54 protein-coding genes (2 of these 54 cut by a window edge) are annotated in these 55,349 nt (G+C 64.7%); 24 read left to right on the forward strand and 30 right to left on the reverse strand.

All coding sequences use genetic code 11. From position 1 onward, the window contains the following. Nucleotides 1-223, reverse strand: partial view of a FadR/GntR family transcriptional regulator gene (locus ACYG9Z_RS08950; RefSeq protein ID WP_023714083.1) — the beginning only. Its footprint begins 572 nt before the window's first position; only the first 223 of its 795 coding nucleotides appear in the window; its start codon is at nt 221-223; the stop codon falls past the left edge of the window. A gap of 3 nt (nt 224-226) precedes the next feature. Beyond that, a complete protein-coding gene (locus tag ACYG9Z_RS08955; RefSeq protein ID WP_023714084.1) occupies nt 227-1,669 on the reverse strand; it encodes an FAD-binding oxidoreductase in 1,443 nt (480 codons plus the stop codon). 157 nt (nt 1,670-1,826) lie between these two features. Between ACYG9Z_RS08955 and gloA the strand changes: the two genes are divergently transcribed. Further along, a complete protein-coding gene (gene gloA, locus ACYG9Z_RS08960; RefSeq protein WP_019856614.1) occupies nt 1,827-2,237 on the forward strand; it encodes a lactoylglutathione lyase in 411 nt (136 codons plus the stop codon). A gap of 74 nt (nt 2,238-2,311) precedes the next feature. Here gloA and ACYG9Z_RS08965 read toward each other — a convergent pair whose 3' ends face one another. The 4 genes from ACYG9Z_RS08965 to ACYG9Z_RS08980 form a co-directional block, all read right to left on the reverse strand. Further along, on the reverse strand, nt 2,312-3,280 hold the full coding sequence (locus ACYG9Z_RS08965; protein WP_023751370.1) for an ABC transporter permease: 969 nt from the start codon (nt 3,278-3,280) through the stop codon (nt 2,312-2,314). Nucleotides 3,281-3,284: 4 nt separating this feature from the next. Then, entirely contained in the window at nt 3,285-4,787 is a 1,503-nt protein-coding gene (locus tag ACYG9Z_RS08970; protein ID WP_023751371.1) for a sugar ABC transporter ATP-binding protein, read from the reverse strand. Nucleotides 4,788-4,792: 5 nt separating this feature from the next. Beyond that, nucleotides 4,793-5,833: an ABC transporter permease gene (locus ACYG9Z_RS08975; RefSeq protein ID WP_245274364.1), complete on the reverse strand. Its 1,041-nt coding sequence runs from the start codon at nt 5,831-5,833 to the stop codon at nt 4,793-4,795. A gap of 102 nt (nt 5,834-5,935) precedes the next feature. Next, a complete protein-coding gene (locus ACYG9Z_RS08980; RefSeq protein ID WP_023683136.1) occupies nt 5,936-7,006 on the reverse strand; it encodes a sugar ABC transporter substrate-binding protein in 1,071 nt (356 codons plus the stop codon). Between the two features lie 304 nt (nt 7,007-7,310). Between ACYG9Z_RS08980 and ACYG9Z_RS08985 the strand changes: the two genes are divergently transcribed. Further along, nucleotides 7,311-8,906 carry a GMC family oxidoreductase gene (locus ACYG9Z_RS08985; protein ID WP_023751373.1) on the forward strand — a complete coding sequence of 532 codons (1,596 nt, stop codon included), beginning with the start codon at nt 7,311-7,313 and terminating at the stop codon, nt 8,904-8,906. Between the two features lie 216 nt (nt 8,907-9,122). Here ACYG9Z_RS08985 and ACYG9Z_RS08990 read toward each other — a convergent pair whose 3' ends face one another. Beyond that, on the reverse strand, nt 9,123-9,503 hold the full coding sequence (locus tag ACYG9Z_RS08990; RefSeq protein WP_023751374.1) for an endonuclease/exonuclease/phosphatase family protein: 381 nt from the start codon (nt 9,501-9,503) through the stop codon (nt 9,123-9,125). A gap of 268 nt (nt 9,504-9,771) precedes the next feature. On the opposite strand from ACYG9Z_RS08990, the gene rsgA reads away from it, so the two are divergent. After that, the gene (rsgA, locus tag ACYG9Z_RS08995) at nt 9,772-10,785 is read left to right on the forward strand and encodes a ribosome small subunit-dependent GTPase A (protein WP_245259850.1); all 1,014 of its coding nucleotides are present in this window, start codon (nt 9,772-9,774) and stop codon (nt 10,783-10,785) included. Between the two features lie 60 nt (nt 10,786-10,845). Here rsgA and ACYG9Z_RS09000 read toward each other — a convergent pair whose 3' ends face one another. The 7 genes from ACYG9Z_RS09000 to ACYG9Z_RS09030 are packed head-to-tail and all read right to left on the reverse strand — an operon-like array spanning nt 10,846 to nt 17,161. Further along, the gene (locus ACYG9Z_RS09000) at nt 10,846-11,637 is read right to left on the reverse strand and encodes a sugar isomerase domain-containing protein (RefSeq protein ID WP_023700933.1); all 792 of its coding nucleotides are present in this window, start codon (nt 11,635-11,637) and stop codon (nt 10,846-10,848) included. Between the two features lie 37 nt (nt 11,638-11,674). Next, nucleotides 11,675-12,445, reverse strand: a complete 771-nt coding sequence (locus ACYG9Z_RS09005) for a GntR family transcriptional regulator (RefSeq protein ID WP_023683130.1) — start codon at nt 12,443-12,445, stop codon at nt 11,675-11,677. Then, nucleotides 12,442-13,317 (reverse strand): ROK family protein, encoded by an 876-nt coding sequence (locus tag ACYG9Z_RS09010; protein WP_023751376.1) that lies wholly within the window; start codon nt 13,315-13,317, stop codon nt 12,442-12,444. The genes ACYG9Z_RS09005 and ACYG9Z_RS09010 overlap by 4 nt, the downstream gene beginning before the upstream one ends. Next, complete coding sequence (locus tag ACYG9Z_RS09015; RefSeq protein WP_031243991.1) at nt 13,314-14,054, reverse strand: PIG-L deacetylase family protein; 741 nt, start codon at nt 14,052-14,054, stop codon at nt 13,314-13,316. The genes ACYG9Z_RS09010 and ACYG9Z_RS09015 overlap by 4 nt, the downstream gene beginning before the upstream one ends. Next, nucleotides 14,051-14,908: a carbohydrate ABC transporter permease gene (locus tag ACYG9Z_RS09020; RefSeq protein ID WP_023751378.1), complete on the reverse strand. Its 858-nt coding sequence runs from the start codon at nt 14,906-14,908 to the stop codon at nt 14,051-14,053. Before ACYG9Z_RS09020 ends, ACYG9Z_RS09015 begins: the two co-directional genes overlap by 4 nt. Then, on the reverse strand, nt 14,905-15,837 hold the full coding sequence (locus ACYG9Z_RS09025; protein ID WP_027049764.1) for a carbohydrate ABC transporter permease: 933 nt from the start codon (nt 15,835-15,837) through the stop codon (nt 14,905-14,907). Before ACYG9Z_RS09025 ends, ACYG9Z_RS09020 begins: the two co-directional genes overlap by 4 nt. 49 nt (nt 15,838-15,886) lie before the next feature. Continuing rightward, on the reverse strand, nt 15,887-17,161 hold the full coding sequence (locus ACYG9Z_RS09030) for an extracellular solute-binding protein (RefSeq protein WP_023751379.1): 1,275 nt from the start codon (nt 17,159-17,161) through the stop codon (nt 15,887-15,889). Between the two features lie 315 nt (nt 17,162-17,476). Here ACYG9Z_RS09030 and ACYG9Z_RS09035 point away from each other — a divergent pair, with 315 nt between their 5' ends. Genes ACYG9Z_RS09035 through ACYG9Z_RS09045 form a run of 3 tightly spaced genes read left to right on the forward strand, consistent with a single transcriptional unit; the run spans nt 17,477 to nt 20,519 of the window. Then, nucleotides 17,477-18,769: an ABC transporter substrate-binding protein gene (locus ACYG9Z_RS09035; protein WP_023751380.1), complete on the forward strand. Its 1,293-nt coding sequence runs from the start codon at nt 17,477-17,479 to the stop codon at nt 18,767-18,769. After that, nucleotides 18,769-19,659 carry a carbohydrate ABC transporter permease gene (locus tag ACYG9Z_RS09040; RefSeq protein WP_023726491.1) on the forward strand — a complete coding sequence of 297 codons (891 nt, stop codon included), beginning with the start codon at nt 18,769-18,771 and terminating at the stop codon, nt 19,657-19,659. The genes ACYG9Z_RS09035 and ACYG9Z_RS09040 overlap by 1 nt, the downstream gene beginning before the upstream one ends. Continuing rightward, entirely contained in the window at nt 19,656-20,519 is an 864-nt protein-coding gene (locus tag ACYG9Z_RS09045; RefSeq protein ID WP_023751381.1) for a carbohydrate ABC transporter permease, read from the forward strand. Before ACYG9Z_RS09040 ends, ACYG9Z_RS09045 begins: the two co-directional genes overlap by 4 nt. Before the next feature lie 6 nt (nt 20,520-20,525). Here ACYG9Z_RS09045 and ACYG9Z_RS09050 read toward each other — a convergent pair whose 3' ends face one another. Further along, nucleotides 20,526-21,710: a Gfo/Idh/MocA family protein gene (locus ACYG9Z_RS09050; protein ID WP_023737575.1), complete on the reverse strand. Its 1,185-nt coding sequence runs from the start codon at nt 21,708-21,710 to the stop codon at nt 20,526-20,528. Nucleotides 21,711-22,011: 301 nt separating this feature from the next. Here ACYG9Z_RS09050 and ACYG9Z_RS09055 point away from each other — a divergent pair, with 301 nt between their 5' ends. From ACYG9Z_RS09055 to ACYG9Z_RS09090, 8 genes are all read left to right on the forward strand, one after another. Beyond that, the gene (locus ACYG9Z_RS09055) at nt 22,012-22,899 is read left to right on the forward strand and encodes a MurR/RpiR family transcriptional regulator (RefSeq protein WP_023744115.1); all 888 of its coding nucleotides are present in this window, start codon (nt 22,012-22,014) and stop codon (nt 22,897-22,899) included. Between the two features lie 79 nt (nt 22,900-22,978). Further along, complete coding sequence (locus tag ACYG9Z_RS09060; protein ID WP_023744114.1) at nt 22,979-23,761, forward strand: SDR family oxidoreductase; 783 nt, start codon at nt 22,979-22,981, stop codon at nt 23,759-23,761. After that, complete coding sequence (locus tag ACYG9Z_RS09065) at nt 23,758-25,293, forward strand: mannitol dehydrogenase family protein (protein WP_023751382.1); 1,536 nt, start codon at nt 23,758-23,760, stop codon at nt 25,291-25,293. Before ACYG9Z_RS09060 ends, ACYG9Z_RS09065 begins: the two co-directional genes overlap by 4 nt. A gap of 22 nt (nt 25,294-25,315) precedes the next feature. Then, nucleotides 25,316-26,230: a sugar phosphate isomerase/epimerase family protein gene (locus ACYG9Z_RS09070; protein WP_023751383.1), complete on the forward strand. Its 915-nt coding sequence runs from the start codon at nt 25,316-25,318 to the stop codon at nt 26,228-26,230. A 78-nt stretch (nt 26,231-26,308) separates the two neighbouring features. After that, the gene (locus ACYG9Z_RS09075; RefSeq protein WP_023704174.1) at nt 26,309-27,343 is read left to right on the forward strand and encodes an ABC transporter substrate-binding protein; all 1,035 of its coding nucleotides are present in this window, start codon (nt 26,309-26,311) and stop codon (nt 27,341-27,343) included. Between the two features lie 277 nt (nt 27,344-27,620). Beyond that, complete coding sequence (locus ACYG9Z_RS09080) at nt 27,621-29,171, forward strand: sugar ABC transporter ATP-binding protein (RefSeq protein ID WP_023714099.1); 1,551 nt, start codon at nt 27,621-27,623, stop codon at nt 29,169-29,171. Beyond that, complete coding sequence (locus tag ACYG9Z_RS09085) at nt 29,168-30,139, forward strand: ABC transporter permease (protein ID WP_023669686.1); 972 nt, start codon at nt 29,168-29,170, stop codon at nt 30,137-30,139. The genes ACYG9Z_RS09080 and ACYG9Z_RS09085 overlap by 4 nt, the downstream gene beginning before the upstream one ends. 241 nt (nt 30,140-30,380) lie before the next feature. After that, complete coding sequence (locus tag ACYG9Z_RS09090) at nt 30,381-31,361, forward strand: ABC transporter permease (RefSeq protein ID WP_023669687.1); 981 nt, start codon at nt 30,381-30,383, stop codon at nt 31,359-31,361. 287 nt (nt 31,362-31,648) lie between these two features. Here the strand turns inward: ACYG9Z_RS09090 and ACYG9Z_RS09095 are convergent, their stop codons facing one another. Further along, the gene (locus ACYG9Z_RS09095; RefSeq protein ID WP_023751385.1) at nt 31,649-32,089 is read right to left on the reverse strand and encodes a lipid-binding SYLF domain-containing protein; all 441 of its coding nucleotides are present in this window, start codon (nt 32,087-32,089) and stop codon (nt 31,649-31,651) included. Between the two features lie 160 nt (nt 32,090-32,249). Further along, nucleotides 32,250-33,242 (reverse strand): hypothetical protein, encoded by a 993-nt coding sequence (locus tag ACYG9Z_RS09100; RefSeq protein ID WP_023751386.1) that lies wholly within the window; start codon nt 33,240-33,242, stop codon nt 32,250-32,252. 198 nt (nt 33,243-33,440) lie between these two features. Between ACYG9Z_RS09100 and ACYG9Z_RS09105 the strand changes: the two genes are divergently transcribed. After that, nucleotides 33,441-34,109: a hypothetical protein gene (locus ACYG9Z_RS09105; protein ID WP_031199642.1), complete on the forward strand. Its 669-nt coding sequence runs from the start codon at nt 33,441-33,443 to the stop codon at nt 34,107-34,109. 13 nt (nt 34,110-34,122) lie between these two features. Continuing rightward, nucleotides 34,123-35,334, forward strand: coding sequence for a cytochrome P450 (locus tag ACYG9Z_RS09110; protein ID WP_023751387.1), 1,212 nt, complete (start codon nt 34,123-34,125; stop codon nt 35,332-35,334). On the opposite strand, the gene ACYG9Z_RS09115 is transcribed toward ACYG9Z_RS09110, so the two are convergent. From ACYG9Z_RS09115 to ACYG9Z_RS09135, 5 genes are all read right to left on the reverse strand, one after another. Further along, entirely contained in the window at nt 35,300-36,232 is a 933-nt protein-coding gene (locus tag ACYG9Z_RS09115) for a glycosyltransferase family protein (protein ID WP_023751388.1), read from the reverse strand. The two genes, ACYG9Z_RS09110 and ACYG9Z_RS09115, sit on opposite strands and share 35 nt — an antisense overlap. Continuing rightward, nucleotides 36,229-37,104 (reverse strand): alpha-1,2-fucosyltransferase, encoded by an 876-nt coding sequence (locus ACYG9Z_RS09120; protein ID WP_023698639.1) that lies wholly within the window; start codon nt 37,102-37,104, stop codon nt 36,229-36,231. Before ACYG9Z_RS09120 ends, ACYG9Z_RS09115 begins: the two co-directional genes overlap by 4 nt. A 103-nt stretch (nt 37,105-37,207) precedes the next feature. Continuing rightward, on the reverse strand, nt 37,208-37,567 hold the full coding sequence (locus ACYG9Z_RS09125; protein WP_023751389.1) for a hypothetical protein: 360 nt from the start codon (nt 37,565-37,567) through the stop codon (nt 37,208-37,210). Nucleotides 37,568-37,656: 89 nt separating this feature from the next. Beyond that, nucleotides 37,657-38,805 (reverse strand): amidohydrolase, encoded by a 1,149-nt coding sequence (locus ACYG9Z_RS09130; RefSeq protein ID WP_023751390.1) that lies wholly within the window; start codon nt 38,803-38,805, stop codon nt 37,657-37,659. Between the two features lie 356 nt (nt 38,806-39,161). Then, nucleotides 39,162-39,368, reverse strand: a complete 207-nt coding sequence (locus ACYG9Z_RS09135; RefSeq protein WP_023751391.1) for a hypothetical protein — start codon at nt 39,366-39,368, stop codon at nt 39,162-39,164. Nucleotides 39,369-39,574: 206 nt separating this feature from the next. Here ACYG9Z_RS09135 and ACYG9Z_RS09140 point away from each other — a divergent pair, with 206 nt between their 5' ends. The 3 genes from ACYG9Z_RS09140 (at nt 39,575) to ACYG9Z_RS09150 (ending at nt 41,231) form a co-directional block, all read left to right on the forward strand. Continuing rightward, the gene (locus ACYG9Z_RS09140) at nt 39,575-40,570 is read left to right on the forward strand and encodes a GlxA family transcriptional regulator (RefSeq protein ID WP_023714104.1); all 996 of its coding nucleotides are present in this window, start codon (nt 39,575-39,577) and stop codon (nt 40,568-40,570) included. A gap of 68 nt (nt 40,571-40,638) precedes the next feature. Further along, on the forward strand, nt 40,639-40,920 hold the full coding sequence (locus ACYG9Z_RS09145) for a type II toxin-antitoxin system ParD family antitoxin (protein ID WP_023751392.1): 282 nt from the start codon (nt 40,639-40,641) through the stop codon (nt 40,918-40,920). Continuing rightward, a complete protein-coding gene (locus ACYG9Z_RS09150; RefSeq protein ID WP_023751393.1) occupies nt 40,917-41,231 on the forward strand; it encodes a type II toxin-antitoxin system RelE/ParE family toxin in 315 nt (104 codons plus the stop codon). Before ACYG9Z_RS09145 ends, ACYG9Z_RS09150 begins: the two co-directional genes overlap by 4 nt. Here ACYG9Z_RS09150 and ACYG9Z_RS09155 read toward each other — a convergent pair. The 3 genes from ACYG9Z_RS09155 to eglC are packed head-to-tail and all read right to left on the reverse strand — an operon-like array spanning nt 41,218 to nt 45,726. Beyond that, the gene (locus ACYG9Z_RS09155) at nt 41,218-42,537 is read right to left on the reverse strand and encodes an HlyD family type I secretion periplasmic adaptor subunit (RefSeq protein WP_023747056.1); all 1,320 of its coding nucleotides are present in this window, start codon (nt 42,535-42,537) and stop codon (nt 41,218-41,220) included. The two genes, ACYG9Z_RS09150 and ACYG9Z_RS09155, sit on opposite strands and share 14 nt — an antisense overlap. Nucleotides 42,538-42,540: 3 nt before the next feature. After that, nucleotides 42,541-44,301 (reverse strand): type I secretion system permease/ATPase, encoded by a 1,761-nt coding sequence (locus tag ACYG9Z_RS09160; protein ID WP_023751394.1) that lies wholly within the window; start codon nt 44,299-44,301, stop codon nt 42,541-42,543. Beyond that, entirely contained in the window at nt 44,302-45,726 is a 1,425-nt protein-coding gene (eglC, locus tag ACYG9Z_RS09165; protein ID WP_023669698.1) for an endo-1,3-1,4-beta-glycanase EglC, read from the reverse strand. It abuts the gene before it with no gap. A gap of 393 nt (nt 45,727-46,119) precedes the next feature. On the opposite strand from eglC, the gene ACYG9Z_RS09170 reads away from it, so the two are divergent. Continuing rightward, nucleotides 46,120-46,563, forward strand: coding sequence for an SRPBCC family protein (locus ACYG9Z_RS09170; protein WP_023683102.1), 444 nt, complete (start codon nt 46,120-46,122; stop codon nt 46,561-46,563). A 70-nt stretch (nt 46,564-46,633) separates the two neighbouring features. Here the strand turns inward: ACYG9Z_RS09170 and ACYG9Z_RS09175 are convergent, their stop codons facing one another. The 3 genes from ACYG9Z_RS09175 to ACYG9Z_RS09185 form a co-directional block, all read right to left on the reverse strand. Beyond that, complete coding sequence (locus tag ACYG9Z_RS09175) at nt 46,634-47,599, reverse strand: hypothetical protein (RefSeq protein ID WP_023683101.1); 966 nt, start codon at nt 47,597-47,599, stop codon at nt 46,634-46,636. 128 nt (nt 47,600-47,727) lie between these two features. Then, on the reverse strand, nt 47,728-49,230 hold the full coding sequence (locus tag ACYG9Z_RS09180; RefSeq protein ID WP_023737555.1) for a helicase HerA domain-containing protein: 1,503 nt from the start codon (nt 49,228-49,230) through the stop codon (nt 47,728-47,730). A gap of 137 nt (nt 49,231-49,367) precedes the next feature. Further along, nucleotides 49,368-50,009, reverse strand: coding sequence for a glutathione S-transferase family protein (locus ACYG9Z_RS09185; RefSeq protein ID WP_023714111.1), 642 nt, complete (start codon nt 50,007-50,009; stop codon nt 49,368-49,370). A 146-nt stretch (nt 50,010-50,155) separates the two neighbouring features. Here ACYG9Z_RS09185 and ACYG9Z_RS09190 point away from each other — a divergent pair, with 146 nt between their 5' ends. Next, on the forward strand, nt 50,156-50,386 hold the full coding sequence (locus ACYG9Z_RS09190) for a hypothetical protein (RefSeq protein ID WP_023669703.1): 231 nt from the start codon (nt 50,156-50,158) through the stop codon (nt 50,384-50,386). Nucleotides 50,387-50,517: 131 nt separating this feature from the next. On the opposite strand, the gene ACYG9Z_RS09195 is transcribed toward ACYG9Z_RS09190, so the two are convergent. Continuing rightward, the gene (locus tag ACYG9Z_RS09195; RefSeq protein ID WP_023710833.1) at nt 50,518-51,003 is read right to left on the reverse strand and encodes a hypothetical protein; all 486 of its coding nucleotides are present in this window, start codon (nt 51,001-51,003) and stop codon (nt 50,518-50,520) included. Between the two features lie 175 nt (nt 51,004-51,178). Here ACYG9Z_RS09195 and ACYG9Z_RS09200 point away from each other — a divergent pair, with 175 nt between their 5' ends. Further along, nucleotides 51,179-51,544: a RidA family protein gene (locus ACYG9Z_RS09200; protein ID WP_023683098.1), complete on the forward strand. Its 366-nt coding sequence runs from the start codon at nt 51,179-51,181 to the stop codon at nt 51,542-51,544. A 103-nt stretch (nt 51,545-51,647) separates the two neighbouring features. Next, entirely contained in the window at nt 51,648-52,880 is a 1,233-nt protein-coding gene (locus tag ACYG9Z_RS09205) for an amidohydrolase/deacetylase family metallohydrolase (protein ID WP_023751395.1), read from the forward strand. A gap of 208 nt (nt 52,881-53,088) precedes the next feature. On the opposite strand, the gene ACYG9Z_RS09210 is transcribed toward ACYG9Z_RS09205, so the two are convergent. After that, nucleotides 53,089-54,876, reverse strand: coding sequence for a flavin-containing monooxygenase (locus ACYG9Z_RS09210; protein WP_023751396.1), 1,788 nt, complete (start codon nt 54,874-54,876; stop codon nt 53,089-53,091). Nucleotides 54,877-55,279: 403 nt separating this feature from the next. Between ACYG9Z_RS09210 and ACYG9Z_RS09215 the strand changes: the two genes are divergently transcribed. Then, on the forward strand, nt 55,280-55,349 hold the 5' portion of the coding sequence (locus tag ACYG9Z_RS09215) for a K(+)-transporting ATPase subunit F (RefSeq protein WP_023669708.1). The gene runs 20 nt beyond the window's last position; only the first 70 of its 90 coding nucleotides appear in the window; it begins with the start codon at nt 55,280-55,282; its stop codon lies off the right edge, out of view.

Consider the following 55,349-nt stretch of genomic DNA (forward strand, 5'->3'; position numbering starts at 1 on the left):
CGCCGCGCCCCTGCTGCGACCAGATTCGGCCTTCCGAGCGCAGCCGCGCGATCGCCTCGCGCACCACGTTGCGGCTGACCCCGAAAGTGGTTGCCAGCGCCGCCTCGGTCGGCAGCTGGTCACCCGGCTTCAGCCGGCCTTGCGCGATCTCGCGCGAGATGGAACTGGCCACCAGAGTGGAGAGGTGTGGGCCGCGATTGACCTTGTCGAGTTTCAGCGTCATCGCTCACCTATAGTCGACGGCGGGTGCGGACGCCAGAATGCGGCCGTTGCTGAGAATGTGGCGCGGGTCGAATGCGTCCTTGATGCCGGCGGCGAGGTTGAGCGTCACCGGATCGATGCGTTCGAGGAACGCCTTCTGCTTGACCCGGCCGATGCCGTGCTCGGCGCTGATAGAGCCGCCATAGCGATCGACGACGGTGAAGATCTCGGCTTCCGCCTGCTCGAACAGATGTTCCATCGCCTCGGTGCCCATGCCTTCCGGCGGCACGACGTTGAGGTGGATGTTGCCGTCGCCGACATGGCCGTAGGTGACGGCCAGCGCGTCGGGCCGGGCTTTCTCCAAGGCGGCCAGCGCATCGGTGACGAAATCGGCAAGCCTGGAGATCGGCACCGACACATCGGTGCGCAGGTAGCGGCCTCCCCTGCCCTGCCGCTCGACCATGATCTCGCGATAAAGCCACAGCCGCTCGGCTTGCGCCCGCGTCGAAGCGATGACGCCGTCCTCGACGATGTCCTCGACGCTGCCGAGAAACCCCAGCAGCATGTTGGAGAGGTCGATCAGCCCGCCGGAGGACACCTCGATCAGCACATAGACGGGATAGGGCTGGCTGAGCGGATCGGGAAAATCCTGGCCTTCGCGCATGGTGATCTCGATGCCGCCGCGCAGGATCAGTTCGAAGGCGGTGAGCAAATCGCTGCAATCGCGCCGCGCCCTTGCATAGAGTGCCATCGCGTCCTCGACGGAGCGCAGGCCAAGCAGCGCGGTTTCGATCTGCGTCGGCTTGGGGAATAGTTTCAGCGCCGCCGCGGTGACGATGCCCAGCGTGCCCTCCGAGCCGATGAAGATCTGCTTCAGATCATAGCCGCGATTGTCCTTGCGCAGCACTTTCAGCCCGTTCCAGATGCGGCCGTCGGCCAGCACCACTTCGAGGCCAAGCACCAGATCCCGCGTCATCCCGTAGCGCAGGACGTTGAAGCCGCCGGCATTGGTGGCGACATTGCCGCCGATGCGGCAGCTGCCCTGCGCGCCGAAGGTGATCGGCAGCAGGCAGTCGCTCGCTTCAGCCTCGCGCTTGGCATCCTCGAGGATGCAGCCAGCCTCGACCACCATGGCAAAGTCGATCGGGCTGATCGAACGGATACGGTTCATGCGCTCCAGCGAGATGACGATCTCGCCGCCATCCGCCGCCACTGCGGCGCCCACGAGCCCGGTCAGGCCGCCTTGCGGCACCACCGGAATGCGCTCGGCATGGCAGAACCGCATCAGCGCCGACATCTCCTCCACCGAAGAGGGCCGCGCCACGGCCAGCGGCCGGCCGAAATGATCGCCCGACCAATCGCGGCTGTAGCGCGCCAGATCCACTTCCTCGGTCAGCAGCCCGCCATTCGGCAGCAGGCCGGCCAGGGCTGCGATCTGCGATGCGGAGGTTGGCAGGACGGCATTCATGGATTGGCTCTAGGCCCCTCGGCAAAACGACTGGACAAATACCGACGTTGTCGTGTTATCATACAACCCTGATTGAGAACATCAAGCGAGGCTTGCCGCCAAGCGTGCGATGTGGATGATCAGACCCGCAAATCACAGAATTCGGAGGACTTCCCCAATGAGCGACGCCCCGGGCTTTCGCTATATGCACACCATGATCAGGGTGCTCGACCTTGACAAGTCGATCGCCTTCTACACCGAGGTGCTCGGCATGACCCTGCTGCGCCGCGACGACTACCCCGGCGGCAAGTTCACCAACGCCTTTGTCGGCTACGGCCCCGAGGACAAGGAAGCCGTCGTCGAGCTGACGCTGAACTGGGGCCGCGAGGAGCCCTACGAGATCGGCACCGGCTTCGGCCATCTGGCGCTCGGCGTCAACGACATCTACGCCGTCTGCGCCGAACTGGAAAAGCGCGGCGCCAAGATCCCGCGCAAGCCCGGCCCGATGCAGCACGGCACCACCCACATCGCTTTCGTCGAAGACCCCGACGGCTACAAGATCGAGCTGATCGGCCTCGACACAATGTGATCCGATCGGGCCGGACCGCATCGGCCTCGCGCCGATGCGGTCCCGTCCTGTCCGCGCTTGCCTGGGAGGCGGGATCACTTGATGACCGCGATCTTGCTGCGGTCGATGGTAATGGCGACGGCAGCGATCAGCACCGCGCCGAACACCATATTTTCCAGGAAAATGTTGACGCCGACAAAGGTCATGCCGATGCGCACGATCGAGATGATCAGCGCGCCGACCGCCGTGCGGGCAACGCCGCCGAGCCCGCCGGTGATCGCCGTGCCGCCGACTATGACGGCGGCGATGGCCGGCAGCAGCAGCTGGTTGGCCAGCACCGGCGAACCGCTCGACAGCCTGGCTGCCAGCACGATGCCGGCGATGGCCGCGAGCATACCCGACGCGGCAAAGGCGATGATCTTGGTGCGGTCGACATTGATGCCCGCGGCCCACGCCGCCGGCTCGCCGGCGCCGACCGCGATCGCCTGGCGGCCGAAGCGCGTGTAGCGCAGCGCCAGAAAGGCGGCGATGCCGATCACCGCCGAAATCAGCACCACCACGGGAATGCCAGCGACAGTGGCGTTGATCCAGGCGGTGTTTTCGCGACCAGCCTCCTCGATGGTGATGGCGCGGCCATTGGAGACCCAGAGCGCCAAGCCGGTGACGACGCCGCCGGTGGCGAGCGTCGCGACGAAGGACGGCACGCGCAGCTTGACGTGGACGACGCCGCTCAACACGCCGAAGGCGAGCCCCGACAGGATCGCCACCGGGAAGGCGGCAAGGCCGAGCGAAGGCAGCAATTGCGCCAGGATGACGCTGGCCAGCGATGCCACCGCCTGGATCGACAAATCAATGCCGCCAAGCAGGATGGCGAAGGTGACGCCGGTCGCCAGGATGAACAGCACGGCGGTGTTGGCAAACAAAAGCGCCACGGTTTCGCCGGTGAGGAAGCCGGGCGCGGCGATCTCGATGATCAGCAGCAGGCCGACCAGCAGGATCAGCGGAATGGCGCCTTGCGTCCACTTGCCTTCGAAAACCTGCCTGATGGAGAACGCCTCATTCATCGGTTCACACCATTGCCCTGAGAAGATCGACCTGGTTCGGCTTGTTGCCCGGACTGGCATCGAAGCGCGCGGTGATTGCACCGTCGCGCATCACCAGCACCTGGTGCGACAGGCCGATCGTTTCCTCCAGCGTGTCGGAAATCAAAAGAATCGCCACGCCTTGCGCGGAGAGGTCGCGCACCAGCTCGTAGACCTCTTCCTTGGCGCCGACATCAAGCCCGCGCGTCGGATGGTCGAGCACCAGGATGCGCGAGCCCGCCGTCATCCAGCGCGCCAGCACCACCTTCTGCTGGTTGCCGCCGCTGAGTTTGCGGCAGGCGGCATCGGGACCGGGCGCCTTGATGCGCAGCCGCTTGATCCAGTCGGCGGCAAGCCGGCGCTCCTTGCCATAATCGATGGCGCCATGGCGCATGACGCTGGAGAGATCGGCCAGCGAAATGTTCTCCGCGATCGACAGGAACATCACCAGCCCTTCGAGCCGGCGCTCGCGCGGGACATAGCCGATGCCCTTGCGCACAGCCGGCTCCGGCGAGGAGAAGCGCACGGCATCGCCGGCGATTTTCATCTCGCCGGCATCATGCTGGACGAAGCCGCCAACGGTGCGCGTCACCTCCTCGCGGCCGGAGCCGACGACGCCGGCAATGCCGACAATCTCGCCGGCCCGGATCGAGAGATCGACGCCGTGATAGTAACCGTTGGCGCCAAGCCCCTTGGCCTCGACCATCACGATATCGCGCGGCGCGAGCTGGCGGGCCTCGCGGTAATATTCGGCCTGCAAGCCGCGCCCGACCATGATCTCGTGCAGCTCCGGCGCGGTGACTTCAGCTGCGCGGTGCTCGGCGACGACCGCGCCGTCCTTCATCGTGTAGACACGGTCGGAGATGTTGAGCACCTCGTCGAGGCGGTGCGAGACGAACACAAAACTGGCGCGGGATTTAAGCGAGCGCACCCGCGCGAACAGCACCTCGATATCAGCGGCGTTGAGCACCGAGGTCGGCTCGTCGAGCAGGATGAGCAACTGCCGCTCGACCACTTCCTCCAAGGTCAGCGCCTTGGCGAGCTCGACCATCTGGCGTGCGGCGAAGGTGAGTTCGGAGGTGCGCGCGGTGACGTCGATGTCGATGCCGATCTTGGCCAGTTGCCGCCGCGCCGCCGCGTTCATGGCGCGCCAATTGACGAGGCCGAAGCGGGTGAAGCGGTCCTCTTCGCCGAGATAGATGTTTTCGGCAACCGTCAGGTTCAGCACCAGCGACTGCTCCTGGAACACCATGCCGATGCCATGCCTGGCCGCATCACGGGCGTTGCGCATGCGCAGCTGTTCGCCATCCAGCGTGAGCGAGCCGCCATCCGGCCGGTAGCCGCCGGCCAGCACCCGCATCAGCGTCGACTTGCCGGCGCCGTTCTCGCCGATCAGCCCGACCACCTCGTTGGGCTGCACTTCGATGGAGACGTCGCGCAGCGCCTGGACGCCGGGGAAATTCTTGATGATGTTGGACGCCTGCAGCATGGCGCTCACTTGACGATTTTCAGGCGGACGCGGTCGAGCGACAGCGCCACCGCGGCGATGATCATCAGCCCCTGCACCGTCTGCTGGATGTAGGGCGAGATGCCGAGCAGGATCATGCCATTGGCAAGCACGGTGACGATCAGCACACCGATCAGCGTGTTGACGACGCCGCCCTCGCCGCCGGTCAAAGCGGTGCCGCCGACGACCACTGCGGTGACCGCTGCAAACAGCCTGCCGTCACCGATCACGGCGTGCGACTGGCCGAGCTGTGCTGCGGCCAGCACACCGGAAATGCCGAAGAAGAAACCGGCCAGCGCAAAAGCGGTGATGCGCACGCGCACGACATTCACGCCCGAGAGCTTGGCGACATCCTCGTCGCCGCCGATCGCCAATATGTGGCGGCCGAGCTTGGTGTGATACTGGATGACGGTGGCGAGCAGGAAGGCGCCGAACGCGACCCAGACCGCCACCGGCAGGCCGAGGAAACGGTGCAAGGCCAGGTCGCGGATCGAGGCGTCGTTCAGCTTGATGGCCGTGCCGCCCAGCATATAGACCGACAGGCCGAGGCCGATGAACCACATGCCGAGCGTGCCCATGAAGGACGGGATGCGCAGCATGGTCTGGACGAGACCGCTGACGAAGCCCATGGCGGTGCCGGCGGCGATGGCAGCGAGCACCGCCCACCAGCCATAGTCGTTGCCGTTGCCGTCATTGGCGGCGAGCAGCACAAGCACCATTGCCGCCACCGAAAGCGTGCCTTCGACTGCGAGGTCGATGCTGCCCATCAGGATGATGAAGGTCAGCCCCATCGCCAGCGTCAGCGGCACGGCGGCGGAATTCGCAAGCCGCACCAGATTGCGCAGCTCGATGAAATTGGGATTGGCAATGGCGATGAGTACGCAGAGTACAATCAGCACCGCCAGCGGCGCCAGGCTGCGCCAGCGCCTGCCGCCCAGGAATGTCGCGATGCGGCCGGGGAACGGTGTCATGGGCGTCGTCCGCTCGATGTCCGAAACGGACTTCAGGGGTTCTGTATGGATTGTCAAGAAACCGCTTCCCGTCTGCGGGTGACAGCCGTCGCGACAAGGGGATCGCGACGGCTGCGGGAGGAAGCGGGCCGCCAGGGAGTTGCAGCCCACTCCGATGGATCAGGTGCGGATTGCTCCGGTGACCCGGCCCCACAGATCGTTCCAGTCGATCTCGGGCTTCGCATCGACATTGGTCTTGTAATATTCCTCGACATTGTCGTGCGAGATCAGCACCGCCTTGCCGTAGAACTCGCGGTGCTCCGGGGGCTCCTTGGTCGGGTCGAACTTGCCGATCTTGGCGTTGTAGCCGATGGCTAGACCCATGCCGCCCTGCCAGAACGGATCCGAAGTGACCGTGCAGGCGAACTCGCCGGTGCGCACCGCATCGACCGCCGTCTTGATGCCGTCGACGCCGACGATCGGCACCTTGCCGGCGAGATTTTCGGCACGCAGCGCTTCCAGTGCGCCGGAGCCCATATCGTCATTGGCCGCCCAGATGCCCTTGATGTCGTCGCCGAAGCGGGTGAGCAGATTGCCCATCAGGTCGAAGGCTTCGGTCGACTTCCAGTTGGCGACCTGGAAATCGAGCAGCTTGATGTCTGGGTTGGCGGCAAGCGCCGCATCGAGGCCCTTCTTGCGTTCGATCGCCGCCGTGGTCGAGATCAGGCCGCCGAGTGCGACGATGCCGCCCTTGCCGCCAATGGTCTTGAACAGGATCTCGGCGATGGTCTTGCCGCTGTCGATGCCGTCGAACTCGATATGCGAGACATAGTTCGGGTTGAAATCCTTCGGGTGCAGATCCCCCGGCTTGTTCCACTGCGTCACCACATAGGCGCCGGCCTTGGCGCAGGCCTCGACGATCGGGCGCGCATCGGGCGTGTCGTTGGGATCGGAATTCAGCACCATGTTGCCGCCGGTCTTGGCCAGCATCGCCTTGATGTCGGCAATGCCCTTCTCGCTGTTGCCTTCCGAAACCAGCGTGACGTGTTCCAGCCCGGCCCATTTGGCATACGCTTCCGCGCCGGTCTTCCACACCGCGTGATAGGGGTTGGACAGCGAGCGGATCGACGTCACCAGCGTCGGCTTGTCCTGCGCGCGCAGCACGCTCGGCATGGCGAGTGCCGCCACGCCGGCGGTGGCGCCCATCATCAGCGTGCGCCGGTTGACCGCAAAATTCTTCGTGTCGTTCATACCTCGAAACCTCCCGATTGAATTCTGTTCCGCCCGGCATCTTGCGCAGGGAGCGCGGCCGGGACCTCCTGGTGAGGATCGTCAAGCTCCTCCACTTGTACGACAACCCTTCAACACGATAACCATACCCTTTCTCTTGACGTGGCACAAGCGACTTGAGATCGTCGCGCGCAAGAGGAAGGGGCGGTGATTTCATCGCCCGCCGGAGCATGATCCCTAGAAGTGGGAACCGGTTTTCTCGGACAAATCGAGAAACCGTTTTGTCCGGAGATCATGCTCCAACAAAGAGAACCCGGGAGTGGAAATGACGGATTACATCATTGTCGGCGGCGGTTCGGCTGGCTGCATTCTGGCCGCCCGGCTGAGCGAGGACCCGGACGTGTCCGTCGTGCTGCTCGAGGCCGGTCCGCCCGACACCGACCGCTACATCCATTTGCCGGTCGGCTTCTTCAAGATGACGTCGGGGCCTCTGATCTGGGGCTATGACACCGCGCCCGGCAAGGAGATCGACGGCCGCACCATGGTCTATCCGCAGGCGCGTGTGCTCGGCGGCGGCTCCTCGATCAACGCCCAGGTGTTCACCCGTGGTTGCCCGCAGGACTACGATGGCTGGGCGACCGACGATGGCTGTGCCGGCTGGAGCTATGCCGACGTGCTGCCCTACTTCGTCCGCTCCGAGGGCAACGACACTTTTGCCGATGCGCAGCACGGCACTGACGGCCCGCTCGGCGTCTCCAGCGGCGCGCCGCATCCGCTGACCCGCATCTTCGTCAAGGCGGCGCAGCAGGCGGGCCTTCCTTTCCGCGCCGACTTCAACGCCGGTGAGCAGGCGGGCGCCGGCTTCTACCAGACGACGACGCGTCAGGGGAAACGCTCGAGCACGGCGGTCGCCTATCTGAAGCCGGCGCTCGGCCGCAAGAATCTGACGCTACGCACCGACGCCTCGGTCAGCCGCATCGTGGTCGAGAACGGCCGCGCCATCGGTGTAGAGATCATCGTCAATGGCCGCACCGAACTGCTCCGCGCCGAGCGCGAAGTCATCGTCGCCGCCGGCGCCATCGGCTCGCCGAAATTGCTGATGCTGTCCGGCATCGGCCCGGCCGTGCATCTCGGCCAGCACGGCATCAAGGTGGTCCACGATTCCAAAAACGTCGGCCAGAATCTGCACGATCACATGGACGTCGATGTCGTCGCCGAGCTCAACGGACCGCACGGCATCGACCGTTACAAGAAGAAGCGTTGGCAAGCGGTCGCCGGTCTTGAATATGCGCTGTTCGGCAAGGGGCCGGTGGCCTCCAACATTGTAGAGGCCGGCGGCTTCTGGTGGGGCGACCGCGCGGAGAAGACGCCGGACATCCAGTTCCATTTCCTGCCCGGCGCCGGCGTTGAGGAAGGCATCGGCTCGGTTCCCGGCGGCAATGGCTGCACGCTGAACTCCTACCATGTGCGCCCGCGTTCGCGCGGCAGCGTCACGCTCAAGTCCGCGGACCTGCGCGATGCGCCCATCATCGACCCCAACCCGTTCGCCGAGCGCTATGATCTCGAACGCGCCATCGACGGCATCGAGATCAGCCGCGAAATCCTGTCGCAGCCAGCCTTCGCCAGATACATCAGCCGCGAGCATCTGCCCGGCAAGGCGATGCAGGGGCGCTCAGCACTCGAAGCCTTCGCCCGAGAACATGGCCGCAGCGCCTATCACCCAGTCGGCACCTGCCGGATGGGCGGCGATGCCGACAGCGTCGTCGATCCCGAGTTGCGCGTGCGCGGTCTGCAAGGCCTGCGTGTCTGCGACAGCTCGGTCATGCCGAGCATCGTGTCGTCCAACACCAACGCGGCCGTGGTCATGATTGCGGAGAAGGCTGCGGATCTGATTGCGGGGCGAACGCTGCCGGTGGCGTAAGCAGGACAATCGCATGTGGTGGCGCCACGCGATTGCCCTGCCTTGAGCACCTGTCGCTGAGCGCATAGCACTCGAACCGCACTAAAAACGACAGCCTCCCGCAGCGCCTTCAACCGACGCTTGCGCAACCCACCAACCGACCGGAAACCCCCGGTTGCGGGCTCGTTGCCGACGCCTGCGCGGGGATGTGAAAGCGCTTTTGCGCCAGTTCCGCGATCACACCATATGAACCGATCCAAGCTCTGCTAGCTTGTGGGCGTGGGACTTGTCCCGCTTTGGCCGGTGCTTCAGGCAACCCCATCCCAACCCCCCGCCCCCTGTGGCGCCGGCCATCCCCCTCCCTTCTGCCAGGCTTCCCGACCTGCCATCCTCAGCCGTCCTTGCCAACTTCGAGGTCGACGACGAGGCTTGATGCGTTGCATGCAAATCCAAACCATCGGGCAGCGTATCGAGGAATTTCACATCGGCTGTCTGGATGACCTCCTGAAAGGCGACCAGATCCGGGTCGAGCCGCCCCAGCTCCCGGTTGATGGCCGCCAGGCGCTCCGGTTCGCCTTCCGTGTTGCAGACATTGAGAGTAACGAGGCGTAAGCGCATAGGATTTTTCCTCAATGTTGAACGACCCTCGACGCACGCGACGCGGATAGGTGCCACGATAGGGTTCCGTGTCTGGTGACGTTCAGCGAACCACCGCCTCGATGCGTTCCACGCGGTGCGCGAAACGGCTTGGCCATCGGCGCGGTTCGGCTTGCCAAATGCCGCCATGCCGCCCATACACGGCTTGAACAACCGCCCCGAGGGTCCGCGCCCATTTTGCCAAAGGATACTCTCCGATGTCTGTGACGCCGTCCCCGTGGTCAAAACCGTGACGGCTTCCCTCGCAAGCCTGGGCTGGACGGATTTCTTCGGCGACCAGCTTGAAGCCGATGAGGCAGACCTAGTGCCGACGCGCATCGCCTCGGTGCACCGCGACCGCCTCGCCGGCCTGTCTCTGTCAGGGCCAGTGGATCTGACGCTGCCGGCCAATGCCAACACCGGCGACTATGCCGTCGGCGACTGGGTGCTGGTCGAGCCGCATACACATCTGCTGCGCCGCCGCCTGACCCGCAAGACGGTGCTGGAGCGCCGCACACAGGGCGGCAGGGTGCCGCAGCTGGCCGCGGCCAATGTCGACACGCTGTTCATCGTGACGTCCTGCAATGCCGATTTCAACATCGCCCGGCTCGAGCGCTATCTGGCGCTGGCCAACCAGGCCGGAACGACGCCGGTGATCCTGCTGACCAAGGCCGACACCGCTGACGATGCCGAGAGATACCAAAGCCAGGCTGCCGCCCTTCAGCGTGGTTTGCCCGTAGTGACGCTGAACCCGCGCGTCGCCGATGCCGCAGCGGCGCTTGCTCCCTGGTGTGGCGCAGGGCAGACGGTGGCGCTGGTCGGCTCCTCCGGGGTCGGCAAATCGACGCTGGTCAACACGCTGGCCGGATCGGCGCAGCAATCGCCGCAACAGACCGCGGGCATCCGGGAACACGATGCCAAGGGTCGCCACACCACCACAGCCAGATCGCTGCACGCCATTGCCGGCGGCGGCTGGGTAATCGACACGCCGGGCATGCGCACGCTGCATGTCAGCGACGTCGCCTCCGGCATCGACACGCTGTTTGCCGAAATCACCGAGCTCGCACCGCTGTGCAAGTTCCGCGACTGCACCCATGTCCACGAACCGGGCTGCGCGGTGCAGGCTGCGTTGAAGGCGGGTACGCTCGACCCCGAGCGCCTTGCCCGCTGGCGCAAGCTGTCGGAGGAAAACCAAGGCAACACGCCGGTTCAGAGCGGGCCGCGCGGCAACAAATCGCCCGCGGGCCGCCCGAAGCGGCGTTGAGCGGATAGGAATTGAGGAACGAGACTTCGGAGGCCCGGCATGTGCCGGGCCTCCCTTTTTTCACTCTCCGCGCATCGTTGCCTGGAAGGTCGGCAGGTGCTTCTGCTGCGCCTCCAGCATGCGCTCGCGGTAGACGCCGTAGATGACGTCGGTGTCGTGCAGCGTCACGCCGGCAATGGTCGGCGAGGCGAAGACCGGCAGTTCGATGCCGCGCTTGGCGAGCTGCTCGGCCGTGCGCGCGATCAGCTCATGCGCCAGGATCATGGCAAGCACCGTCGACGAGCCCGACACCGGCCGGCTCCAGCCCTCGACCGGCACGATGGCGTCCTCGATCGGCGAGCAGGTGTCGATGACGAGGTCGGCGGCATCGGCCAGCCGCTTGCCGGACGAATGCGTCGCCGGTTTGTCCAGATTGTTCTTGCTGGTGACCGCGACGACGAAGATGCCGCGCTTCCTGGCGTATAGCGCGGTGTCGATGCCCGACGAGTTGCGGCCGCTATGGCCGAAGATGATGATCGAATCGCCCTTGTTGAGCGGCTGGTGGTCGAGGAATTTTTCGGCGTATTTTTCCGTACGCTCCAGCCACAAAAGCTCGCGCACGCCGCCGGCGCCGAGCACATTGTGCCACATCACGCGCGGGTCGGTCAGGGGGTTAAAGCCGACATAGCTGCCATAGCGCGGAAACACTTCCTGCACCGGCAGCACCGAATGGCCGGAGCCATAGAGATGCACCAGCCCGCCGCCCTCGAGGGAGTCGGCAAAGCGGCTGGCGGCCTGGCCAAAGGCCTCTTCATTGGCTTTCGCAGCCTGGTCGATGAGGGCGGCGAGACGGTGGATGTAGAGATCGGACACGTGGGTACTCCTGTTTGCTGTGTCGGTCTGGAATGGATCAGCTTCTCGGGTTCAGTGGCACGCGTCCGGCGCGCAGCGTCGAGCGGATTTCGTAGCGGTCGCCGCGCATGATCGAGACGGTGAATTCGAACGGGCCGCGCTCGTCGGTGGTGATGCGTTCGACGACGAAGGCCGGGCTGCCGACGGCGAGGTCGAGCAGTTCGGCGTCCGCCGCGCCGACCGCGCCGACCCGGTAGTTCTCCCGCGCGGCCACCGGCACGATCCCGTAATGGCGCTCCAGCGCCTCGTAGAGCGAGCCCTGCAGCAGGCCGGCATCGAGGAAGCCCGGCACGCGCACCGCCGACAGCTGCGCCGTCTGGATGCCGATCGGCTCGTTGTTGCCGAGCCGCAGCCTGCGAATGCGCACCACCGGATCGCCCTCTTCGATCTCCAGCGCGCCGGCAGCCGCCGCGTTGGCGGTGGTCAGGCTGCAGTCGAGCAGGCGCGAGCCCGCGACCACGCCCATATTGCCCATCTCCTGGGTAAAGCTGGTCAGCTCACGCGTGCCGGCGACCAGCGTGGTCGAGCGCACGAACGTGCCGCGGCCATGTTCGCGCCTGAGCAGCCCGGCCTCCTCGAGATTGCGCAGCGCGTGGCGCAGCGTGATACGGCTGACGCCGAACAGGGCGCACAGCCTGTCCTCCGCCGGGATCTGGTCGCCCGTTGCCCATTCGCCGCTCTTGACGATGGCGCGGATCGCCTCTTCGACCTGATACCAGAGCGGCTCCGGCCGTCTGCGGTCCGGCTGCTGAAAGCTTGCTTCGCTCATCGCACCTGCCTCCACCCTTGCCCAACGGCGCCGGCCAGCGCCGCGCCGACGAGGCCGGCGCGGGGACCGAATTTTCCGGGCTTGACGTCGATGCCGCGCAGATGCGGCGGCAGTTGGCGTCGCAGCGCTGCAAGCAGCGGCGGCCGGATCACATCCAGCGCCTCCGCCAAACCACCCGAAATCAGAACCGCTTGCGGATCGAGCAGCGCGACAGCGCCTGCAAGCGCGGTGCCGAGCTGTCGCGCCGGCAGTTCAAGCAAGGTGAGTGCGGCCAGTTCGCCGGCCTGGGCAGCGGCGATCAGCTGGCGGCCGTCGGCAAGGCCGATCTGTCCGGCAAGGGCATCAAGCGCCCGGCCCGACGCGACGCGCTCCAGCCAGCCGCTGCGCTCCTCGCCATGATCTTTGACGTCGGCGCAGGCCCAGCCGAACGAGCAGGCGCCGCCATGCGCGCCGGCAACGATGCGGCCATTGGCCAGCACCGCCGAACCGATGCCGGTGCCGATGGCGAGCAGGATCGCATCCGACATGTTTTTCGCACTGCCTTCGACAGCCTCCGCCAGCAGCGCAATCTGCGCGTCATTGCCGAGCGCTACGCGCAGTTTGGGAAACAGCGGCTGGATATCGACGCCGTCGAGGAACGGCAAGTTGGGGATCCAGCGGCAGATTGAGCCCTCGACCAGACCCGGCACCGCGATACCAAGCGCTGAGACCGACCCGGCCTCAGCGCACAGCGCGTCGATTCGCGCAATGAAGGCACCAAGGGTTGCCGGCGCCGGCTCGCTGCCCAGCGCCTCCAACGCACCGACATCGCCCGTAGATACGGCGGCGCGCAGATTGGTGCCGCCGAGATCGATGGCGAGTACCCGCCTCATCGACCGGACCCTTTGCCGAAGGGGAGCGAGAACAGGCCGCTGCCGGCATTCCACGAATGCGACGCCGCCGCGAAGGCCTGTGCATGGCGCGTGCCACGCAGGCAGCCGCGCAGCCGGTACAGCGAACTGTAGTAGTCGACATAGGGGAAGCTGCTCAGGCCGCGCGCCAGCTCATACTCCATGACCGCGTCGCGCCAGGCCTCGAACCCGTCGCTGACATCGACGAGATGCTCGGGCCGGAAGCCGTCATCGTCCTCCCAGTTCTCGCCGAACAGCAGCAGTTGCGGCGTGTGCGCCGGATGGTCGCTGGCAACGGTCGGCAGTCCGGCGAAGAAGATACCGGTCTTCGTCAAATGCGCGGCGGCGCGATGGTCCTTGTGCCAACTGCCGTGCCAATGGGTGATGACGATCTCGGGTTTCAGCTCGCGAATGATGTCGCCCACTTCGAGCGCCGTCTGATCGTCTGTGGGCAGGAAGCCGTCGCGCAGGCCAAAGCCACGCATGGCGACGCCGAGCCGCTCCGCCGCGCTGCGCGCTTCCTCTTCCTTCTGCACGCAATAATGCGCGGGAACCAGGTACGGATGGCCCTGCTCACCCATGGTCAGATGCAGGAAGGTCACCGTGGCGCCGCGCTTGACGGCAGCGGCCGCCAGCGGCCCGGCCATCACCTCTGCATCGAAGGCGTGCGCGCCGACCACCAGGATCGATTTCGCCGCATAAATCCTGTCTTCGATCATTTCATGCCCCCTCCGGTACCGACGCCTTCGCGAATCTGGCGCGCCAGCAGACAATACATGATCAGGATGGGCGCCATGGAGATCGCCAGCGAGGCGAACACCAGGCCCCAGTCGGTGCGGAACTGGCCGACGAAGACGCTGATCGCCAGCGGCACCGTCTTGTAGCGGTCGTCGAAGATGAAGATCAGCGGGAAGAAGAAATCGTTCCACACCGCGATCGCGGTGAAGATGGCCACGATCGACACCGCCGGCTTGACCATCGGCAGGATGATCTGGAACAGGATGCGCACCTCGCCGGCGCCGTCCATGCGCGCCGCCTCGTCCAACTCGGAGGGCAAGACGCGCATGAAATTGGCGAAGATGAACACGGCGAAGGGAATGCGGATCGCCGAATAGACCAGGATCAGCCCGGTCAGCGAATCCAGCAGGCCAAGATTGCGCATCAGCGTGAACAGTTCGACCGAGGCGAGCCGGATCGGCAGCATGATGCCGGACAGGAACAGGCCGAGCATGATGGCATTCCAGCCAAGCTTGTAGCGGCTGAGCGGATAGGCGGCCATCGCCGAGACGACGATGGTGAGGATGACCGCGCCGCCCGTGACGATCAGGCTGTTGATGAAATTCTGGCCGAGATCGGCGCGCGTCCAGGCGTTGATGAAATTGTCGAAGGCAAAGCTTTGCGGCAGGCCGAGCCTGTTGTCGTAGATCTCGGCCGTGGTCTTGAAACAGGAGACGACAAGGATGTAGAGCGGCAACAGCACAGCCGCCGTCCATGCGATCAGCACCGTCCAGCCGGGCAGCCGCGCCAGCTGCCGTGAGATGTCTGGCCTCTGCGCAATCGCCAGCGCGCTCATAGCTGCACCGTGCGGCGGTCGAAGAAGCGCAGCATCATGAGCGTGCCGATGCTGAGGATCAAAAACAGCACGGTGCCGAGCGCCAGCGCCAGACCGATATCGGTGATGCCGACAGCGCCTTCCGCGCCGAAGGCCAGCCGGTAGAAGTAGGTCACCAGCGTGTCGGTCGAATAGCTCGGATTGCCCTGCACGCCCTGCATGACATAGACGATGTCGAACTGGTTGAAGGTGTTGATGAACGACAGCGTCGTCAGCGTGCCCAGCGCCGGCATCAGCAGCGGCAGCGCGATCGAGAACAGCATGCGCGCATTGCCGGCGCCGTCAAGTTTTGCCGCCTCGAAAATCTGGCCGGAAATCTGCCGCAGACCTGCCGTGTAGATCAGCACCGGCAGGCCCATCCAGTTCCAGGCATCGACGGCGATCAGCATGGCGAGCGCGGTGTGGCTGTTGCCGAGCACGGTCAGGCTGCCTTGGTGCAGGCCAAGCCCGTTCAGCGCCCATTCGACGACGCCGCCCGGTGCCAAAAGCAACCGCCACAGCGCGCCGACGATGACCGGGCTCAGCACCGCCGGAAAGAAGAACACCGACTGGAAGAACGCAGCACCCCTGTCGCGCAGGAACAGCAGCCAGGCGAACAAAAGCCCGATTCCGTTCTGGAACAGCATGATGCCGAAGAACCAGGCGGTGTTGTGCCACAGCGCGCCGTAGAGCCGCGCGCCGCTGGGGAAAACGAACAGCCTTGAGAAATTCGACAGGCCGGCGAACTCGACCATGCGCAGCCCCTTCCAGACGAAGAAGCTGCCCCAGAGCGACATCCCCAGGGGATAGAGGACGAACAGCGCATAGACCGCCAGCGCCGGCAGGGTGAACAGCACGGCCATGCGCTGCTGCGTGCGGCGAAGGCTGCTGGTGCGGCGAAGGGTGCTCATGCGCTTTTCTGGTCCGTGAGAGGCCGGCCGCTTTTGCGACTGGCCGCGCCTACTGCTTCGGCTTGAACCAGGTGGCGACCGCGGCCTGCATGTCGGCCGCCAGCTTCTCCGGCGCGATGTTGCCTTCGACCATGTCGATGATCTCCGACTGCAGCACCGAAGACGCCGTCGGCGACTGCCAGCGGAAGCCGACCAGCGTCAGATACGGCGTCGAATTCTTCGCCATCTCCATCATCGCGGCCAGCACTGGATCCTTCACCGTCACATCCGTGCGGGCCGGCGGCCAGCCGAGCTCGTCGGCGAACATCTGCGCGAACTCTGCCGAAGCCATGAAGCCCAGCACCTTGGTCGCGGCTTCCTTGTTCTGGCTCTCGGAGACCAGGCCATAGGAGCCGTCGGAGAAGGCCGAGGTGTAGAGTTTTGCCCCGGCATCGTCGGCGGGGAACGGGAAGATCGAGAATTTCAGCTTCGGGTTCTGCGCCTTGAAGCTGCCGTTCTCGAACGAACCGCCGAGGAACATCGCCGCCTTGCCGCCGATGAACTGCTGCGTGGCGGTGGTGTAGTCGATGCCGGCGAAGCCGTCGGGGAAATACGGCTTCAGCTCGGCGAAGCGCTTCAGCGCCGCGACATAGCGCGGATCCTCGAAGGTCGCCTTGCCGCTCATCATCTCGTCGTAGAATTCAGGACCATAGACGGTCGGGCCGACGACGCCGACGGCGATCTCCAGTTCCCAGGCCGAGCCGTTGGCGCCGCCGGTGGCGATCGGCGTGATGCCGGCCGCCTTCAGCTTCTCACAGGCGGCGGTGAAATCCTTGTAGGTCTTCGGTATCTCGATGCCCTGGGCGGCGAAGATATCCTGGTTGTAGAAGACGCCCATCATCGGCACCGAATAGGGCACGCCATAGAGCTTGCCGTCGCTGCGGCCGCGCGCGCCGCCAAGCGCCGCGTCCTCCATGTTCTTCAGCTCCGGCACGCTGTCGTCCAGCGCGTCGAGATAGCCGGCCTCGACGAAGGGCTGCAATTCGCCATAGGCCTTGAGCTGGGCGATGTCGGGCCCGCGCCCGCCGCGCAGCGCCGTGCTCAGCCGGTTCTGGTAGTCGGCATCGGGCGTGAACTGGATGGCGACCTTGATGCCGGGGTTCTTCGCCTCGAAGGCATCGAAGATGCGGCGCATCGCTGCCTCGTCCTCGGTGCGCCAGCTCCACAGCGTCACCGTGCTGTCGGCGGCTCGCGCCGGCAATGAGGCGAAGACGCCGGCGCAGGCGGCGGCAAGGCCGCCGATCAGGCCAAGTGCTGCGCGCCGGTCAAGTGAAAGCATGCTCATTGCCAGTCTCCCATTGTTCTCTGTCCTTGGCGTCCCGCGGCATTTCCTGCCGTGAGAGAGTCATTGGCTCGGGAAAAGTCATTATAATGACATAGCGGCATTCGCAAGAGGTCTGCTGCGCCTCAGGAATGGCGGCGTTGGCCCCTCACGACATTGCAGTACCCGCATCCGTTTGTTACCTAACGATAAATATCCACATTCCAGCGCTGCAAAGAAATCTGTGACCGTTCCATGTGAGACTTTTTCGCCAGCAAGCCCTTGCGTCGCCGCGCTGACTTGTCATAACGTCATTGTGAACCGATAGGAGGATGAGGAATGTCGTTTGCCTGGACGTCGAAACTGGCACTGGCCGCAGGCCTCGCCATCCTGCCCACCACCGGCTGGGCGCAATCGGTCAACATCTCCTATCTCACCCACTGGTCGCCGGAGACGGCCGCGCTGCTGGAAGCGGCGGCCAAGGATTACGCCAAGACCAATCCGGATGTCAGCGTCACCGTGCGCGCCGTCCCCTTCGGCGACCTCCTGACCACGCTGCGCTCGCAAGGCGGCGGCGCGGACGGCCCGACGATCGGCGGCATCTACGATCTCTGGTTGCCGGAACTGGCGCGCGACAAGCTGGTCGCGCCCGCCCCCGATGCGGTGGCCAGCGAGGTCAAGGCCGCATGGCCGGCGGGCATCACCAGCGCCGCCTCGGTCGGCGGCACGCTCTACGGCATCCCCAACGAAATCGACGTCTATGCGCTGAACTACAACAAGGCGCTGTTCAAGCAGGCCGGCATCGCGGCGCCACCCAAGACCTGGGACGAGTTCAAGGATGCGGCCAAGAAGCTGACCAACCAGGATGCGGGACAGCAAGGCTTCGGCATGATCAACTCCTGGGCGGCCGGCGTCGTCCACCCCTTCGCCTCGCTGCTGGTCTCCAATGGCGGCGACCTGGTCAAGGACGGCAAGCCGGTGCTCGACAGCCCGCAGGCCGCGGAGACTTTCCAGCTCTATGAAGACCTGATCAAGTCGGGCGCCAGCGTGCCGTCGATGGCGACAGCCGACGCCAACACCACCGGCCCCTTCCTCGACAATTTCGTCTCCGGCAAGACCGGCATGATCATCATGGCCAATTGGTGGGAGAGCGCGCTGAAGGCCGGCATGGGCGACAGATTCGCCGACATTGCAACGGCGCCGATTCCCGTCGGCCCGAGCGGCGACAAGCCGCATTCGATCTCCTACTCCTGGATGACCGTGGTCAACGCCAATGCAGGTGCCGCCGAGCAGAAGGCGGCGTGGGACTTCCTCGCCTGGCTGAACAATCCAAAGTCCGGAAAGAACGGCGCTTCCGCGATGTCGGATATCCTCATGTCGATGGGCATCCTGCCCTCACGCCTCTCCGACATCGAGGCGCACAAGGACAAGCTCGGCTCGGAATTCCTCTCCGGCTATGTCAGCGTGCTCACCGACGCCAAGCCGTTCCCGGTGGTGCCGGGCGGCCAGGAATTCTCGGAATCGCTGCAGCAGACGCTCGAGGCGTTGCAGTATGGCCAGGTCTCGGCCAAGGATGCGCAGGCGACGGCGCAGGCCGACGCCATTTCGATCCTGGAGCGCGCCGCCAAATAATGATTCAGAGGTACCGTGCCTCGGCGGGCATCATGCTGGCGCCCGCCGTGACGCTGATCGGCATCTTCGTCCTGTTGCCGATGCTGCTCACCGTCTGGCTGTCGTTCCAGGACTGGTCGACGCAGACGCCGTTTTCCAGCGCCAGCTTCATCGGCCTCGACAATTTCCACGAGATTTTCGGGGCCACCTCGATCGGCCGCGACTTCAAGGCCGCGCTCACGAACACAGCCGTCTACACCGCGCTCTCCGTCGTCCTCATCCTGCCTCTGTCGGTGGCCTTCGGCCTGATGGTCTACCAGCGCGATGTCGCCGGCGGCACGGCGCTGCGCACGGTGCTGTTTGCCACCTACATGGTGCCGATGATCGCGGTGGCGCTGGTCTGGTCGAAGCTTTATTCGCCGAGCGAAGGGCCGCTCAACCAGATGCTCGGCCTGATCGGCATGGGACCACAGCCCTTCCTGTCGTCGCCGCGCTCGGCGCTGATCTCGATCATCTTCCTCAATGTCTGGCAACAGGTCGGTTACTTCACCGTTTTGGCGATCGCCGGGCTGACGCAGATCCAAGGCAGCCTCTACGAGGCGGCGAAGCTCGATGGCGCCAGCCGCTTCGAGCAGTTCCGCTTCATCACGCTGCCGCTGATGCGGCGCACGCTGTTGTTCAGCGCCGTCATCGCCATCATTAACGCCGTGCAGGTGTTCGAGCCGGTTGCCCTGATCACGCAGGGCGGGCCGGTCGGCTCGACCAATGTGCTGACCTACCACATCCGCCGCGTCGGCATCGAGCGTGCGCAGGGTGGACTGGGTTCGGCCATGGCGGTGATGCTGATGCTTTCGCTGATCGTCGTCGTCTGCGCGCTGTTTGCCTTCGCCAACCGGAAGAACGACGAATGAGTGCGGAATCGTCGAGCCGGCTGTCGCGCAGGCGCCTGTCCGGCCGCAAGGCGCTGCTGGCGACGCTGATGCTGCTGGTCGCCGTCGCCTCGGCCTTCCCGCTGGTATGGATGGTGCTGTCGAGCCTCAAGACGCCGGCCGAGAGCATGCAGGTGCCGCCGGTGTGGATCCCCCTTACGCCGAGCTTCGACGCCTATGAGAAGGTGTCGGGCGTGGTCAATGTCGGCCGCTCGATGTGGAATTCTCTGGTCATCGCCTCGATCACCACCGCCGGCATTCTGCTGACCAGCATGATGGCCGGCTACGCCTTCGCCAAATACCACTTCCCCGCCAAGTCGCTGCTGTTTTCTGTGCTGATCGCCACCATGTTCCTGCCGCCGATCGTGACGCTGATCCCGCTCTATCGCCTGGTCGGCTCGATCGGCCTCAACGCCAGCCTCGCCGGCATCATCGTGCCCAATCTCGCCAATGCTTTCGGCATCTTCCTGATGCGCCAGTTCATCTCCGGCGTGCCCGACGAGCTCATCGACGCCGCGCGCATGGACGGCGCCTCGGAGTTCTTGATCCTCTACAAGATCGTCGCGCCGAGCGTCGCCCCCGCAATCGCGGCTCTGGCCCTCTTCGCCTTCGTCTATCACTGGAACAGCTATCTGTGGCCGCTGACCGTGCTGCAGGGCAATGCCGACGCCTATCCGATCGTCATCAGCCTGAGCCGGTTGCTGAGCTACAACAGGGGCGCGGTCAACACCGGCCTGGTGATGGCCGGCGCGACGCTGGCCGTGCTGCCGCCGCTCATCCTGTTCGCCTTCCTGCAGCGCTTCTTCGTCGATTCCATCGTCGGCTCGGCGATCAAGGGATAGCTCGCCTCACCCGAACCGTGCCGCCGTCCAAGCCCCACCCGCAGCATTCGACTCCACCGCCGCCGCCACAAACTTCACCCCGCGCGCGCCATCGACGACATCGGGCACCTGTGCCGCGCGCGCCGGATCAACCGACCCGCCCGAACGGTGCGCGCGAATGATGTCGGCGGCGTCGCGGTAGAAATTGGCGAAGGCCTCGATATATCCCTCCGGATGCGCCGCCGGCATGCGCGACACGCGCTGGCTCTCAGTGGTCGAGCCATGGCCGCCGCGCACCAGCGTGCGGGTCTCCTCGCCGTAGATGGAGAAGCGCAGTTCTTCCGGCCGGCCGCCCGACCATTCGAGCCCGGCTTTGTCGCCATAGATGCGCACCGAGAGATCATTGTAGTGGCCGGGCGAGGTCTGGCTGGCGAGGATCGTGCCGCGCGCCCCGCCCGTCCAGTGCACCAGCACATGCGCATTGTCGTCGAGCCGGCGTCTGGGGACGGCGGTGAACAGATCGGCCGACACCGCCTCGGCCTCACAGCCGGAGATATAGCTTGCCAGGTTGAAGGCATGCACGCCGATATCGGCCAGCACCGCCGACTGCCCGGCGCGCGCCGGATCGGTGCGCCACTCCGCCTGCTTCTGGCCCTCGGCGTCGATCGGCTTGGTCAGCCAGTCCTGGATGTAGGCGCCATGCACGGACACGATGCGGCCAAGCGCGCCCGCCGCCACCATCTCGCGCGCCTGGCGGACCATGGCGTAGCCGGTGTTGTTGAGCGTGACGACGAAGCGTCGCTTTTTCTCCCGCGCCAGCGCCACCAATGCTTCTGCGTCGGCCAGCGTCGTCGACAGCGGCTTGTCGCAGATCACGTCGATGCCGGCCTCGAGAAAGGCCGTGGCGATCGGCGCGTGCAGATGGTTGGGCGTGACGATGACCACCGCCTCGATGCCGTCCGGCCGCGCCGCTTCGGCTCGTGCCATGGCGCGATAATCGGCATAGCTGCGCTCGGGCGCGATGCCGATCACGGCGGCCGATGCGGCGGCGTTTTCCGGGTCCGACGACAGCGCGCCGGCGACCAGCACGATCTGGTCGTCGAGGCGCATGGCGAGCCGATGCACCGCGCCGATGAAAGCGTTGCGGCCGCCGCCGACCATGCCGACCCGCAGCCGCTTGCCCGCCGATCCGTCCGATGTTGCGTAGACCATGTTTCCTCCTGGGAAGACAGTTTTGCCGTCGTCGAGTTCTGTCCCGCCCCCCTCTGTCCTACCGGACATCTCCCCCACGAGGGGGGAGATCAGGCACCACAGCGGCCTTCGCCAATCTCAGACGTCGCAAGAGGGCGCCGAAGGCGAAACTGCCAATCTCCCCACCCGTGGGGGAGATGTCCGGCAGGACAGAGGGGGGCGCCGTAGAGCGCTGCTTTTGACCGCTCGCATCAGTCACACTTTCGAACATGATTTCCAATTTTCATATTGTAAAACGATCGTATCGCGCTAGCCTGAAATCATGACTGGGGCAAGCAAGGCATCCGGACGGTCCAGCACCGACGAGGCGGCGACGCGCAAGCGCGGGCGCTCCCTGGCAGCACTCGGCTATATCCAGCCGCAGACCTACGAGGAGCTGCGCGCCGTGCTGTCGTCGGGCACGGTGCATTTCCCCAAGCGGCTGCGCCAGGTGGCAATCTTCCTGTGGCAGCATCCGAGCGACGTCGCGCTCGGCACCATCGCGCAGGTTGCGGCACAGGCCGGCGTGCAGCCCTCGACTCTGGTGCGCTTTGCCCAGATCTTCGGTTATTCCGGCTTTTCCGATTTCCAGGGCCTGTTCAAGGAGCACATCAAGGGCTCATGGCCGGAAGGGCGCGGCGAGCCGCGCACTGAGACCGAGCCGAATCTGCATTTCCTGCACGGCATGGTCGGCGCATCGCAGGCCTCGCTTGGCCGCATCGAGGCCGGCTTCGATGTCGAGAGTTTCGACAAGATGGTGGCGCTGCTGGCAGCGGCCGAGTTGATCTATGTCATCGGCTCCAAGCGCGCCTTTCCCGTCACCGCCTATCTCTCGCTGACGCTCTCGCAGCAGGGCGTGCGCAACGTGCTGGTCGACAATGTCGGCTCCTCCGCACTCGACCAGATCGGCTGCATCGGCGGCCGGGATGCCGTGCTCGCTGTCTCCTTCAGCCCCTACAATTCGATCACGCCCGATCTCGTCGCGGTGGCGCATGAGCGCAAGGCGCGTATCGTCACCGTCACCGACAGCACCTTCAGCCCGCTGACCCCGCTCTCGGACAGCTGGCTGGAAGTGGTGGAATCCGACTTTGCCGGCTTCCGCTCACTGGCGGCCTCGCTCGCCGTTGGGATGGCGCTGGTCCATGGCGTGGCGACGCTGCGCGGCGAATGAGGCGTCACTGGTCCAATTGACTATCGGGAATTGCCGTTCCATATTTCTCAAAATAGAAACTTTATTCCCGGGAGGAGGAATGGAGATCCGGCTTGACGGCAAGGTGGCTCTGGTCACCGGGTCGACGCAAGGCATTGGCCGCGCCATTGCCGAGACGCTGGCACGTTCCGGTGCCGCCGGGCTGTTGGTCACCGGGCGCGAGAGGGCGCGTGGCGAGGCCGTGGCGGCCGAGCTTTCGCAATTGGGCACGCCGACCATCTTCGTCGCCGCCGACCTTGCCGATCCTGACGCCCCCACCCTTCTGGCGCAGGCCTGCATCGAGCGCTTCGGCCGCATCGATGCGCTGGTCAACGCCGCCGGCCTGACCGATCGCGCCTCTTTCCTCGACGCCAGCCTCGACGATTGGGCGGCGCTGTTTGCCGTCAATGCGCGCGCGCCGTTCTTCCTGATGCAGGCGGCGATTGCCGACATGAAGCAGCGCGGCCAAGGTGGCGCCATTCTCAACATTCTGTCGATCAATGCCCATTGCGGCTCGCCGGAGCTTGCCGTCTATTCAGCCACCAAGGGCGCGCTGGCGACGCTGACCAGGAACGCCGCCAACGCCCACCGCTTCGACCGCATCCGCGTCAACGGCATCAATGTCGGCTGGACCGACACGCCGGCCGAACGCATCATGCAGGCGGAGACATTGGGCAACGGCCCCGGCTGGCTCGACAAGGCCAATGCCGCGCAGCCTTTCGGGCGGCTGCTGACCCCGAACGACATCGCCAGCCTCGCCGTCTTCCTGCTGTCCGACGCCGCCGGCCCGATGACCGGCGCGGTCATCGACCAGGAGCAGGCGGTGATCGGAGCGAACCGGTGAGCGCTTCCACCGAAACGCTTGGGCCGGCGCTGCTCGATCGCTTGCCGGCTTCGGTCCAGACACCGTCCTACGACCGCACGATGCTGGCGCCCGGCATGGCGCATCTCGGCGTCGGCGCCTTCCATCGCTGCCATCAGGCCGAATACACCGACGATCTCATCTCGCTGCGCTTCGACCGCTGGGGCATCGTCGGCATCAACATCCGTCCGCCCCGCCTTGCCGACACGCTGGGACGGCAGGGCGGGCTCTACACAAGGCTGATCCGCGAGAACAGCCACATCGAGGCGCGCGTCATCGGCAGCATCGTCCGGGTGGTCGACAGCCAGGAGAGTGCGGCACCGGCGCTCGGCGTGCTGATCTCACCCGATATCGAGCTGGTGACGATGACGGTGACCGAAAAAGGCTATTGCCACATCCCGTCCAGCGGCGAACTCGACCTTGGCCATCCCGACATCGTCCACGACCTCGCCAACCCCGAGACGCCACGCAGCGTGCCCGGCCTGCTGGTGCGGGCGCTGGAGCAGCGCAGGGCCACACATGAGCGACCCATAACGTTTCTCTCCTGTGACAACATCCCGACCAACGGTACTATTCTGAACAATGTCGTGCGGACGTTTGCCGAACGGCGGAGCAAAGGGCTGGCCCGCTGGATAGAGGCCAATGTCGCGTTCCCCGCGGCCATGGTCGACCGCATCGCGCCGGCGGTGACGCAGGATGACCTCGACAGTGTCGAACAATGGTTCGGCTACCACGATGCCGCCGTCGCTGTCGGTGAGCCGTTCCGGCAATGGGTGATCGAGGAAAAATTCGCCGGCCGCATGCCGCGCTGGGATCTGGTCGGCGCCACCTTTGTCGACGACGTCACGCCGTTTGAGCATCTCAAGATGCGGGTGCTGAATGGCGCCCAGACGGCACTCGCCACGCTCGGCGTTCTGGCTGGTCTCGAGCACACATCGGATGCAATGGCCGACCCGCTGCTGTCGGACTTCATCAGGCGCATGCTGGTCGAAGAGACTGTGCCGACGCTGATGCCGGTGCCGGGCATCCTGCCGCTTGCCTATGTCGAGCAGAGCCTCGGCCGGCTGAAGAACACCGCGATCCGCCACCGCAACCACCAGGTCGCAACCGACGGTTCGCAGAAGATCGTCCAGCGCCTGCTCAACCCGATCCGCGACCGGCTTGCGATGGGCCAGAGCATCGGCCTGCTGTCGGTGCCGGTCGCCGGCTGGATGGCCTATCTGATCCAGGCCTCGGAACGTTTCGGCAGACGCTGGCCGGTGTCGGATCCCTATGCCGGCAAGGTCGCCGCAATCGCCGACGCGACGGGTCCCGATGCCAGCGCGCTGGTGTCCGCCATCCTTGCCATCGACGGGATATTCGACCCCGGCCTTGCCGTTGACGGGACGTTCCGCGCGGCCGTCACATCGGCGCTGGGCGACCTGCTGTCGGACGATCCGATGGCGGCTGTCCGGCACAGTCTCGAACAAGATGAGGTCGCGAGGTTGAAGCGATCCAAACAATCGGCATTATAGTCGTCGGGTCTAGGGAGGCAGAATGAAACTAGGAGTGCTTACAGCACCTTTTGCGGAGACGCCGCTTGGCGAGGTCGCCGGCTGGGCGCACTCGGCCGGCTTCGAGGCGCTGGAAATCGCCTGCTGGCCGAAGACCTCCGGCGCGACGCGGCGCTATGCCGGCACCAGCCATATCGATGCCGCTTCCACCTCGCCCGCGCAGGCCAAGGAGATCGTCGCTTCGCTGACGGAGAAGAAGCTGACGGTCTCCGGCCTCGGCTACTATCCCAACCCACTGCATCCGGACCCTGCCCATCGCGAGGCCGTCATCGGCCATCTGAAGAAGGTCATCGTGCTGGCCGCCAATATGGGCGTGCCGGTCGTCAACACCTTCTGCGGTGGCGATGCCTCGAAGACCGTCGACGTCAACTGGCAGGACGCGCTGAAAGTCTGGCCCGAGACCGTCGCCTATGCGCGCGGCCACGGGGTAAAACTCGCCTTCGAGAACTGCCCGATGATCTTCAGCTATGACGAATGGCCGGGCGGGCACAACATCGCCTATTCGCCGCTGGTCTGGCGGCGCATCCTCGAAACCTGGGGCGGCGAGGTCGGCATGAATTTCGACCCCTCGCACCTGGTCTGGCAAATGATCGACCAGGGCCGCTTCATCAAGGAGTTCGGCCCCTACATGCTGCATGTCCACGCCAAGGATTTGATGATCGATCATGATGGTTTGTATGAGCGCGGAATCCTTTCCGCCGGGATAGGCTGGCAGGTGCCGCGCATGCCGGGATTGGGCGATGTCGACTGGAGCGGCTTCTTCTCCGGCCTCTACCGCGCCGGCTATGACGGCTCGGTCATCATCGAACATGAGGACAGGCGGTTCGAAGGCAGCGACGATGCGGTGAAGCGGGGCTTCCTGCTCGCCCGCGACGTGCTGCGCCCCTTCGTCAAATGACGAGGTGAATGACTTGGTCCGATCCTGCCGAAGGGTCTGGCCCTGAGACGAAAAACAACAATGTGGAGGAGTACTGACATGAAGAAAATACTGACCATGGTCCCGTTGCTTGCGGGCGCTGCCTTGCTGGCATCGATGGGCGTGTCGTCGGCCGAAGCCAAATACACGATCGGCATTTCCAACACCGTGCAGGGCAATGGCTGGCGCGAGGAAATGGTCTGCGCCATGAAGGCGCAGGCGCTGGCTTCGGGCGAAGTGACGAAGCTCAACATCGCCCACCGCAACACCGATGCCGCCGGCCAGCTCGAAGACATCCGCAATCTGATCAGCGCCAAGGTCGACGCCATCGTCGTCAACCCCGCTGATCCCGCCGGCATCAAGGCGGGCCTGGAAGAAGCCACCAAGGCCGGCATCGTCGTCGTTGCCGTCGACCAGGCGGTGACCGAACCGTCGGCCTACATCATCTCCAACAACCAGGAACAGTATGCCTATCTCGGCGCCAAATGGCTGTTCCAGCAGATGGGCGGCAAGGGCGAAGTGTTCTACATGCGCGGCGCCGCCGGCGCCTCGGCCGATAGCGATCGCGACAAAGGCTTCAAGAAGGCGCTGGCTGAAAACCCCGGCGTGAAGGTGGCTCAGGAAGTCTTCACCGGCTGGCAGCAGGATCAGGCCAAGCAGCAGATGCTGTCGTTCCTGGCCACCGGCACGCCGTTCAACGGTGTGTGGACCTCCGGCATCGACAACGTCATCGTCGACGCGCTGGTCGAATCGCAGGCGCCGCTGGTGCCGGTGGTCGGCGCCGACAATGCCGGCTTCGTCGGCCAGCTGAGCTCGGTGAAAGGTCTCGTCGGTGCAGCCGTCACCAACCCCGGCTCGATCGGCGGCGCGGGCGTGACGCTCGCGCTGCAGATCCTCGACGGCAAGAAGCCGGCGCAGCAGACCGTGCTGGTCGACCCGCAGCTGTGGGACAACGCCACCGACGAAGGCAAGGCCAAGCTGAAGGCAGCCGCCGACCCGTCGCTCAGCCCGGAATGGCCGGTCTCGATCTCGATCCCGGAGTGGACGACCTACACGAAGGAGCAGATCGTGGCCTGCAAGGGGCCGGGGGAGTAAGCCTGGTTTGAATGAACTCGCGAGGACGGCGAACGGCCGTCCTCGTCACACAGACTAGCGCTCTACGGCGCCCCCTCTGTCCTGCCGGACATCTCCCCCACAGGTGGGGAGATTGGCTGTCATCTCGGCTTTCGCTAATTTTCTACGTCGCAAGACGAGGGGCGGCGCCGGAACTGCCAATCTCCCCCCTTGTGGGGAGATGTCCGGCAGGACAGAGGGGGGCGCCGTAGAGCGCCGACATTAGTTTCTGGAACCATCAATTTTGACAACAAACCATTTGACCACCAGCCCCCTCCTCGACGCCACCGGCGTCGCCAAGAACTACGGCGCGGTTGCAGCGCTTCGCAACGCGTCGCTCTCCGTGCTGCCGGGCGAGGTCCACGCGCTGATGGGCGCCAACGGCGCCGGCAAGTCGACGCTGGTGAAGATCCTGACAGGCGCCATTCCGGCGAACGCCGGCCGCATCCTGATCCGCGGCGAGGCGCGCGACATTCGCTCGCCGGCCGCCGCGCGCCGCGCCGGGCTGCTGCCCGTCTACCAGGAACCGTCGCTGATCCCCGATCTCGACGTTCTCTCCAACCTCAGGCTCACCGGCACGCCGGTCGAGCTATTCCGCGCCTGGGTGCGCGAGCTCGGCATTCTTGACCTCGATCTGCGCGACACCGCGCGCGACATCCCGCTCGCCGTGCTGCGCGTGCTCGACCTGGCGCGGGCGCTCGCCGTCGAGCCCGACGTGCTGCTGCTTGACGAGATGACGGCGGCCCTGCCCGCCAACCTTGCCGAAAAGGTGCTGGAAGTGGTGCGCCGCCAGGGCGATTCGGGCCGCGCCGTGATCTTCATCTCGCACCGCTTCGTCGAGATCTCGGCGCTGTGCGACCGCGCCACCGTGCTGCGCGACGGCGAGACCGTCGGCGTCGTCGACATCGTGCCGGGCGTGGAAGAAAAGATCGTCGAGCTGATGCTCGGCACCCGCATCGTCAAAACCCATGTCGCTGCCCGCAGCGCTGCCGAGAAGGCCGCGCCCGCGACCACCCGGCCGCGCATTTCGGTGCGAAACCTGCGCGTCGGCGCCAAGCTCAGCGATGTCTCCTTCGATCTCGCCGACGGCGAAGTCGCCGGCGTCGTCGCGCTCGAAGGCCAGGGCCAGGACGAGTTGTTCGCAGCGCTTGCCGGCTCGATCCGGCCCTCCGGCGGCACCATCGAAGTCGATGGCCAGCCCGTGAAATTTTCCCACCCGATCGACGCCATCCGCGCCGGCATTGCCTATGTGCCGGGCGACCGCTCCGAGGCGCTCGCCATGCAGCGCTCGGTCCGTGAAAACATCGCCCTGCCCTTCAGTGCCGCGCTGCGCAACTGGGGGCCGATCAACATGCGCCGCGAGCGCGCGACCGTGCTCAGCGCCATCGAGCGGCTGCAGATCGACACCCGCGCCCAGGGCGAAGTGCAGCGCCTGTCCGGGGGCAATCAGCAGAAGGTGACCATCGCCCGCTGGATCGCGGCGGATGCCCGCACCATCCTGTGCTTCGACCCGACGCGCGGCATCGATGTCGGCACCAAGCAGGAGATCTACAAGCTGCTGCGCGAACTCGCCGGCAACGGCAAGTCGGTGCTGTTCTACACCTCCGAACTGGAAGAGGTGCAGCGCGTCTGCGACCGTGTCATCGTCATCTTCGGCGGCCGCCTCGTCGACATTTTTCCGGTCGAGGAGGCCGACGAGCCGGCGCTGATGCGCGCCGCCTACGGCCTGCCGCGCGGCGCCAAGGCCGATATCGGCATATTGGCTGATCCGACCGCGAACACTTCGGCTTCGCCGGAGGCCGCGCCATGAGCCATTTCCTGCGCCGCCAAGGCTGGGTCGTCGGCCTGTTCGCCCTGCTCATCGTCCTGTTCATCGCCACCAGGATCATCCAGCCGGCCTATGGCAGCAATGATTTCGGCTCGCTCGCCCGAGCCGTTCTGCCCTATGCCTTCGCAGTCGCCGCGCAGACCGTCGTCGTCATCGCCGGCGGCATTGACCTGTCGGTCGCCGCCATGATGGCGCTGACCAGCGTCACCGCGGCGTCGATGATGAATGGCGCGAGCGAGGAATACGCGCTGTTCGTGGTGCCCTTCGTGCTGGCCATGGGTTTCGTGCTCGGCGCACTCAACGGCCTGCTCATCGTCGTCACCCGCGTGCCCGACATTGTCGTGACGCTGGCCATGCTGTTCGTGCTGCAGGGTGCAGCCCTGCTGGTACTCGACGCGCCGGGCGGCGGCATCGCCGAATGGCTGAAGGCGCTGATCTCTGGCACCGTACCGATCCCCGGCCTGCCCGACGCCATAGACGCCTGGCTGCCCAAGGCGCTGCTGGTGCTGATCGTGTGCCTCTGCGTCATCTGGATACCGCTGCGGCGCTCGCGCCTCGGCCTCTCCATCTACGCCATCGGCTCTAGCGAACTGGCGGCGTTCCGCTCCGGCGTGCCGGTCAAGCGCACTCGCATCATCGCCTATGCGCTGTCCGGCCTGTTCGCCGCCTTTGGCGGCCTGGCGCTGACCATGAGCACCGGCATCGGCGCCCCCATCCCCGGCCCCTATCTGCTCGCCAGCGTCGCCGCCGTGGTGCTGGGCGGCGTCGCGCTCGGCGGCGGCAAGGGCGGCCTGCTCGGCCCGATCGTCGCCGTCTTCGTGTTGCGCCTGGTGCGCACGGATTTGACGCTGCTTGCCATCGACCCGAATGTCACCGCCATCATCGAGGGGCTGATCATGGTGGCGGTGGTGATGTTCGGGGCGTTTATCACGATGCGGGGGCGGCAATGATGGGTGTGCTGTCGCAGAGAGACGTCGGCGTTCCTTCGCGCCCCCCTCTGTCCTGCCGGACATCTCCCCCACGAGGGGGGAGATCAGCTGTCATCGCTGCTTTCGCCAGCCTTCAACGTTGCAAAAAGGAGCGAGGCGCTGAAGCTGCCAATCTCCCCACAAGTGGGGGAGATGGCCGGCAGGCCAGAGGGGGGCGCCGTAGAGCGCCATCCTCGCAGCACACAACACCAAGAGCCGCCCCATGAGCACCACCGCCATCACCCCGGTCCCCTTCGGCCGCCGCATAAAGCGCTTCATGGCCGATCGCCCGCTCATCCCGCTGATCGTCCTGCTCGCCATCCTGGTTATAATCCTGCAGGTCCTGCGCCCCGGCATCGTCAACGAGCGCTGGATCGCCAACACCATCAAATTCGCCATCCCGCTGGCGATCCTCGCGGGATGCCAGACCATGACCATGCTGACCGGCGGCATCGACCTGTCGGTCGGCACGGTGGCAACGATGAGCGCCTTCATCATGGCGACGCAAGTGGTCAACCAGGACCCGGCGGTGGCGTTCCTGCTGGCGATGATGCCGGCGGTGCTGATCGGCCTCGTCAACGGCATCGGCGTCGGTGTCTTCCGCGTCCACCCGCTGATCATGACGCTGGGCACCAGCCTGATCGGCACCGGCTGCCTGCAGGTCTACCAGCGCACGGTGATCGCGTCGGGCGCAAAAATCCCCGACTTCTTGGCTTGGCTCGGCACCGGCGTGACATGGGGCTTCCCCAACGCGCTGCTTTTGTTCGTGCCGCTCGCCGCCCTCATCGTCTTCACGCTCGCCCGGACCGGCTTCGGCCGCCTGCTCTACGCCGTCGGCGACAATGAGCGCGCGACCCGCCTGTCGGGCGTGCAATACTGGCAGGTCATCACCGCGCTCTACGTCACCTCCAGCGCGCTCGCCGGCATCACCGGCCTGCTCTATATCGGCTTGATCAAGGCCCCCTCGCTGTCGCTCGCCGAACCGCTGGTGCTGCCCTCGGTCGCCGCCGCCGTCATCGGCGGCACCTCCATCTTCGGCGGCCGCGGCGGCTACACCGGCACCATCATCGGCGCCCTGATCCTGACCGTGCTGACAACACTGCTGACCATCCTGCAGATGCCGGAGGGGGCACGGCGGATCTTGTTCGGGCTGATCGTGCTGTTCGTGACGGCGGCGTATTTGCGGATTGTGGAGGAGCGGTAGGGGGCCGAGGCCAGCGCCAGCCCCCACTCCGTCTCGGCTCGCCGAGCCACCTCTACCCCCACGTCCGTGGGGGAGAGGAAATGCCAAGCTTTTCGAGGAGGAACCCAAGCTTTTCGGGCGAAGAAAAAACTCAACACTGTCGAGGCCGCGACCTCGAAAACTAGCGTTTCCTCTCCCCCACGAATGTGGGGGTAGAGGTGGCTCGGCGAAGCCGAGACGGAGTGGGGGACCGCCCTACGCGATTGCCATCATCCTGGACGACCTTGCCCACCCAGACGCAACGCCCCTTACTTCAACGAAATCGCCATCCCGCTGAGATCCGCATTCACCTGCAGCCCCACCTGCGGGCCCGTAAGCTCGAGCTGGGCGCCCTTGTCGTTGGTCATGACGATCACCTGCGCGCCTTTGCCGAGCGCGCCGCCACCGCCGGCCGCGCCATAAACGCCGGTCGCATCCCGCACCCTGCGGATATGGCGCACGGTGCCCCGGAAATAGGTCTTGGAAACCCCGAAGGCGAAGCCGCCCGAAACGCCGCCGATCGTGATGGGATAGGAGCGGCCGTGGAAGGTCAGCGTCCCCTCGCCGCCGGAACCGCCGACGAAGAAGGCCGCCTTGTAGACGGCAAAGCGGATCGTGCCGCTATCGGCATGCGCGGCGCTGGCAGCGCTGACGGACACAGTTGTGATGGCCGCAACCGCAAGCGAACGAAAGCTGGACGAGATGGTCATGGTGGGAGCTCCTCAAGTGCGCCGCTTGCCCAGCCGGCAGGCGGCGTCGAATTCGTAACCAACTTGAACAATCTAGCCCGTGATTTGGTTCCAGGCAGGCTGTGACAAGATCCGACGTAACGTGACGTGGTGTACTTTCGGGTTGCGGAGGAGGCGGCGCCTATTTTCTCTTCCTGAGCACTTTTCGCAGCATTAACTTCAGCCGCCTCATCTGGTAATGGCGCCGCAACTTGGCCAGCGCCGACTGGTGGGCGGTGTCGATTGCAGCCAGCGAGTCCGCCTCGGTAGCCTGCGGCAGCGCGAGCAGCGCGTCGGCCTGAAGATCGGCAAAGGGCTTGGGGTCATAGATGGCGAACGGCGTCGGCGGGTCGCTGAGCACGGTGGGGTTGCTGTTGATCTCGAACACTACAAGCCTGCCGTCCACGAAAGTGTAGTCGATGCGGCCATACTGCATGCGGGCTTTTTCGAAGACCTGCATGACCGCATTGGCGTCAGGATTCGTATCGACATAGGTCCTGATTTCTTCGATATGCGCCGGCAGCAATTGCTCGGGCGAATTCTTGACGAACCACGATTTCGACATGGCGCAATGCTGGCCGTAGATCGTATCGCCGACCCGAAACGCCGCGTACTTCCTGAAATAACCGTCCATTCCGGGGGTGCCGATCATCTCCACCACCATCGGCCGCACCAGATCGCTACCGTCCAGCCGGGCGATCGCGGCGTCCAGCGCCGGCCGGTCGTGCAGCAGCGGCGGCTCCCTGTAGAGTGCGCCCGTCTCGTCGCGGATGAAAACGGGATAGCGTATCGGCTCTTCCAACTCGTCCGGCCTGAACACACGAAAAGCGTTGCTGCCGTCGGCGTGAAGCAGGCGCAGCAGGTCGAAGCGCTGCAGGCTGGCGGTCGGGTGATTGAGCTGCGTCAGGCCGGTGTTGTCAGCCAGTTCGGCGCTGATGCCGGCCGCGCGGCTCAATTCGTCCGATGTCAGCCGGTCCATGTCGGACCAGATGACCACCCCGGCGCGAACGCCGCGCAGCAGCCCGGCATCCTCGTAGCGCACCAGCCGGAACCACGCCTCCAGGTCAGTCCGGTGATACAGAAGCACCACCGCCTGCGTGTAGGCGTGCTCCCGATGCGCGACGTAAAATATCATGCGTTTCCGTTGTCCGTATGTAATTGCAAAGGGGAACCATGATGATTAGACAGGCTTGTGAAAGCCGTGAAATGGTTCTCGATCCGGCATGCGTCAAACAGGAGATAGAACAGGTTGACGTTTCCGTGAAGCTGCAAACCGCATTGGCAAGAAACTGCCATGCGCCATCAACGCGTTAGAAGTCGAGGCAGCCGACACATGAATTTAGACGATGTTGCGATACCCATCCGCCGGTTAGAGCTGGAAGACATGCCGTTGCTGATGGAGCTTGAGGCTGCCGCCTGGGCAGCCCCGCTGCAGGCGAGCGAAACGACCATCCGCCACCGGCTGGCACTCGGACACACCATGTTCGGCGCGATCGATGGCGATCTGCTTGCCGGCACCATCTGCTTTGCCGAGACCAGCCAGGATCCGCTGGTGCGCGCCGATTTCCCCAGGAATTTCGATGCCTATGCATCGCTGCCGCGCAGCGAGCCGGTTTACGCGCTTTACGCCTACAATCTCTGCGTCCGGCCGAGCCATCGCGGCACCAACACGGCGGTGCGGCTCTTGAAGGAGATGGAGAGCCACGGCCGCCGCCTGGGCGCCAGCTGGCTGATCGGCGATGGCCGCTGCTCGTCCTATGCCGGCTCCTCGGGCGACGAGTATGATCATGTCAAGGCCGATGCGCGGTTCCGCGCCACCATCGACCGCTGGAACCAGACCGGCACAAGACCGCCGCTGGAAGAGATCATCCGCGATCCGCTGCTGCGCATGCACTACCGCGTCTACGGATGCGAGTTCCTCTACGTCATGCCGGACTTCTTCCCGCAGGACGCCACGTCAGGCGGCTTCAGGGTCATTTCAGCCAAGAATCTCAAGGCATGAGATTCGAGCCGTCATGACAGCTCCGCATTTCGATCCGTTCGCGCTCGGCGACGACCCGTTTCCGCATTTCGCCCGCATGCGTGCCGCCGGCGGCATTGCGCGCGGCGTCGCGCCCTATCCCGAACTGGCCGACGCGCATTATGTGTTCAGCCATGAGCTGGTGTCGGGCGCGCTGAAGCATCCCGCTCTTCTTCAGGCGCCGCCGGGTACATATGAAGAGGTCCGCCGCAAGCTCGTCGACCATGCGCCCATGGCTCTGCTCAGCCGCTCGGTGCTGCTCGCCGATCCGCCTCAGCATGGCGCCTTGCGCCGGCCGGTCGCTGGCTTTTTCTCACGGCCGGCCATCGAAGCGCTGACGCAAGGTCTTCGCGCGCTGAGCCACGAGCTGGTCGAGCGTGCGCTGGCGGATGGCCGCGTCGACGCCGTCGCCGGGCTCGCCGTGCCGGTGTCCTTCTGGCTGCTGCAGGAAATCCTCGGCATCGAGATCGAGGACCCTTGGGCGTTGAAATCGGTGACCCGCCGCATGGCCAGCGCATTCGACCTGCGAAGAGCGCAGCCGCCGGCAGCAAGCGCCGAGGCCTATCGCGAATGCCAGGCTTTTGTCGAGGAGCGGCTGGCTCGACAGGCCTACCGGCCGGACGGAATGGTTGCCGGCATGGTGCGGGAGGTTGCGCAAGGCCGCTGGTCGCGCGGGGACATGGTGGCCAACATCGTCTTCATGCTGTTTGCCGGACAGGAGACTGTCGTCGACGCTCTCGGTAACGCAATTGTTGCGTTGGATCGCTTTCCCGATCAGCGCGCGCTGCTCGAGCGCGGCGCTGTCGACTGGAGCAGCGCGGCGGCCGAACTGCTGCGCTATGGCGCCTCGGTGCAATACGCCGTCGCCCGCATCGCGGCGCAGGACATCGACCTCGGCGACGTCAGGATTGCGGCTGGCGAAGCGGTCGTGCCGGTGCTCGGCAGCGGCAATCGCGACCATGCCGTCTTCGCCGATGGCGACCGGCTGGACCTCACGCGCCCGCCAGCCATGTCGATGACCTTCGGCACCGGCCTGCATGTCTGCCTCGGGCAACATGTCGCCCGTATCGAGATCGCGGCGATGATAGAAGCCCTGTTCACCCGTGCGCCCGGATGGCGGCTCGATGCCGCAAATGCCGAGCGCCGCGCCACGATGTCGTTTCACGGCATGGCTACCGCGCCGCTGATCCTCGACCCCGCTGCGTGAAAAGCGGCCGCGTCTGAGCGATGACCGCCGGGTCGAGCGACCTGACGATTTCCGAAACCTTTGCCCGCAAGGCGCCCACCGTCGCATCGTCGAGCGGATCGAGAATATCGTTCTGATCTCTCGATACCCGGTACTCGTCCAGCGACGGCGCCTCGCTCGACGGCGTGAAGCCGCCGCCGCGGGCATGCTTGTCGGCCAGTTCCTGCCTCGATTTCACGGCATAGTGGCGGATCCAGCCGATCTTCCATTCCATCGGCATGGCCGCCGGGTGCTTGTCGAGCGTCATGCCGTCGACCAGCGTCCTGCGCAGCGAGATGCGGAAACCGTGCGGGTGCGGCATGAACTGCCCGGGATCCCGCAGCGCCTTGCGCAGCACCGAGGACACGCGGGCAAACGACTTCTTCCAGCGCGCGGTCGGGGCGTCATGCGTGCCGCGCCTTTGAAACCGCACCGTCACCAGTTCGTCGTCATAGGCCTCTTTGCCGTCGCTGCCGAAATTCACCCAGCGAAAGGCGACGCTGCGCACGCCCGGGCGGCTCAAAAGCGAGCGGACCAGTTCGGCTCCGCTCCAGGGCGGCCCGTCGAGCGGCTCGAGGAACTCGTCGGCGTCCATGAAGCCCAGATAGCGATAGCCGTGGAGCAATGCCTGCCAGTAAAGATAGGAATGGGCCCGCCGCTGCGGCAGCACCGTGTCGTGCCGCCAGTCGACGAGCCGGATCCAGCCGGCATCGCGCAACGCCTGGAGCACCGCCGACTGCGGGCCGGCGCTGCAGTTGTCGGCGATCATCAGGTCGAAGCCATGCAGCTTGTGCCAGGCGACCCACTCGATCACATAGGGCTGCTCCAGCTTCATGATCGCGCAGATCACCGGCCTGTTGACGGAAAACGGAATTCTCATCGCAACGCTTTCCCCGCGCCACCCGCTGCTGCTTGAGGCTCGACCTGCCGGAACGGGATCGCATCGCCATAAAATGCCGCAAGCTGCTCCGAAGAGCCCGTCCAGTCGCCCATGTCGAACTGGTGGAACCGATAGCGTGGGTCGTCAAGGGGCAGCAGGTCGATATCCGGCCTGATGCACCGGTCGAATATGCCGGCCACCGGCAGATGGATCGTCCGCGCCGAAGACAACCAACCGGCCAGCCAGGAGAAGCTGCTCACCCCCGTGACGAGATGGCTCGCCCGGCGCAGCGTCTCGAAATCGGTCAATGGCGACGCCTTCGGCGCGAAGACAGCATCGGGAAAACGCTGACGCAGGCGCCGGCAATAATCGTTGTCCTCATGGGTCTGGCCGACGAAGACCGGCTTGCGGCCGCTATCCTTGATGAGCGTCTCGAAGAAGCCGAATGGCATCGGGCAATAGTTGCGGTGGAAGCCGTCGAGGATGTCGCCGGCCCGCACATGGATGACGAGGAAATCGTCGCCATGGGTCGGCGCGGCGACGGCACGCCCGTCGAAAAGCCCGGAGACCTCGTCCCGGTCATAATAACCCAGCCGCTGCGCAAAGCCCTTGAAGCGGATGCTCCGCGCCCGCCTGTCGCGGAACGCGGCTATGATCCCGTCGAGGTCGTAGCGGTGATAGCCGTCGACCCGAAGCAGCCGGTATTTCCACAACAAAGGCGGCCGCACCCTGGCAATGGACCATTCCGGCAGGTCGGCGTCGCAGACATAGCCACCGGGGATACGCTTCGCCAGCACATGGCAAAACATGTACTGGAACATCTTGTTCGCCATGCCGCCAAACGGCTGCATCACGATGGGCACTTGCCGCATTGGACCCCTTTCGCCAAAGACGGTCATTGTTACCCGAGCTGCGCGGGCCGGTCGACTGGCCTCTGGCCAAGGGCGCATCATGATCGCCGCCGTCAAGCCACCCTCAGGGATAATGCGTCGGCTTTGGCGCGTAGATCTTTGGATCGAAGTCCAGATCCCTCGGCAAGGGCAGGCTTGAGCACTGCAAATGCACCTCGCGTGCGAGCAGCCGGCGCCGCTGCTGCTCATGCTCCTTGATCGCCGCCACGAGACCCATGCTGTAGGGCCCCAGCACGACGCCGGCGGCCCATCCCGGATGCTCCTTCTCGCGCGCGTCATAATTCATGGCATCGGTGCGGGCCTGCTGGCATTCCGGCGTCGCCCATTTCGGGTCTTGGGTCGAGAGCGAGGCTCCATACTGGACCGGAGACGATACGCACCCTGCCACTGTCGCAGTCAACGCGACGACCATTGCAATTCTCATCCGCAAGCCCCTCCTAATGTAGGACGCGACTACAAGACGATTCCAGCGGGAAAAAGGCAGCTTCAGGATGCGGATTTTGCAGGGGCCGCTCACCCCAGCAGGTTGCGCGCCGTGCGCATGAAGATCTTCGAACCGATCGGGATCAGATCGTCGGGAAAATCATAATCGGGGTTGTGCAGCGAAGGATGGCGCTCGCCGGCGCCGAGAAAGAACATGGCTGAGCTCGCCTTGTGGCCGAAGATGCCAAAATCTTCCGAAGCGCGCATCGGCAAGGCTTCCTCGCTGCGCGCGACGCCCTCTTCGTCCAGCGCGCGGTTGAGATGTTCCACCGCGTCTGGAGCGTTGACGCTGGCGACGAAGATCTCGTGATAGTCGCAGCGCACGGAAAGGTGATGCTCGGCCGCGATCCTGGTGGCCAACGCTTCCGCCGCCGCGACCAGTTCCGCCATGCGCTCGTCGCGCCTTGTACGCAGCGTCGCCCACACCTCGGCGTGAGCAGGCGCGATGCCGAACACGGCCTCACCCATCGTCGCATGGGTGACGGTGACCATGCTGAAATCATCGTCGGCAAAGGTGCCGCGGCCGAGCGCCGGCAGCAGCGGCATGAGCTCGCTCACCGCCAGCATCGGCGACACGCCGGTTTCGGGCATGGACGAATGCGCGGTTTTGCCGTCCAGCACGATGCGTATGCCGCGCGAGGCGCAGTTGACCACGCCGGGCTTGAGGCGAACCTCGCCGAACGGCACGCCCGGCAGATTGTGCAGGGAGAAAGCAAAATCCGGCGCGATCTCGTCAAAGCGCGCATCGGCGACGACGCCGGCCGCGCCATTGCCGGTCTCTTCCGCCGGCTGGAACATCAAGACGACGCGGCCGCGCGCCGGCCGTTCTCGTCCGAGCTGGCGGCCGAGTGCGGCCAGGATCGCGGTGTGGCCGTCATGGCCGCACATATGCGATTTTCCCGGCACCTGCGAGGCATGCTCGACGCCCGAAAGCTCCTCGATCGGCAGCGCATCGATCTCCGAACGGAACAGCACCGTCGGCCCGGCCTGGCCGCTGTCATACACCGCTGCCACACCATGGCCGCCGAGGCCGGTCAGCACCTTGTCCGGCCCGGTATCGGCGAGGAAGGCGACGACTTCCTTGGCGGTCTTTTCTTCCTCGTTGGAGATTTCCGGCCGCTGGTGCAGCCTGCGCCGCCATGCCGTCAGCTCGATGATATCGCGATTGGTCAGTGTCATGGTTGGGGCTCCGCTTAGTGCTGTGGCTGCAAACTCAACATACAATGATCTGTAGATAGTCCGGCGAGGCAAGCCCCTGCATGATTGTGTCGCGGGTGATGATCGGAATTTTTCTTACTCGCGCCGTTGCGATCAGGTAGCAGTCGCCGGGATCCTCCTATGCCGAGATAGGGCGGGTTCTTGTGCGTCGGCTTATGGGACGCGATCGCCAATTCCCACGCAGTGATTGGGGAAACATAAAGCTTGCCCGCAGTTTGGCTCTCGGCGATTGCGATGAGAGCTTCTTCCGAAAGCGTGCCTGCGGCCGTTACCAGCCAATAAAACGTATGCGTGTCGAGAAGCGCCCCTGGCAAGGATCAACTATCCCTGGGTTTGCGCACCTGGTGAGAGCCGCCTTTGAGGGCTTGATTAGCAATCGGCATCGTAAGGTCCACACCCTTTTTCAGGGGCAACTGCGACGATTTCATCGAATCAGCACCGCGCACTTCAACGTAGCGGCCGCTGCGGGAATCGCGCACCACCCACTTGCCGGTCAGCTCCTGTTTGGTCTGTGCTTTTGTCATGAACCCAATATAGCGGCAAATTGTTATGGATGCGAGCGGTCTCGGCCTGTTGAAGCCAAAGCGATACCGTGACGGCGCATCAGAAAGTCGTCAATCTCATCTCCGACATCCGGTGGCTTCTCCTGAAAAGCGCCGCGTGCTCGCCTGTGCGACATCTTTCGCGATAATTGCTTCCATCCACCCGAAGGAACGGTTTCGGAGCAACAATGGCCAGGCGGTTTGCGTTTCTCTTGGTTCGCGACTTCACGCTGTCGCCGCTGTCGCTGTTCATCGACACGCTGCGGCTGGCCGGCGATGAGGGCGACCGCAGCCGCCGGATCGAGTTCGACTGGGAGATCGTCGGCGAGCGTGGCCTGCCGATCCGGGCGAGTTGCGGTGTCGAGTTGCTGCCGACCAAGGCGATCGGCAATCCGCAGGAGTTCGACAATGTCGTCGTGGTCGGTGGCCTGCTCGACACCAACCGCAGCCTCAGCTCCGAAAAGGAGGCCTTCCTGTTGCGGGCGGCCGAAAAGGGCGTGCCGCTGACGGCACTCTGCACCGGCAGCTTCGTGCTCGCGCGCTACGGTCTGCTCGATGGCTACAGTGCTGCCGTCAGCTGGTTTCACATCAAGGATTTCCGCAGCCAATTCCCTGATGTGAACGCCCATGCCGACAGCCTGTTTTCCGTCGATAGGGGCCGCTCGACCTGCGCCGGAGGCACGGGTGCGGCCGACCTTGCCGGCCATTTCGTGTCGCAGTTCATCGGCCGCAAGGCTGCGGAAAAAGCCGCCAAGATCCTCGTGCTCGACCGCATCCGCTCGAGCCTGGATGTGCAGCCCGTCGGCGATCTCTTTCCGGCCGCGTCGAGCCGAGCGGTGAAACGGGCGCTGCTTCTGATGGAAAGCAATCTCCAGGAGACGCTGTCGGTCGCCGAGATCGCGGGCCGGTTGCAGTTATCCCGGCGCCAGCTTGAGCGGCTGTTCGGCGCCGAGCTCGGCATCGGCCCGATGGCCGCCTATCTTGCGCTGCGCGTACATCAGGCCAAGTCGCTGCTGGAGGGGAGCGACTTGGCAATCGGCGACATCGCCTACCGCTGCGGTTTTCCCAATGCCGGCCATTTCAGCCGTGTCTTCCGCCATCAGACCGGTATCACGCCGACCCATCTCAGGCATCCGAACCGAATGTCCGGTGTCTTTGCCGACGGCAAGGGGAGCGGTCCCTAAGCCTATATTGGGGCGTGCGATCTCGCCGTTGGTATGATATTATCATACCAACCTGATAGGAGGGATCCATGTCCGCCACCGAAAAACGCACCTTCAGCCTGCCGGCCGAGCAGGCTGCTTTCATCGACCAGCTCGTTCGGTCCGGCACATACGCGACCAGCAGTGAAGTGATCCGCGCCGGTCTTCGCGCATTGCAGGAACGCGACGCCGCCGTGGAGCTCTGGCTGCGTGAGGAGGTCGCGCCGACCTATGATAGGTGGAAGGCAGACCCCTCCCAGGCCATCCCGGCCGACAAGTCTTTTGACAGCATCCGCGCACATCACGCAGCTCGCCTCAAGGGGAACGTGTGAAGCGCCGGCATGTTGTCCTTTTGCCGGAAGCCCAGACGGACCTGTTATGGATATACGATACGGTCGCTCACGCATCCGGCAACCTCACCGCCCTTCACTACATCGAGCGGATCGAGCGATTTTGCCTGGGTCTCGACTATGCCTCGGAACGCGGAATCCTAAGGGATGACGTGCGGCCGGGGCTTCGCATCGTTGGCTTCGAGCGCCGCCTGACTGTGGCCTTCACCGTAGAAGGCGACCAGGTGGTGATTCTCAGGGTGTTCTACGGCGGCGTCAACTGGGAGGACGAGTTGGCGCCTATCGCTCCGTGAACGCCCGCGCGAACGAGTCCAGCATCGGCCGCGCCAGATATTCGAGGAAGGTTCGGTCGCCGGTGCTGATAAACGCCTCGACCGGCGTTCCCGGGTAAAGCTGCTCGGCTTTCACGCCCTGCGGCAGCGTGTCGGTGATCTTCAGCCTGGCGCGGAAATACGCCTCATGCGTGGTTTCATCGATCAGCCGGTCGGCGGAAATTTGCGTCACCGTAGCCGGGACCTCAGGGGTGAGGCGCGCGTTCAGGGCGGACAGCCTGAGCTTCGCCGGCTGGCCGACGCGAACCAGGTCCACGTCTTTCGGCCGCAGCTTCGCGTCGACGATGAGGCCCGACGCGGTCGGCAGGATCTCCATGATCTTCTGCCCCGGCGCAATCACGCTGCCTTTGGAGTTGTAGATCGAGGATACCACGATGCCGGCTGCCGGCGCCTTGATCGTCGTGCGCCCCAGCACCGCCTCGGCTGCGGTGATCTGTTCGCCGATGTCGGCCAGGCTGGTGCGAACCTCGTCGAGCTTGGTCAGCGCGTCCTCGACGCGCTGCGTGGTCGCGCGCTCGACCTGCGCCTGGGCTTCGACGATCTGCGTCTTGGTCGCTGCGATATCCGCCTCCAGCGCGCCGGCCTGGCCGACCAGATCGGCCTCGCTGCGCAGAAGCTGCGAATATTCGCTGCGGTTGGTGAGACCCTTGTCGAGCAGGCCGGTCTTGATGCCGAGTTCCTTCTTCACGATCTCGGCCTGTTGCTGGATGGCCAGTTTCTGCGCGTCAAGTCCCAGCGCCGACTCACGATGCATGGCGACGCGCTGCGCCAGGATCGACTGCTCGGAGCGGAACCGGGCGAGCCTGGCCTCGAACTCCTTCTGCTGTTCGTGCACCAGATTGTCGAAATCGCGCTGGAACGGCGCGGGTGCTGCTTCGGCGATCGGCGCCAGCCTGTCCGATCCGTCGCGCTCGGCCTCAAGTCGCGCGGCACTTGCCCTGAGCGCGATCGTCTGTCTGGTCAGCCGGTTGAGGTCGGTCTCGGCCGCCCTGCGGTCGAGCAGGACCAGCGGTTCGCCTTGTTGCACGCGGTCGCCTTCATGCACCAGCAACTGCTCGATGATGCCGCCCTCGGGGTGCTGGATGAGGATGTTGCCGCCCGTCGCCGAGATCGTGCCGGAGGTGATCACCGCGCCGGAGAGCGGCGCGTTCGCCGCCCAATAGCCGAAGCAGCCGACGAAGAGCGCTATGGCCACGTAGCCGACGACGGCCATGCGGCGGAAGTCGGTGCGCGGTCGACCTTCGAAGGCGAGGCTCTGCTGCATCATCGTCTATGACCCGAAGCGGACGCTGTGCGGGCGCACGGTCGGCACGAACGAGCCTGTCACCACCGCGCTCCCGGCCTTGCCGGCCGCCGGTTGCCTCAGCACCTCGCTCGCAGGGCCGAAAGCTTCGACCATGCCGTTGCGCAGGACCATGACGCGGTCGCAGGCCGCGGCGATCGAAGGGCGATGCGTGATGACGACTGTCGTGACGCTTACACTTCGCGCGGCCGAAAGCATCCCTTCGAGCGCCGCCTCCCCACTGCCGTCGAGATGGGCGTTGGGCTCGTCCAGCACCAGCATGCGTGGCTTGCCGTAGAAGGCGCGCGCCAGCCCTATCCGCTGGCGCTCGCCGCCCGACAGCACGGTATGCGACGGGCCTATCATGGTCTGATAGCCGTCGCGCAGCGTGAGAATCAGCTCATGCGCCTCGGCGCGCCTGGCCGCTTCGACGATCGCGGCGTCATCGGCGTCGGGTTCGAAGCGGGCGACATTTTGCGCGATCGATGCCGGGAAAAGCTCCACCTCCTGCGCGAGATAGCCGATATGCCTGCCAAGCTGGGTTTCGTCCCAGCTCCTCAGGTCGGCGCCGTCGACCCTGACCGCGCCGCCGGTCGGCTGCAGCGCGCCCACAAGCAATTTCGCCAGCGTCGATTTGCCGGCCCCGCTCGGGCCGACGATCGCCACCGCTTCGCCGGCGCCGATGGCAAAATTCAACCGCTTGAGGATGGGCTCCGTGCCGAAAGCCGCAGTCGGCGCGATGAAGAACAGATCCTGCACCGAAATCGCGCCCAATGGATCGGGCAGTGCGAGCTTGCGCCCCTGCGCTGGTTGCGCCGCAAGGGCGGTGTCCAGCCGCTTCCAGCATCGCTTGGCGTCGACGATCTGCCGCCAGGATCCGATCAGCTGGTCGAGCGGCTGCAGCGCGCGCGACGACACCAGCGACGAAGCGAAGATCATGCCGGCGGTCATCTGCCCTTGTAGCACCAGCCACGCGCCGGCGCCGAGGATCGCCAGTTGCAGCATCATGCGCAGCGCCCGCGACGTCGCGCTGAAGATCGCATTGGCGCTTCCGGAACGGTCATGCAGGGTCAGCGCCTCAGCAACGTGTTGTCCCCAGACCGCGGCGGCATTTTGCACCATGCCCATGGCGCGCAACGTGTCGGTGTTGCGGGCGAAGGCCTGTTCCGCCTGGCTGGCCACCGCCGAGCGTTCCGCCGACATGGCATCGTTCCTGCCGATGGCAAGCTGGTTGGCCACGACCAAGAGAAACAGCAGCACGGCGCCGGCGAGCGTCAGCCAGAACAGGACGGGATGGATGAAATAGAGCAAGGCCAGGAAGACGGGCGCAAACGGCAGGTCGAACAACACCGCCACGCCGCGCGACCTGATGAAGGCGCAAGTCGTGGCAAGGTCGTTCAGCGGCGACAGCCCGCTGCCGGCATGTCTGGCGCCAAGCGAGGCCGCGAATGTCCGCGCACCCAGTTTCAGGTCGACGGTGGCCGCAACACGTTGCGCGTAGATGGCGCGGACCGCGTCCAGCAGGCCGAGGAAGGCGAGCGCGAGGACCGCCATGGCCGAGAGATAAAGCAGCGTCTCGACGCTGGAGGACGGCAACACCCGGTCATAGACCTGCAGCAGATAGAGCGGGATCACCAGGAGCAGGATGTTGATCAGCAACGAAAAGATGCCGATATCGGCGATGCCGGGCAGGAAAACCGGGCGCAGGCCGATGGCCGCATCCCTGAGTGGCGCGCGGTCCCGTGACATCTAGACCGCGTGCTCGGCTGTCGTGCTCAGATGGCTCTGCTGCAAATCGTTCAGCGTATAGGCGTGGATATAGTCGATCTTCATTTGCGCGGGCGTCGCCAGATGGTCGGGCGGCGCGCCGGCTTGACCGCCGACCGCAAGGTCGACCAGCATATACATGGGCTTGTTCATATCGGACGGCGTCGCCGCTTCCGCGACCTGGACGCCATCATAGGTCCAGACCAGCTTGTCCGGCGTCCACAACAGGCCATAGGTGTGATAGCCGTCGGTGTTGGAGACATTCACCGTCGACCCGACCGTGGTGTGGGTTCCCGTCTCATTTGTGTGCGCGGTCATGAGAAGCGCATTCGGGTTCTGCCCATACATTTCGATCACGTCGAGTTCCGGGGGCCATGAACCGTCTTCGGGCAGAAGCCAGAAGGCCGGCCACGCGCCGGCATTTTCCGGGAGATCGGCCCGCATTTCGAAATAGCCATAGGTCTGCGAGAAGGTGTCGTGCGTCGTCAGTATGCCGGAAGTGTATTCGTAATTGTTGATCAGCGGCTTGATGTCGTCGGGCGCATGCGCCGCGGTTATGGTGAGCACGCCGCTTGCGACGCTGAACGGATGGACCGAGCTGGTCGGCGCATAATTGGCGTCGATATACCATTGCAGCTCGCCGTTCTGGGGCTGCGAGCTGCCGTTCTGCGCCCCCCACCAGAAATTGGAATCCCAGATGCCGCTCTGGCCGTTCCACAGGCTCAGCGTGTTGAAATCGTCGTTGAAGGACAGCGTCATGCCGGTCTTGTCGATCGGCAGCTCGAACTGGCCGGGCTGAAACTTGTCGATCGTGGTGTTGTGGAACACCAGCACCTCGCTCGAGCCGAGGTTCAGCTGCACGTTCGATCCCACCTGGACCATATTGGCGTGGACGGCCTCGAACGAGGTGAAGGCATAGCCGTTGAGGCGCACCGTGTCGGTCGCGCCGAAATCGGAGATAAGGTCGCTGCCATTGCCCTTGGTGATGATGAAGGTGTCGGCGCCGGCGCCGCCGATCAGCACGTCATTGCCCTTGCCGCCGTCCAGCGTCTGGCTGCCAGCGCCGCCCGTTATGATGTTGTCCTGAGCATTGCCGAAGGCATAGTGGCCGTCGCCGGTGACGACGAGGTTCTCGAAATTGGCGGGCAGCTTGTAGCTCATCCAGGTATCGATCGTGTCGACGCCCGCGCCGTAGTTCTCGACCGCTTTGTTGATCGTCGAATAGAGATGGTAATAGTCGTCGCCCGCGCCGCCATACATGGTGACCTTGACGTTGGTGTCGCCCCAGAAGGAATCGTTGCCCGAGGTGCCGTAGCGGTAAGGCGCGCCTCCAGTCGCCGAGAACCAATGGGTGGAAGCGCCGGTATATGGAAGTGGAATGCCTTTGGCGTTGAGGACTGTGGTCATTCCGACACTCCTTGCGCGTGCTGCCTTGGTCGTTCGACAACCTTCGAGCGACCATTCGGATCAACTCTTAAATTGATCCGTCGTTCCAGGGAATCATTCTATAGTACACCAAGGAGATCGTCGCCCATCATTTAATAGATAATGCCGAAGGCGTTAAGCTGATCCTAATACAACTTTGTAGGAGAGACTTACAATTTTAATAAATTGTGAGATCCGCGCCGAAAGGTTAGGCAATGACGCGACACGACCGCCTGCCTGAGGCGGCGACTCGAAGTCGCGGGCGGATGGCTGCCGGCGAAGGGCTCAAGAAAATTTGACAGGCTATGTCGGACCGGGTGAGGTTCACCCGTCCTTGGGGCATCGAACAACGAAACCACAAAGGATACCGAAGAGATGCCAAGCACCGTACGTTTGCACCGCGTTCTGACGACCAGCCCGGAGAAGGTCTACCGCGCATTCACAGAAGCCGACGCGCTGGCGAAATGGCTTCCGCCGAACGGCTTCACTTGCACCGTGCACAGCTTCGACGCGAAAGTCGGTGGCGCCTTCAAGATGTCGTTCCGAAACTTCACGACGGGCGGCAGCCATTCCTTCGGCGGCGAATATCTCGAACTCGTTCCCGGCGAGCGCCTGCGCTACACCGACAGGTTCGACGACCCCAATTTGCCCGGCCAGATCGAAGTGACCGTGCTCCTGAAGAAAGTGTCGGTCGGCACGGAACTCGACATCACGCAGGCCGGCATTCCGGACGTTATTCCGGCCGAAGCCTGCTATCTCGGCTGGCAGGAGTCGCTGCGCAATCTGGCAAAGCTCGTCGAACCCGAGATCAATCAGTAGAGCCCATCGGATCGGCGGCGCCGCCCAGCCAGTCCGCGCCGCCGACAATGCCGAGCCGAGGACTCATCCCTCACGGCCCGGTGCAGATCGGCAACGGTTGTGGCGGCGGTGGCGGGTTGTCCTTGGCGTATTGCGCGATGATCGGCTCAAGGCTCTTTCGCGGCCAGAATTTCGGCTTGCCGATCTCCTTCAGGCAGGACGCATTCCAATAGGCGCCCGATTTACCAACGGCGGTGATGTCGCGCGATTCCGGGTAGATATAGAGCGTCGTCGGATTGCCCTTCACCATCGAAATGATCTGGTCGGCGTCGGACGGCGACCAGCTGGTGCAGCCATTGCTGCGGCCGCCGGCATAATCCACCAGCTTGCCGTATGGCACGAAGCCGTCATGGTCGGCATAGGAGCTGTTCGGGTTCTTGCGCAGGCACATGCCGCGCAACAGCCGCGCCGCGTGGCCACCGATCACCCGCTGCCTGGCATTCGCCGTCTCCCCCTCACCGTCGAACTGGATGAAGGTGCGCAGCAGCGCCTGGTCCTTTTTTGCGCCGATGCGGTAAAAACCCTTGAATGAGATCTTTGCCTCGCCGGTCATATAGGCGCCACCGGTCGTCAAGGACGAGTCCAGGGCATTGCCGAAGTTTTTCGCGCAGCGTTTGCCGTTGGAGAAATCGACCACGCCTTTCAAATTGCGGCCGCCGCCATGGCCCGACGAGATCGCCCTGAACGACTGCTTGGCCTCGCAAATGACGTAGTAGCGCCGCCCTAGCACGCCATTGCCGAGATCGCCGGGGCGAGTCGCATCCATGGCGAAATAGCAGCCATTGTGGACCGCGCCTTGCGCGACCTTCTTCAGGTAAAGCGCGCGCGCCCGCTCCAGCACCACTTGCGAAATCTCGCCGTCGTCATTGCCGACATGGGCCTGCAGCCAGGCCGGTATATCGGAGGACGCGGCAAAAGACCGGGCAGACATCGTCAAGGCGATGCCGGCGACGGCGAGGAGGCCAAAGACAAAGACAGCCAGAGATTTCAACCGCACCGGACAACCCTCCCGCCCGAACCGTTCTGCGATTCTCGGAAACCCATCATAAATCGTCGCGCGCCGATCGGCGAAACACATCTTGTTCAGAACCGCGCAAGCAAGTCAGGTAGCTGCCTGTTCGCCTTTCACAGCGCCAGGCTGCCCTGTTCCGCCTCCGCGGCATTGGGGTCGCCCGGCGCCGTCGCCCAGGCGAGCTCGACCAGCGTCACCGTGCGGCGGCCGGTGCCGTCGAGCTGGCAGACGATGAGGCCCTGCTCCTCGATATAGGTGAGCAGCCGCCGGGCGCGCCGCAGCGAATGCGAGCCGTAGGCGCGCGCGATCGCCGCGTCGCTCGGGCACGGCCAGCCCTCCTTGGCGGCGCGGGCGATCATCATGAACACGCCCTGCATGTCCTCGGGCAGCAGCGAGGCGCGCACGGAAACGTCCTGCCAGGCGTCATCTCCTGCCATGTCGGCGCCGAGCCCGGCGCGGGCACGCGTCAGCATGCGACGGAATTCTGAGAGGTCCGGCACCACCGAAGCGAGGCCTTCGATGCGGCAGCGGACGACGAACTCCTGATAAAGCACGCCGATGACGCGGAAACCCGCATCGGGCTGCGCCAGGATGGCGCGCAGGACACGGTCCACCCGCTCTCGCCGCTCGGCCATATCCTCGGCGCTTACCGCCGGTTCCGCAGGTTCCGGGCGGATCTCCATCGCCGCTGATTTGGCCGCCATCAGCTGGTCGAGCAGCTCCGGCGACGCCATCCGGCGCGGCGCGCGCATCGTCTCGGGCGGCGGCGCCGCCAGGATGATGGCGCGCGCGTCTTCAAGCGCTGTTTCCGGCATTGCCATCAGCCGCGGCGTACCGTTGCGCGGGCTGGTCTCGGTCTGGCCGATGCGCACGCCCAGCGGACGGCGCGACAGCGCTGGGCCCAACGCCATGAAGTGCCCGCGCTCCAGGTCTCGAAACGCCTCGGCCTGACGCCGTTCCATGCCCAGAAGGTCGGCGGCGCGCGCCATGTCGATATCGAGGAAGGTACGGCCCATGAGGAAATTGGACGCCTCCGCCGCGACATTCTTGGCGAGCTTTGCCAGCCGCTGCGTGGCGATGATGCCGGCAAGGCCGCGCTTGCGGCCGCGGCACATCAAATTGGTCATGGCGCCGAGCGAGAGCTTTCGCGCCTCGTCGGACACTTCGCCGGCCACGGCGGGCGCGAACAGCTGCGCTTCGTCGACCACCACCAGCATCGGATACCAATGCTCGCGGGCAACCTCGAACAACCCGCCGAGAAAGGCAGCGGCGCGCCGCATCTGGTTCTCGGCATCGAGCCCTTCGAGATTGAGCACCGTGGAGACGCGGTGGATGCGCGCCCGCTCGCCGGCTGCTTGCAGGCCACGCTCCGTATGCTCCTCGGCATCGATGACCAGATGGCCGTAATGGTCGCCCAGCGAGACGAAATCGCCTTCCGGGTCGATGATGGTCTGCTGCACCCAGGGCGCGCTCTGCTCCAGGAGCCGGCGCAAAAGGTGCGATTTGCCGGAGCCGGAATTGCCCTGCACCAGAAGCCGGGTGGCCAGCAGCTCCTCAAGGTCGAGCGCCGCCGACGCACCCGCCGTCGTCTGTCCCATCTCGATGGCTACGGTCATGTCACGACTCTCCTTGCGGACAGGGCTTATCAACCCGGCCGCGAGCCGTCGAGCGCGCCATGGCAACTCGCCCGCTGTTCCACACCTATGCTGCCAAAGCGCCACACATCAGCCCATCTGCCCAAAGGGAAGGCACATCAAGCGGAGTTGACCGGCGGCAGAAGCGGCGCTTCCAGCCCGTCGAAGGGATCGCGCCAGGCATCGATGGCTTCGAGCCGGCGATACCAACCCAGAACAGAGGGATAGTCCACCAGCGGCAGGCCGGCTGCATCGTTGAACGGCAAAAACGTCGCCATGCGGAAATCGGCATAGGAAAGCGACTTGCCCACAAGCCATGGCCGCTTGGCGAGCTCCGCCTCGAGAATCGCTGCCGCGATGCGGAACTCCGCCAGCCCCTCCTCGACCTTGCCCTGGTCGACAGGCCCAATCCCGTAGCGCTGCTTGGTTCCGCGCTCGAAATGCACGGTGTCGCAGGCCCGCACGAAATTTTCCTTGCCCCAGCTCAGCCAGCGGATCATGTCGGGTTGGTCGCCGCCGCCGCGCCAGAAATCCGAACCCGCTTCGCGCGACAGAAGGCAGGCTATGGCGTCGGCTTCCCACAGGCTGCCGCCCGTCCATGCCAATATCGGCAGGGTAAGATTGGGATTGAGCTGACGAAACCGCTCAGCCTGTCCGGGCGCCATGGGTGCCGCGAACTCACACTCGACCTTGGCCTGCAGATGACGTGCCGTTGCTACCGCAAGGCGCGGATTGGGATTGCGGCTGAAGTACAGTTTCATGTCGTGTCCTGGACGCTGTGGGCTCGATCCTATCAAACACGCAAACGTGCCCTCTCGGCAATCTGGTCGGACCACGATTCCGCTGGCACACGCCGTCGTTCGGCGTATTATTTCCTTCGGGAGAGGGTTCTTGGCAGGAGGAAGCCATGAACGTAGTGCCGAGCGTACCTGTCATCGACGTGACAACCCAGAACCTTGTTTCCTCTGCGCTTTCCAGATTCCGCGCCGGCGATACCGTCTCGACCAGGGCGGCGCTCGACGCCATCCGCCGCATGGATCCAACCTGTGTCGACAGCGACGACGATCTCGTCGAACTCGTCGTCATGGCGGCAATTGGTAAGACCATGGCGGTTGTGTTCGACCACCGCTCCCGCTAGCCCTGTTGGACGAACCTGTCCCGTTCAACTCGCTTGAGCTCGAGTGGGTTCGGTTGGCGAGCTTTTACAGCTGCAGCCCGGAAGCGGACGTCTCGTGCGCGAAGGCCGGCAATAGCATCAGCGGGTAAACCTCAGTTCCCCAAGGGATGCGGCATGTAGCCGACGAAGCCGCCGATCTTCCAGTGGCCCGCCACCTTCCTGCAGAAATACAGCGTCTGCCATTTCAGCTTGTCGACGCTGCCATCGGCCTTGGCCACCGAGCCGTTGAACTTCTTGTGCAGCACGGCGCGGTCGCCATCGACATCGATGTCGCGCATGTTGGTGACGCGAAACAGCGCCTCGCGCAGCGGCTCGGCGAATCTGGTCGTCGCCGTCTCCTTGGCCTGGCGCAGCCATTCGTCGCGATAGACGGCAAGGCTCGGGAATTGCAGACGCCAAGCGTCGGCATCGCTGAGGAAATGCGCATGCATGCCGAAGAAGCTGTCGGCGAGGAAATCATCCTCGACCATCGACCAGTCCTGACCGATAAAGGCGTCGATGTCGCGCCGCACCAACATTTCCCAGAGCGCGTGGCGATCGGCATCGCCCTCTGGAAACGGGTTCTTGTCGAAGGTCATTGAAATCTCCTGTCGGGAAAATGCGACGCGCAAGATGCTGGCGAGCCTGCGATAAAGCAACACGCGTTTGGAAAAATGCTGCTTTCCAAAAAGCCCCCTATGAGGATCACCGGGACAGGCGTAGAGCGGTCGTCGAAAACGGGGCGCGGCCCGCCATTCTGAACAGGAGTTTCCTTTGCCCAAAGAGTGTTTTGGAACATCCCACGTGCCGCTGTCGCCGGCCGTGCGCGCCGGGGATTTCGTCTACATCTCAGGTCAGGTGCCGGTCGACGGCGACCGCATTGTGGTCAAGGGCGGCATTACCGAGCAGACCGAGCAGGTGCTGCAGAATGTGAAGGCAGCACTCGCGCTGGCCGGCTGCACCATGGACGATGTCGTCAAGACCACGGTCTGGCTCGAGGACGCGCGCGACTTCGGCGCCTTCAATGCCGTCTACGCCAAGCACTTCCCGAAAAATCCGCCGGCCCGCACCACGGTCGAATCGCGGCTGATGATCGACATCAAGATCGAGGTCGAAGCCGTCGCTTACCGGCCGGTTTGACCAGTCGGGGCATGATCCCGAAAAGTGGAAACCGGTTTTCTCGGACAAACGGAAACCGTTTTGTCCAAAGATCATGCCCCGAAACAAAGAGAGGCAGGCGCCGATGCAGTTCGATCTCCTGATCAAGGGCGGCCGCCTGATCGATCCGGCCTCGGGCCTGGACGCGCCGCGCGATGTCGCCGTTGCGGGCGGACGCATCGTGGCCATCGAGGCGGCGATCGATGCCGAGCACGCCACCAAGATAGTCGACGCTCGTGATTGCATCGTCACGCCCGGCCTCATCGATTTGCATAGCCATGTCTATTGGGGCGGCACCTCGCTTGGCGTCGATGCCGACCGGCTGGCGGCCAAGAGCGGCACCACCACCTTCATCGACGCCGGCAGCGCCGGCGCCGGCAATATTCTGGGCTTTCGCCGCCATGTCATCGAGCGCTCGAAGGTGCGCATCCTGGCCTATGTCAACATCTCCTTTGCCGGCATATTCGGCTTCTCGCAAAGCGTCTCTGTCGGCGAATGCAGCGATCTCAGGCTCTGCGAGCCACGCGAGACGGTGGCTGCGGTGCGCGAGCACGCCGATGTCGTCGTCGGCGTAAAAGTGCGCTCCGGTAAGCATGCCGGCGGCGCCAGCGGCATCGCGCCGGTCGATCTCGCGCTGGAAGCCGCCGACCAGGCCGGCCTGCCGCTGATGGCGCATATAGACGAGCCGCCGCCCGGCCGCTCCGAAGTGCTGCCGCGGCTGCGCAAGGGTGACATCCTCACGCACTGTTTTCGCCCGTTCCCCAACGCGCCGGTCTTCGCCTCCGGCGCGGTGCGGCCGGACATGCGGCTGGCCCGCGAACGCGGCGTCATCTTCGACATCGGCCACGGCATGGGATCGTTCGACTTCGCCGTGGCGAAAGCGATGCTGGCCGAGGGCCTCGCGCCCGACGTCATCTCCAGCGACGTGCATCTCTATTGCGTCGACGGTCCGGCCTTCGACATACTGGTCTGCATGTCGAAGCTAATGGCGCTGGGCATGCCGCTGGTCGAGGTGCTGCGCGCCGCCACGCAAAGGCCAGCCGAGGCGATCGCCAGGCCGGAGCTTGGGACGCTGAAAGTTGGCGGTGTCGGCGATGTCGCGGTGCTGAGACTGCGCCCCGGGCGCTTTACCTTCGTCGATGCGGTCGGTGCGGCGCTGATCGCGGATCAGCGGCTCACATCGGACGGCATCGTCGTGGGTGGTGTCTGGTGGCCGAACGAAGCCGCCGACCACAACGAGACCGAGCGCTTCGAGGCCCACACGCACCATGCGCATGTCGAGGTCGCGGCACGGCATTTCGGGCGTAGGCACGATTAGCTGGTCTCCCCTTCATGGGAGATGGTCTGTCTTTCGGCGGCGCGTTTGAGGACCGCCTTCCCCCACTCCGTCTCGGCTTCGCCGAGCCACCTCTCCCCCCTCCGGAGGGAGAGGAAAGGCGCCAGCTGGAATCGCTTCGCGCCATTCCTCTCCCCCGTCGATCGGGGGAGAGGTGTCGAGCGAAGCTCGACGGAGTGGGGGTCGAACCTTACCCCGAATTACTCACCGCCCCAAACACCGGCGTCGCAATCCCTTCCATCCGCGCCTTGATCTGCAGCGCCACATATTTCGAGTAAAACCGCGACAGCGCCAGATTGCCGCCGTGGAACCACAGCGCGTCCTGGGCCGTCGGCTTCCACATGTTGCGCAGCTCGCCTTGCCAAGGACCGGGATCGCCCTTGACGCCGGAGCCGAGGCCCCAGCATGGCCCTACCTTGTCGGCGACCTCGCGCGAGACGATGGCCGCCACGGTCTCGTTCATCGACTGGTAGCCGGTACAGGCGACGATCGCATCGACGGCCAGCTCGCTGCGGTCGTCGAACAGGATGCCGGTCGGCGTCAATGAACTGATGCCGACGCCGCTCTTCACTTTGATCTCGCCATTGATGATCAGTTCGCAGGCGCCGACATCGATGTAGTAGCCGGAGCCGGTGCGGTAGGCCTTCATCAACAGCCCGGTCTCGTCCTCGCCGAAATCGATGGCGAAGCCGGCGGCGCGTAGCTGGTCGTAGAAGTCTGCGTCGCGTGCCTTGATCACCTCGTAAAGATCCCGCTGGCCCTTGGGTACAAGCGCGAACGGCGTGGACGCGACGATCAGGTCGGCCTTGTCGGTGCTGATGCCGCGCGCCAAAGCCTTTTCCGAGAAGATCTCGAAGCCGACTTCCATCAGAGTGTCGGATTTCACCACTGTCGTCGGCGACCGCTGGATCATGGTGACGTCTGCGCCGCTCTCCCAGAGGTCGACGCTGACATCGTGCCCCGAGCTTGCCGCGCCGATGACAGCGACACGTCTGCCGCGGAATTTCTCGCCGCTTGCATACTGGCTGGAATGCAGGAGTTCGCCCTTGAAGGTCTCGGCGCCGGGCAGCGCGATCTGGCGTGGCGGGCCATAGGCGCCGGTGGCAAAGACAATGTGCTTCGGCTTCAGCGTGATCTGCCGGCCGACGCGGTCGACCACCACAGTCCACACCTTCTCGGCCTCGTCATAGCTGGCGCTGAGGCATTTGGTGGCGACCCAGTAGTTGAGCTCCATCACCCTGGTGTACATCTCCAGCCAGTCGCCCATCTTGTCCTTGGGCGTGAACACCGGCCAGTTCTCCGGGAACGGAATGTAGGGCAGATGGTCGTACCAGACCGGATCGTGGAGCACGAGCGAGCGATAACGGTTGCGCCAGGAATCGCCGGGGCGCGCATTTTTCTCGATGATGATGGTGGGCACACCGAGTTGCCTCAGCCGCGCGCCGAGCATGATGCCGCCCTGCCCGCCGCCGATCACCAGGCAATAGGGCTGCTCGGTGGCGCCGAGATCGCGCGTCTCGCGCGCCCGCGCCTCCGCCCATGTCTCGCGTGCAGGGTCGGCCTTGTGGCGGATGCCGAGCGGCCGCGCCGGTCCCTTTTTCTCCTCGAACCCTTTGAGCTCCCGCACCGCCGTGAACAAGGTCCGGCAGCGGCCGTCCGTGAGGCGCACAATCCCTTCGCCCCGCGCGACCGACGTTTCGAACGTGAACCAGGCCTCGACGGTGCCCTCATCCGAGGTCGCCTCGCCGGACAGCGTCCAGTGTGAGGGCTTCGCTTCCGCCAGCGTCGCTTGCAGCATGTCGCGGATCGCACCGCGGCCTTCCATCGTGGTGATGTTCCAGGTGAAAGCCAGCAGATCGCGCCAGTAGCAATCCTCGACGAACAGGTTGGCGGCCGCCTCGGCGTCATCAGCTTCCAGCGCCCGTGCAAGCGCGCAAAGCCATGTCGCCGCCTGTTTCGATGGTGCCATGTCGAGCATCTGTTTTTCCCTCGTTTTGCGTTCCCATTGTTTCGAAAGACGGCGGCGCCGCAAGAGGGGTCGCGATATCATGGCCTCGGTTTCTAGCGGCCCGGAACGGAGCCATCTCCCGGAAATCTTTATAGGAATTTTATATCTTTCCTCCGCGGCCCGTCTCGAACCTTTATGGCGATCGGGTCCATATTCCACTTCGAGCAAAACGCTCCGGACGCCGTAGCCCTCGAAGCTACGGCGGGTCGTCCTCATGGAATTCATGGCTCTCCGGCAACTGGGGCCAAATACAAGTAGAAGCAAGGACCAACACAAATGGACATTGTCGTCATCGGGATCGAGGTTTTGTTCTTCGGTCTTTCCCTCGCCTACATCAAAGCTTGCGACGCTCTTTAAGCGGAAGGATCGCACCATGCTTGTCGATTACATCCTCGGTGGCGGCGTGACCTTGTTCCTGCTCGTCTACCTGACATACGCCCTCG

This window comes from Mesorhizobium sp. RSR380A, from assembly GCF_054719385.1.

Coding starts and splice junctions, on each gene's coding strand:
- ACYG9Z_RS08955 (WP_023714084.1), bottom strand. CDS start 1,669: ATGAATGCCGTCCTGCCAACCTCCGCATCGCAGATCGCAGCCCTGGCC.
- gloA (WP_019856614.1), top strand. CDS start 1,827: ATGAGCGACGCCCCGGGCTTTCGCTATATGCACACCATGATCAGGGTG.
- ACYG9Z_RS08965 (WP_023751370.1), bottom strand. CDS start 3,280: ATGAATGAGGCGTTCTCCATCAGGCAGGTTTTCGAAGGCAAGTGGACG.
- ACYG9Z_RS08970 (WP_023751371.1), bottom strand. CDS start 4,787: ATGCTGCAGGCGTCCAACATCATCAAGAATTTCCCCGGCGTCCAGGCG.
- ACYG9Z_RS08980 (WP_023683136.1), bottom strand. CDS start 7,006: ATGAACGACACGAAGAATTTTGCGGTCAACCGGCGCACGCTGATGATG.
- ACYG9Z_RS08985 (WP_023751373.1), top strand. CDS start 7,311: ATGACGGATTACATCATTGTCGGCGGCGGTTCGGCTGGCTGCATTCTG.
- ACYG9Z_RS08990 (WP_023751374.1), bottom strand. CDS start 9,503: ATGCGCTTACGCCTCGTTACTCTCAATGTCTGCAACACGGAAGGCGAA.
- ACYG9Z_RS09005 (WP_023683130.1), bottom strand. CDS start 12,445: ATGAGCGAAGCAAGCTTTCAGCAGCCGGACCGCAGACGGCCGGAGCCG.
- ACYG9Z_RS09010 (WP_023751376.1), bottom strand. CDS start 13,317: ATGAGGCGGGTACTCGCCATCGATCTCGGCGGCACCAATCTGCGCGCC.
- ACYG9Z_RS09015 (WP_031243991.1), bottom strand. CDS start 14,054: ATGATCGAAGACAGGATTTATGCGGCGAAATCGATCCTGGTGGTCGGC.
- ACYG9Z_RS09020 (WP_023751378.1), bottom strand. CDS start 14,908: ATGAGCGCGCTGGCGATTGCGCAGAGGCCAGACATCTCACGGCAGCTG.
- ACYG9Z_RS09025 (WP_027049764.1), bottom strand. CDS start 15,837: ATGAGCACCCTTCGCCGCACCAGCAGCCTTCGCCGCACGCAGCAGCGC.
- ACYG9Z_RS09030 (WP_023751379.1), bottom strand. CDS start 17,161: ATGAGCATGCTTTCACTTGACCGGCGCGCAGCACTTGGCCTGATCGGC.
- ACYG9Z_RS09035 (WP_023751380.1), top strand. CDS start 17,477: ATGTCGTTTGCCTGGACGTCGAAACTGGCACTGGCCGCAGGCCTCGCC.
- ACYG9Z_RS09040 (WP_023726491.1), top strand. CDS start 18,769: ATGATTCAGAGGTACCGTGCCTCGGCGGGCATCATGCTGGCGCCCGCC.
- ACYG9Z_RS09045 (WP_023751381.1), top strand. CDS start 19,656: ATGAGTGCGGAATCGTCGAGCCGGCTGTCGCGCAGGCGCCTGTCCGGC.
- ACYG9Z_RS09050 (WP_023737575.1), bottom strand. CDS start 21,710: ATGGTCTACGCAACATCGGACGGATCGGCGGGCAAGCGGCTGCGGGTC.
- ACYG9Z_RS09055 (WP_023744115.1), top strand. CDS start 22,012: ATGACTGGGGCAAGCAAGGCATCCGGACGGTCCAGCACCGACGAGGCG.
- ACYG9Z_RS09060 (WP_023744114.1), top strand. CDS start 22,979: ATGGAGATCCGGCTTGACGGCAAGGTGGCTCTGGTCACCGGGTCGACG.
- ACYG9Z_RS09070 (WP_023751383.1), top strand. CDS start 25,316: ATGAAACTAGGAGTGCTTACAGCACCTTTTGCGGAGACGCCGCTTGGC.
- ACYG9Z_RS09075 (WP_023704174.1), top strand. CDS start 26,309: ATGAAGAAAATACTGACCATGGTCCCGTTGCTTGCGGGCGCTGCCTTG.
- ACYG9Z_RS09085 (WP_023669686.1), top strand. CDS start 29,168: ATGAGCCATTTCCTGCGCCGCCAAGGCTGGGTCGTCGGCCTGTTCGCC.
- ACYG9Z_RS09090 (WP_023669687.1), top strand. CDS start 30,381: ATGAGCACCACCGCCATCACCCCGGTCCCCTTCGGCCGCCGCATAAAG.
- ACYG9Z_RS09095 (WP_023751385.1), bottom strand. CDS start 32,089: ATGACCATCTCGTCCAGCTTTCGTTCGCTTGCGGTTGCGGCCATCACA.
- ACYG9Z_RS09100 (WP_023751386.1), bottom strand. CDS start 33,242: ATGATATTTTACGTCGCGCATCGGGAGCACGCCTACACGCAGGCGGTG.
- ACYG9Z_RS09105 (WP_031199642.1), top strand. CDS start 33,441: ATGAATTTAGACGATGTTGCGATACCCATCCGCCGGTTAGAGCTGGAA.
- ACYG9Z_RS09110 (WP_023751387.1), top strand. CDS start 34,123: ATGACAGCTCCGCATTTCGATCCGTTCGCGCTCGGCGACGACCCGTTT.
- ACYG9Z_RS09115 (WP_023751388.1), bottom strand. CDS start 36,232: ATGAGAATTCCGTTTTCCGTCAACAGGCCGGTGATCTGCGCGATCATG.
- ACYG9Z_RS09120 (WP_023698639.1), bottom strand. CDS start 37,104: ATGCGGCAAGTGCCCATCGTGATGCAGCCGTTTGGCGGCATGGCGAAC.
- ACYG9Z_RS09125 (WP_023751389.1), bottom strand. CDS start 37,567: ATGAGAATTGCAATGGTCGTCGCGTTGACTGCGACAGTGGCAGGGTGC.
- ACYG9Z_RS09130 (WP_023751390.1), bottom strand. CDS start 38,805: ATGACACTGACCAATCGCGATATCATCGAGCTGACGGCATGGCGGCGC.
- ACYG9Z_RS09135 (WP_023751391.1), bottom strand. CDS start 39,368: ATGACAAAAGCACAGACCAAACAGGAGCTGACCGGCAAGTGGGTGGTG.
- ACYG9Z_RS09140 (WP_023714104.1), top strand. CDS start 39,575: ATGGCCAGGCGGTTTGCGTTTCTCTTGGTTCGCGACTTCACGCTGTCG.
- ACYG9Z_RS09145 (WP_023751392.1), top strand. CDS start 40,639: ATGTCCGCCACCGAAAAACGCACCTTCAGCCTGCCGGCCGAGCAGGCT.
- ACYG9Z_RS09155 (WP_023747056.1), bottom strand. CDS start 42,537: ATGATGCAGCAGAGCCTCGCCTTCGAAGGTCGACCGCGCACCGACTTC.
- ACYG9Z_RS09160 (WP_023751394.1), bottom strand. CDS start 44,301: ATGTCACGGGACCGCGCGCCACTCAGGGATGCGGCCATCGGCCTGCGC.
- eglC (WP_023669698.1), bottom strand. CDS start 45,726: ATGACCACAGTCCTCAACGCCAAAGGCATTCCACTTCCATATACCGGC.
- ACYG9Z_RS09170 (WP_023683102.1), top strand. CDS start 46,120: ATGCCAAGCACCGTACGTTTGCACCGCGTTCTGACGACCAGCCCGGAG.
- ACYG9Z_RS09180 (WP_023737555.1), bottom strand. CDS start 49,230: ATGACCGTAGCCATCGAGATGGGACAGACGACGGCGGGTGCGTCGGCG.
- ACYG9Z_RS09185 (WP_023714111.1), bottom strand. CDS start 50,009: ATGAAACTGTACTTCAGCCGCAATCCCAATCCGCGCCTTGCGGTAGCA.
- ACYG9Z_RS09190 (WP_023669703.1), top strand. CDS start 50,156: ATGAACGTAGTGCCGAGCGTACCTGTCATCGACGTGACAACCCAGAAC.
- ACYG9Z_RS09195 (WP_023710833.1), bottom strand. CDS start 51,003: ATGACCTTCGACAAGAACCCGTTTCCAGAGGGCGATGCCGATCGCCAC.
- ACYG9Z_RS09205 (WP_023751395.1), top strand. CDS start 51,648: ATGCAGTTCGATCTCCTGATCAAGGGCGGCCGCCTGATCGATCCGGCC.
- ACYG9Z_RS09210 (WP_023751396.1), bottom strand. CDS start 54,876: ATGCTCGACATGGCACCATCGAAACAGGCGGCGACATGGCTTTGCGCG.